Consider the following 57,671-nt stretch of genomic DNA (forward strand, 5'->3'; position numbering starts at 1 on the left):
TAACCTAAGAGATAAACTGCTCACCAAACTTAATAAAGAAACATACGTTGTACATGATTCTATGATGCAGTTAGAGCATTCTCTAGAAGCTATAACCCCTTTTTTGAAACGTAAAAACCCTGCTTTAGAAATCATACCCATGCTCGTTCCTTACAATACGTTCCAAAATATGAAGTCCTTTTCTGATGACATAGGAAGTGGTATTGCTGCCCTTATGAAGAAAGAGAATCTTATATATGGTAAAGATATTGCTGTCGTGATTTCTAATGATGCTATACATTATGGCTCTGAAGGCTGGGGAGGCGGTAATCTTGCTCCCTTTGGCACAGACAATACAGGCACAGCTCAGGCTAGGCAGAAAGATCTTGATATTGTCAACGAGACACTCCAGGGAGAACTTACCATAAAAAGGGTTAAAAAGTTCAATGACATCACCATTATGGAGGATGATTATAAGGCTTATAAATGGACTTGGTGTGGAAGATATTCCACTCCTTTTGGCTTACTGCTTGCAAATCGCATAGAGAAACTTACGGCAACACCTAGTGAAGATGAACAATTTTCTAACCTTACTGGCACATTTATAGACTGGCGATCTAGTATACACAATCCCCATATTAAGGTTGATGATTTACACATGGGACACACCGCACAGGCAGATAGCACGCACTGGGTGGCTTATGTAGGTATGTCTTATCAATAGCTTTACAATTTCTCGATGATGTAATTTGCTTTGTGTTACGCTTTCGCGAAAACGTACCTATCATCAATACTATCTTTAACATTAATTGTAACTATTTTAACCCGAGCTTAATACATAAAGGTTCAGCTATCTTGTATATTACTGATTATGATATACTCAGATAAAATAGAAAACAAGAACAACGCTTTTTTAACAGAAACTATCGAATATCTAGAAAATAAGGGATTCGAAAATATTAAGGCAGATGCTGAAGGTTACGAGACTCCTATTTCTTTTAAGAGGCAGGAAACCGGCAACTCTCTTACTCCAGATATCGTAGCCGAAAAACGCGGTATTAAATACTTTTTTGAAGTAAGTTTAAAAAGTTCGAAACCAAAATTATTAAAATCTAAGTGGTTACTTCTAGATACATTAACTAGAATGAAAGATTACCGCTTTAGAATCATAACAACCAAAGGACATCTTAGCTTTACAAGAGATATGATTGCAGATACTAATCTCAACAAAGATTTCATTCGCATATAAATATCAATACAGTACAATCACTTAAAGGGTCTTGCTTATATAAGCAAGACCCTTTTTTATTAACATACTTTAATAGAACTATGGCAACTATTTAGCAGAAAAGAAATGTACATTGGAAAAAATATTTTCTGTGAATAAAAAATTACGCATTTTTAGTAAATCATTATCCTTATCTACGCTATCACTGCTATTTATAGCCTGCGCTGTCCATCGTGACAACTATAGAGATAAGGAAAATAGCATTTTTTTTGACTCCAATTCTAGAGAATACACGAGCATATTTTCTATAGCAAACGCTGGTGCAGCATTAAGTGGTCCAAACGACAAGCTGCTAGATGCGTTGACAGAGAATATTGTGTCATTTTCAAAGGAAGATGACTACCTCTTATTTTTAGGAGATAATGTACACAATAGTAATCTAGAGGATAGCCGAGTAGCTTCTCAACTTGATGCACAATTGTCATTATCTAAGTCTTTCAAAGGAACTTCCTTATTTCTCACTGGAGAACAAGAATGGAATGAGCGCGGTGTGGAAGGACTTGAAGATATTGAGACGTACATTGAAGACTTTTACAAGGAAGAAGACCACTTCTTACCTAAAAATGGTTGTCCGCTAGAGGTGATAAGCGTGAACGATGAGATAGAACTTATACTCATAAACTCACAATGGTATATTGAGGACTGGAGTAAAACGGATGGAATTAATGACAAATGCGAATTAAAAACGCGCACTCAATTTAATGCATTACTTGCTAGCGAAATGCGTAAAGCACGTCACAAAACAGTGCTTATTGCTATGCATCATCCTCTATACTCAAATGGAATATATGGAGGAGAAATCCCGTCAAGTGTAGTTTATAAGCCCACGTCAGAAAATGCATTTATACCACTTGCAGGGGCCTCATGGTCATTTTTAAGATCACAAGGAGGTCTATCAAAGCAAGACCGATATAATCCTCTTATGAACGAGTTAATGTCTACCATAGAACTAGCTGCGTTTGATGTTCCTAAAGTAATTATAGTTTCTGGTCATGAACGCTCTTTACAGTACATAGATCACGGAGCAATAAAACAAGTAATTTCGGGAACGGGAAGTAGTGTGAAACCTGCCCGTTTAAGCAAGAGAGGACTATTTACCTCAACAAAACCTGGATATACAGAAGTAAGAATTTATGAAGACAACTCGTCATCTGTTCACTTCTTTACTTTGCAAGACGGTGCGTTTAAAGAAGCCTTTAGCCAGAGAGCTTTTAAACAACCAGAACCTTATAACCTTGATTCACTTCCTACGGTATTTCCTAAAACGGTGAAGGCATCTGTGTATCCTGCAGAGGCTGTAAAGAAATCTGAGAAGTATGAAAAATTTTGGGGTAAACATTATCGATATGTATATGGAGTAGAAATTGAGGCACCCGTTGTACTACTCGATACCTTATATGGAGGACTTACTGTAGAAAGAGCCGGTGGTGGAAACCAGACTAATGGGTTACGTCTTGTAACAAAAGACGATAAAGAATATAATATGCGAGCCATTGCAAAAGACCCTATCGCCTTTCTAAAATCTGCTGGGTATAATGACCTTGATGCAGATGATTATTTTGCTGGCACTGTTCCAGCAACTATTATTCAAGATTTTTATACGGCTGCACATCCTTATGGTGCTTTTGCCATTCCAAGATTAGCTGGTGCGATAAAATTACCACATACACATCCTAAGTTATTCTATGTTCCAAAACAGAAAGCCCTAGGTGATTTTAATAAAGTACACGGTGATCAGTTATATATGATTGTAGAAAAACCTGATGGTGATTTTGATAAATCACATATGTTTAAATTTAGTAAAGAGGTAGAAAGTACTCAAGATCTTTTTAAAGAACTTAGAGAAGATGAGCAGCACAAACTAGATGAGAGAACCTATATAAGAGCTCGTATTTTTGATATGCTCATAGGTGACTGGGATAGACATGAAGATCAATGGCGCTGGGCACAAAACCAAGTTGACGAAGAGGAAGGTGTAACCATTTACAGTGCAGTACCTCGTGATCGAGATCAAGTCTTTGCAAAGTTTGACGGTGAGTTTTTAACTCGTATGCAAAGTATAATGAGTGGCATGAGACAATTTGGAAATTATGGTCCAGATATTCCTTACATAGAACAATTTAGCGAGAGTGCAATTAATCTAGACCGCTCTGTGGTTTTACGATCAAATAAGTCTGTATGGCTTGAAGAAGTCGCATACATCCAACAACATATTACACCAGACGTTATTTCAAAAGCATTTAGCGAAGCGCCAATGGAAATTCAAGATAACATATGGAAAGGTATTCAGGCAGATTTACTAGCTCGTAAGGATCGCCTAGATGATATCGTAGATAGATACTACAATCATTTCCTTAAATTTCAAGTATTAAAAGGAACAGATAAAGACGACCATTTTGACATCACAAATCTTGATAATGGTGATGTGCACATAATGGGATATAGAATAAAAGATGGTGAAAAAGGCGCATTACTTTTTGACCGCACATTTTCATCAGAAACCACAAATGATATCTGGATTTATGGTCTTGATGACAAAGATATCTTTAATGTTCAAGGATTATTAAAAAGTCCTATAAATATAGTCTTATCAGGAGGACTGGATAATGATAGTTATACTATTGAAGGAGGAAAAAATGTCACGCTCTATGACCAAAAATCTTCCAAAAATAATATCATAAATAAAGGAAAGGCAACTAGGCACATAGATGACATTTATGAGAATCGCATTTTTGATACAGAGCGTAGACCAGATAACGCAGGTAGCTTTGCACTTCAAACCTCTTATAACCCTGACGAAGGAATTACTCCAAGTTTTAAATTCAGTAAATCTACAATAGGCTTTGAAGGGAATCCGTTTACAACAAAATTTGAATTAGATGCGCGCTATATTTCTCTTACGCAAGCCGCAGATGTAAGAATAGCTTGGCATAAAGCACACCTCTTCCACGATTGGAATTTTAAAGTTTTTGGACGAGCGACTACAGCAAATTTTACAGAGAACTTTTTTGGCTTAGGAAATAGTAGCACTAATGAGAGCAGATCATTTGATGATAATCGTATTAATACGCAATATCTTATGGGTGGTGTTGGTCTATATTACAACGGAGAGTATGGGACTAGCACAGGAGTAAACATCACTTATGAAAATATAGATACAGTATTCAATAATGAGCCCTTAATAACAGCTGTGCAATATTTAGGAGTGAGTGGTTATTACAACTATCACAGTATAGATAATGAGCACTTTCCCACTCGCGGTATGGAAGTATCATTAAAAGGAGGATTCCTTGATGAGCTTACAAATACAAATACTGTTGGGATTATAGATCCGAGCATAAGTTTATGGAATGCCATTGATAGATCAAGAAATCTTGTAATTAAAACAACTGTGACGAGTCAGCTACGTTTTGGAGATAAAATACCTTTTTACAAAGCGGCAACCTTAGGAGCAAATAATGGATTGAGATCTTACAGACAAAGCCGTTTTATTGGCCAGCAATCCCTAGCAGGCTCGGTAGATATAGCATACTTATTTAAGCCTATAAAAACAGCTTTCTTTCCAATAAGAATTGACACCTATGCTGGATATGATACTGGAGGAGTGTGGAGCGAACTCAATGAAAGCAACACGCTACACTATAGCTATGGTGGCGGTCTCAATGTATCTACTGCTGGAGCACTAAAGGGAACTTTAAGCTATTTTAATGGACCAGAAGGTGGGCGATTGGGCTTTGGAATCTCACTAGGATTATAATTGACTAACAGTTTTAAAATTACGCTTTCGCGAAAGCGTAAATAAAAATTTACCCATTAGTAAAGGATCAAATCTTAGTCTTGCACTAGCTACAAGTTGAAAATATTACGCATAAAAAAAGCTCCCTGTTTGGGAGCTTATTTTTTATACATAATAACGAGATGGTAAAGTCTTGCTATGAAATATTATTACAGTCTCACACCGAATCTAAAGTCAATTCTTACTCCATCTTCTCCAGCAAAGGCACCTAATTGACCTGAAACAGTATCTATCATATTCAACCAGAAACCTCCACCGAAATCATTGTGCCACTTCTCACTATCTTCTCCATCAAGCCATACACGACCTACATCTCCTCCACCAAAAACACCTATTTGGATAGGAATTAATCCTGTAGAAAATCTATTAAAACTATATCTCAAATCTGCTGAACCAGCTAGTGCTGATTCTCCTGTAAATCTATTGAATCTATATCCTCTCAAACCAGAATTTGCACCTAAAGATGCGGCCTGATAGAACTCATAGTCATCACCTATACGCACTTGAGCTTGCACAAGTGTTTTAAGGACTAACTTTCTGTTTTTAGATAGTGCATTGTAGAACCCTAATTTAGGATTTACATATGCATACATTCTACTACCATCGCTTATGTTGCGCTTTGCACCTATTACTGTTGCAAAATCCATTCCTCTCGTAGGATTAGCTTGGTTATCTGCACTTACATAAGTATAAGCTCCTTCTACACCTATAAAAGATTGCCCTCCAAAGAAATTACTGCGATCTGGTGTAAATAAGCTAGCGTCATCAATCACTCGGCCACCTGTAGGTTCGATTTCAATACGCTCATAATTAAATACAAATCGCAATCTACTACCAAAGGTGTTGTCACTCTCTACTCCTATATGTGCGCCTACTTCTCCATTACGAACTCTGTTGAAGTCTAAACCTAAATCATCATCGTTATTTACAGTCTCGTTACCAAAACCAAAGAAGTTACGAGAAAAAGCTTCGTTTGTAAACTTACCTCCTACTATCAAGTTCCACTGTCCAAATGCGTTTGCAAAATTTCCTTCATATTTTAAACTTAGGGACTCCGTAGCAAATGAATAAGTTCCATTTAGCGTATGCTTACTACTAAATGGATCATTCTTAAAACCATTTGTAGTAAACACATCATTTATTCCTATCAAGAAACCATCGTCAGGATTAAAACCTATAGCTGGTAAAATGTTATTTGCATAACTCTTTTTCTTTAAAGGGTCATAGGTATTAAACGTATAGATATTTGACATCTTGAAACTGGCACCTCCTTTTTCTTTAATAGTGTTGGGTAAAGTTTTGTGCTCGTATATTTTAAGACGGCGACCATCTTTAATTTCATAGATATCATTGTTTTGTCCTCCTACAATTTTCATTCTTATAGGCGACTTTCCTTCTCCACTTACTTTAAAGCTATCATCATCATCAAGACCATAAATCCATATCTCACCGGTCTCATCGGCGTTAATTACGCGATCTACAAAAGGTGTTTCAATTTCTCCACCTTTAATTCTTGAGATTTGAACTCTAGTCTCCTTATCATTACGAGTAATTTCAAAATGATCATCCTTATCTGTTCCAGTAAGTACTACCAGCGAAGCCAGATAATCATAATATTCACCTGCGATGTCAACAATGTTGCCTCTACGTTCTTTAAGGCTTTTCTTAATTTCATCTACACCTACGTCTTGCACTTCGAGAGGTAGTTTTGTAAATGCTCTAGCGATATCTTCATCACTAAGATTATCTTGTATATACTGAGCTTGTGCTATCCAATCCTTCTTTACAGAGTTCTTGGTAAGCGCTCTATCCATCTTAATACCTGCCTCGTTGATCCACTTCACGTTTTCAAGATCTCCATCGTAATTTTGGAATTGTCTAGATGCGGGGATTAAAGTTTTAAGTAAGCCTAAAATAGCACCATCAAACTTTGAAAATACCTGATCTCTATCTCTTGGGATAGGTTTATATATTTTCTTTCCATCACTATCAAAACGTGCCCACCTCCACTGGTCTGCATGACGGTCCCAGTCTCCTATAAGCATGTCAAAAATACGTGCTCGTAAATAAGAGTCTTCATCTACTTGATACTTCTCATCTTTACGTAGGTTTTCATAGAGATCATCTGTACTGTCAATACTATCAGGGTTTCCAAAAGATGGTACATCTAGAAAATCTTCGTCTGGGCGTTCTTCTATAATATATAATTCATTACCGTAATCTGCATTATACTTACCTAATGCATCATGTTTTGGAACATAAATTAAGCTAGGATTTGTGTGATAAATACCCACTGCATCAGAGAGCTCTGCCACCGCAAGGGAAGCATATGGATGTGCAGATGTATAAAAATCTAATATTAAATCCTCTGTAAATGTATCTCTGAATTCTTCTTGAACAAAAACCTCTTTAAAAGCAACACTTTGCAAGAACTGCACGGCGCTTTTTCTCACTGCTCTTAAATTATAAGCTCTTCCGTCTTTATCTTTTAATCGTAATGATCTTGTCTGGTGACCACCACCCTTACGGTCAACTGTAAATCCGCCCATGAGTGTATCTAGCGTAGCAACTTTAGCCGTTACTGGAGTTCCGTAAACAGCTCTATAATGATCTCCCCATAGTGACTCATGTACATCTGACACATCTGTATTATTCTGAGCATACACCGTAGCCATTACAGTCTCTGGATATATTTCTGGTAGCGAATCTAAATTTACTTCCTTACGAGGTGCAAAAACCTCTTTTGTGTATAGTAACGTAGGTTCTCCTTGATTTGCCGCATAAAATCTTACAGATGAAGATTCATCTTCATATATGTCTAAAATAGCAAATCCTTGACCTCCGTAAGAAAACAAACCATCGTCTCCTAAAGCTGCGGCACTGTTCTTTGCTCCTGCTCCACTCACAATCTGTTTTATACCATCATGCTCTATATATTGGATACTATGCTCGTGACCTGATGCAAAAATCACTTTATCTGTATCTCTCGCAAGTACAGAGATGCGTTGCATTAACTCATTATATTGCTTGTTATAGCGATCTTGAATTGACACTCCACCTTGTGATCTTACTTGAGTGACAAGAGAGGCAAGTACTGGAAGCGGCAGATTGCTTTGTGTAGGATATAACTGCTTTCTTATACCATATTTACCACCATGAATCCCATTTGTATACATAGGGTGGTGCATTGCTACAAGTATTGTCTTTTCGTTATTCTTTTTGAACTCATTTTCTATTTCTAAAAATAAATCAGTTCTATTTCTAATATCGCAATTATCATTTATTGTAGGATGCTTGTCCCAGTCTTCTAGATACCACTGCGTGTCAATGATCATTAATTCCACAGAGTCGCTTATGCTTTTCATTTCAATAGGACATCCATTTTCAGGTTGAAATGCTTCCTTATCATCTAGCGCATCTTCTATATATTTTTCTTGACGCTTTACACCTTCAACACCATCTGCGTACCAGTCATGATTTCCAGGAATAAAAAAAGTTTTTCCCTTAAAGTTTTCGACTGCCGCTACTTGAATATTTAATCTGCGCTCAGCTTCGGCTCTTTCTGGATTATTCTTTGATGGAAGTCCAGCATCATAAATATTATCACCTAAAAAGATTGCATAGTCATTTTCTGTTTGCGCTGTGTCTATCACTTTCTTAAACGCATCAAGGGCATAAGTACTACCACCATCTTTATCTCCTCCTGCATCTCCTATGAGGTAGAAGGTTTTATGAATACGCTTTCGCGAAAGCGAACTGTTATCAAAACGAGAAGGCTCGCTTGACTCATCTGCATATTTAGGCGAATAAGTCGCACAACTACTAAGTAAAATGGCTACTGAGAAGTTAAGAAAACGGTAATATTTGTTCATGTCCTTGTTTTTAATGTACATTAGAGGTCTAACAGGCTTATAGTAACTATGACTGAACTACTAGAAAAGACAGATAGATTTATTTCTGAACTATTTGATAATGAACTACCTAAGACATGTATATATCATAACTATGTCCATACCAAACGAGTACTTAAAAGTACCCAAGAAATAATTGATAATAGTGAAGAAAGTCTTAAAGATGAAGAAAAGCTCATCTTACAGCTTAGCGCACTACTACATGACATAGGGTATGTAGATGGAACCGAAAATCATGAAGCACGCAGTGCCGAAATGGCTGAAACGTTTTTGAAAGAACAGGGCGTTGAGGCTACTATTATAGAAGAGGTGAAAAAAGTGATTCTTGCCACAGACATGCGCGTAGAACCACAAACATACCTAGAACAAGTTTTAAGAGACGCAGATGCTTCACATTTTGCCAAGGATTATTTTCCTGAGGCTAGTGAGTATTTACGTCAAGAATTAAAAATAAAAGGTATTAAAGAGTTTACCACGGAGGAGTGGAATAAGGCAAATATTGAGATGTTCACCATAAAACATCGCTATTATACGCACTATGCCCAAGAAAACTGGAAACCGAAAAAAGATAATAACCTAAACGATCTCACCAAAGCAAGAAAGAAAGCTAAAAAGGCACGTAAAAAGGAAAAACTAAAAGTACAACTTAAAGATGCTAGCCCAGAAAAAGGAATCCAGTCTATGTATCGCATCGCGCTACGCAACCATATTAAATTAAGTGATATTGCAGATACTAAGGCAAACATATTGCTTTCTGTAAATGCGATTGTGATTTCTCTTGCTCTTGCAAACCTGATCCCAAAACTAGAGTCTCCTAGTAATGCTCACCTTATATATCCAACGGCGGTATTTGTACTTTTTGCCATGATATCGATGATTATGTCAATTATTGCTACACGACCTAATGTAACAAGGGGTGAGTTTGACAGAGAAGATGTAAAATTGAAAAAGGTGAACCTATTATTTTTTGGTAATTTTCATAAAATGAAACTTGAAGATTATGAATGGGCTATAGGAGAAATGCTTCAAGACAAAGATTATATCTACTCTGCCCTTACTAAAGATTTATATTTTCTAGGAGTTGTACTCGACAGAAAATATAAGCTCTTAAGAATAACCTATAATATTTTTATGGTGGGTATCATTATATCTGTACTAACGTTTGCTGTGTTCTTTGCTTACAGAGATCAAGCAGTAGAAGTCATGGAGGACGTAGAAAGCCTCACTAATATGGTGACAACACTATTATAAAAAGCAAAACGGGTTCTTTACAGAACCCGTTTTTTTATGCTTTCTTAATTTTTTATTTCCTCAATGAGATCTTCATAGGTGTAAAATTCTTTTGTCTCTTTACCTATTACTTTTTTATATAATACATTCACACGAATAGCCTTTAATCCGGTAACAGCTTGTAAGTCTTCTAGCTCAAGAATTTCTACTTCATTACCTAAGTGATTCTTTAACTGTAAGAAGTTAATGTATCTGAGATACTCTTGCTCATCTGCTTCTTGTGAGTAGACTATAGTGATTTTTCCAGCTTGTGTTATACGTTCTGTAGTTCCTTTTATGAAAGCCTTATCTACACGCTTCTTTACAACTTCATAACGAGCGTTATAAGTTCCATCTACATCAAACCTCTTCTCATCCATACGATATCGCACAGATAATGAAGTATTAAACACTAATATCATAGAAGCCACCTCAAGTGGGTGATCCATTTTTTGCGCAAGCGAAAAGTGCTCATTCTCCATTTCGCACATTACCTGAAGCTGCCATAAACGTAAGTTATAAAGATAAATCTTATTAAAGCTATTATGCTTTGTTATAGACTCACCTACATACATATTGTGCTCTACCCCATCGGTTTTAAAGAGTTCAAAAAAGTGAGGATACATCATTTGCGCCTCCTTTTGTTTGCGCTGTAGTACAGACGCTAGACGTTTATTTAATAACATTACAGACTCATCATAAAACTTACGATGTCGATACACAAGGCCAAGACTATCTTCGATCTGACTTCTATATGCAGTAATTAATTCATTGAGTTCATCACTCTTTTCTAGTAAGTGAGTAAATAACGGTCTGATATTTTCACTCAAGAATTTTAATATCTTTCGTTCACTATCTACCTCTAATTTTTCTTGTGTCCTTTCTAAAAAATCATTTAGATTAAAAATAAGCTGCTCATATATAGGTAGACTTTCATTAGTCTTAGCCGCCTCTAAAATGGCGATGGCATTGTGAAGTTGTAATAAAATATCTTTTTGTGTCGCAGCATTACGAGACTCTGAAGATCCTTTAATATCAATCTGTCCAAATAACGGATAAACATCTTTAAATACAACATCCCTATATTGAACGTTGTTATCCCCTTCTATCTGCAATCTTAAATATCGTTTTGCTTCCTTTTCAAATTTCCAGTACACACTTTTATGAATAGATGTACATTCATTTTGAATAATTAGGTCTATTTCATTTTCTTGTTGCTCCTTGTTACGTAATACAGCATCAATAAGATACGGCATTATGTCTGCAAGCTTATTTGCATTTATACTATTAAGCGCTCCTTTATTAGGGGAGGCTAGCTCTAGAATACCTAATAAAACACCTTTGTGACGTATTGGGGCTAGAATAACACTTTTTATCCCCTGGTCATAAAGATTTTGATACATCTTTATACTCTTATCGCTTTTGTGATGTTTTGCAATATCTGAAACCGCAAAGTAGTCTCCAGTATTAAATACAGCATCATAAGACCCTTTACAAAGTATCGTATTACACGACGCTTCTGTATCTCCATATAATAGATAACTACTTATATCCTTAAATGGCACAAGCTCAAAGGCCTCGTCTTCCTTATTATAATTAGAAAAACCTATTTGTAATTCTGGAAGATCAAAAATGGCTTGAAAAATTCTATGGAAGTCATGTGTAAAGTTTATGTCCTCATCTTCATAACGAAGTAAGCCAGACTTAAAATCTGATATTGAAACTTCAGTAGTGGCATCATATAAATTTGCTATCACAAAGCCTTTGAAAATATAACTGTGCGGAGGAAATTTTTCTTTCCACATCTCTATATTATCAAAATTATCTAGCAGTACGTTTACTTCTTCTTCTGTTATTTGAGGTGTTCCTTCCTTACGTTCTATATCTATATAATCCCCATTATAGAGCATTCTATAAAAACGTGTCATACCCAAACCATCAGGAATTTCATAGTAAAATGGACGTCTAAAGTCTATTTTAAAACCATAATACTGCATTAGGATAATGCTACATCCCATGAGGTAGTAATGGTCTGCATTAAAATTCTTTATCTCTGGAATAAAATTATCACCTGCATTGAGAAGTATATTATCATACCTCTGCGTAGATTGTAGCACAGCCTCTTGAAAAGGCATAGATGCAATTTTTATTTCATTCTGCTGCAGTACTTCTGGAAATAGCTCACTAAGAAGATCATCAATTTGATTCTTATAGCTCCCTATAGTCTCTAGATTATTTATTCCTGATTCTAATTCTGGATAGTCAGAAATAATTTCCATTATTTCTGTTGCACGTCTTTTTAATCTTAAATTATCTGAAGTAAGATTGTTTTTATAATGACTCACTAATTTCCCTACACTAAAATGTAATTCTAGTGGAAACTCTTGATCTTTAAAATGTACTCCGCTTTTCATAAAATGGGTCTTCAAAACTCCTCTTCTCTTCTTTATTAATAACTGTAAACCTTATTTTTGTTATTATAAAAATATGATCTCATGAAACAATTACTAATTCTTGTAATTTTATTCTCTTTATTCTCCTGTGGAGATAATAATAGTACTCCTATAAAAGGTACCGCTGCTGGTATGGCTGATGGTACGTCACTTATCTTAGAGGAATTAGGGCCTAATAATAAACGTATTCCTTTAGACACTGCCGTTGTAAATGCTGGTAAATTCACTTTTACAAAAGCTATAACAGAAGGAACTGGTTTATTAATACTAAGTGAAGCTACAGCTACTAGCCAACTTTTGCTAGTAAAAGATGAGCAACCACTTACTCTAACTCTGTACAAAGATAGCTTATCTAGCTCTTTAGTCACAGGTAGTATAGAAAATGAGTTGTTTAATAATTACCGTATGACTGCTATGCAGACTAATAAAAAGAGACAAAAGCTCATTCAAGAGATGCAAAAGGCACAGAGAGAAACAGATGGAATTAAGGTAAACATTATCCGTGACCAAATAGCAGCCATGGACACGCAATTTATTACCGATAAAAAAGCAGTAGTTGAGAAAAATACTGACAAAATGGTCTCCGTAATCGCACTATCTGACTTAATAAATGAGAAAGTCTTGAAAATTGAAGAGTCCGAAGCATATTATAATAGTCTTTCTGAGGATATTCAAAACTCTACTGTGGGAGAAAGTGTAGAAAACTATATCGCACAACTCAAGTCACAACGTATCGCTAGCGGACTTGCCAGTATAGGAAATAAAGCTCCTGAGTTTAGCGCAAAAACTCCAGAAGGTAAAGAACTTTCACTCTCAGAGACTTTAGGTAAATACACCATCATTGACTTTTGGGCTTCATGGTGTCGCCCTTGTCGCATGGAAAATCCTAATGTTGTAAATGTGTATAATCAATATCATGATAAAGGTCTTAACATCATTAGTGTATCACTTGATAGACCAGATCAAAAAGAAAGATGGCTACAAGCTATAAAAAAAGATAAAATGGATTGGTACCATGTCTCAAACCTACAGTTTTGGCAAGATCCTATCCCTAGAAGTTATGGGGTAAGAGCAATTCCTGCAACATTTTTACTTGATGAAAATGGCGTTATTATAGCAAAAGATCTAAGAGGTCCTGCACTAGGAGCAAAAATGAAAGAGCTACTAGGGGAAATATAGCACTTTAAATCACAAACTATTCTAAAAAAGCATCGCTCCTATCGTGATGCTTTTTTACATTTACTATAATGATACTACTACTCTTCTCAATATTTATCATAGGGCCACTACTACCCTTGCTTCCTGCTACGCATTGGAGCATTCGCTTTTTTGATTTTGTAAGAATACAGACAGTAGTTGTACAGCTACTTTTATTAGGAGTTGCCTTCATATTTTGGGATGTCTTCACGGTCACGCATATTATTTTTGTAGGTTTGATGATAGCCGTTATTATATTTCAATTATGGCTTATAAGACCCTACACACCTTTCTATCATAGGCGTAAACCTCAGGCAGAGTTCCACAAAGAACAGCTCACTCTTGTGACCGCAAATGTATTACAGACCAACACGAACTACGATAAATTTATAACTATCATAAAGGAGAGCAATCCTCATATATTTATCACCATGGAGTCTGATCAAAAGTGGGATAAAGAAATATCTAAAGCTTTTCCAGAGTATACTCACACCGTAAAAGCTACACTAGATAATTTTTATGGAATGCATGTGTACTCAAAAATCCCCTTTCAATCATCAGAGATAAAATATCTTATAGAAGAGGATATTCCATCCATACACTGCGAGATAATGTATGCAGATCAGCCCTTTAATCTTATAGCAATACACCCTGCTCCTCCTAGTCCATCAGAAAACGAAACTTCAAAAGAACGTGATGCCGAGTTGATGCTCGTAGGTAAGCAATGTAGAGAGTCTAAGGACGCAACCGTAGTTTGCGGCGATCTCAATGATGTGGTGTGGTCTAAGACTTCTAGACTTTTTAGCAAAATCACAGGGTATCTAGATCCGCGCGTAGGTCGTGGTCTCTATCCGTCCTTTCATGCAAATTATTGGTTACTCAGATTCCCTCTTGACCATTTATTTTACTCAAAAGATCTTCATGTAACAAACATGAAGCGACTAGCTTATTTTGGGTCAGATCATTTTGCTATGTACTATAACATAGCATTTCCTATGGTAAATATTGATGTTGCAAATCCTAAAATTACTACAGAGGACAAGGAAAATATTCAGGAGATAATAGGCGATGGGATTCTTTCGGCTAGCGCTTCACAGAATCATTAAGCGAGGATTATTGTTTTTTCACGCTTTCGCGAAAGCGTAACATTCTCATATAACTTCTTAATATTTACTCAAAAAATCTTACTCCATGCGTTAATGATGGTTAAAGCCTTTGTGCACAATAGCAAGCAGAAGTAAATTTAAATCCAACCAAAAAAAGACATGGATAAGATTACTGAATCATTAAATAATCTCTCAGAAAAACTCTGGGGATGGGTAGAAGCTTTCATAAGGAACTTACCAAACTTAGGAGTCGCTCTCCTAGTGCTATTAATTGCTTATTTCGTATCGAGATTTGTCAATAAGTACTCTCAAAAGATTGTAAAGCGATACGTACCACAACAATCTATCACAAAACTCATAGGTAGAGCCCTTGCTGTATTCGTAGTACTCGTAGGTATATTTCTCGCATTAGGTGTATTAAACCTAGATAAAACACTGAATACGCTAATTGCTGGAGCAGGAGTTTCTGGACTTGTAATAGGTCTTGCACTTCAAGGAGCTCTTGCAAATGGAATCGCGGGTATTATTTTATCATTTAGAAAAAGGGTAAATATAGGAGACTGGGTAGAAACTAGTGGGTATGTAGGATTTATAGAAGATATTAAGCTCAACAACTTTAGTATAAGGGAGCCAGATAATAATATTGTTGTAATACCAAACAAGACGATTACTGATAACCCAATGAAAAATTATTCGGTTACAGAGCGTATGCGCATTATTATAGAATGTGGTGTAGGTTATGAGTCTGACTTAGAAATGGTAGAAAAACTAACTAAAGAAACGATAGCGAGCAAATTCCCTCAAAATGGAAATAAAGAAGAAGTAGAATTTTTCTATACTGCTTTTGGTGGAAGTTCAATCGATTTTATATGTAGATACTGGGTAGATTGTGTAAATGGAAAGCAAAAACTAACCGCTAAGCATCAAGGAATGCTAGCGATAAAGAAAGCTTTTGACGCAAATGATGTAAATATTCCGTTCCCTATTAGAACACTGCAATTTGATAATCAACTACAAATGGCTTCTTCTAATGATAGTCAAGAATAGATTTTAAATAGTTTAAAAAAAATAAGCCGTTACTTTTAAAAGTAACGGCTTATTTTTTTAAGTATATAGTGGAGTTTTATGCTCCAAAAGCTTCTGCTACTTTAGCAGAAAGTCTTTTATAAGTCCCATTATCTAATCGCTCACGAATTGCTTCAAAAGCATTTAAAGTCTCTTCTACATCTGTAAGTGTGTGTGAAGCTGTAGGTATCATTCTAAGTAAGATAAGTCCTTTAGGAATCACTGGATACACCACAATAGAACAAAATACACCGTGATTCTCACGAAGATCTTTTACAAGTGCCATTGCTTCTGGTACGCTTCCTTTAAGGTATACAGGAGTTACACATGATTGTGTAGTCCCTATATCAAAACCTCTATCTTTTAACCCTCCTTGAAGTGCATTTACATTCTCCCATAATTTCTCACGAAGTTCTGGCATTGTACGTAACATATCAAGACGTTTAAGTGCTCCTACCACAAGTTGCATTTGCAATGACTTTGCAAACATTTGTGATCTTAGGTTATATTTTAAGTAATCAATGATTTCTTGATCTCCCGCAATAAAAGCTCCTGTAGATGCCATAGACTTTGCAAATGTTGCAAAATACACATCAATATCATCTTGTACTCCTTGTTCTTCTCCTGCTCCTGCTCCCGTCGCTCCTAAAGTTCCAAAACCATGTGCATCGTCAACAAGTAAACGGAAGTTAAATTTTTTCTTAAGGGCTACTATTTCTTTAAGCTTCCCTTGTTCTCCACGCATTCCAAAAACACCTTCAGAAATCACGAGGATTCCTCCTCCTGTTTGCTCTGCCATTTTAGTAGCACGCTCAAGATTCTTTTCGATACTTGCCATATCGTTATGCTTGTAGGTAAAACGTTTACCCATATGCAAACGAACACCGTCTATAATACAAGCGTGAGTATCTACGTCATATACGATAATATCATCTTTACCTACTAATGCATCAATAGTAGACATGATACCTTGGTATCCAAAGTTTAAAAGATAGGCAGCTTCTTTTTGTACAAACTCCGCACACTCATTTTGTAGTTGTTCATGCAATGAAGTATGACCAGACATCATACGAGCACCCATAGGATAAGCCGCACCATAATCTGCTGCTGCTTGCGCATCTACCTCACGTATTTCTGGACGATTTGCAAGACCTAAATAATCATTTACACTCCATGTAATTACTTCCTTTCCTTGGAACTTCATTCTGTTAGAAATAGGTCCTTCTAGTTTAGGAAAAACAAAGTATCCCTCTGCCACTGAAGCCCATTTACCTAATGGCCCCTTATCCTTGTAAATTTTATCAAATAAATCTCTCATATACTTGTTTTGAAAACAGGTGCAAAAGTACACATTTTTGATATTTTGAACAAATACAAAAACAATTGTAATATGATGCCAAAAATCAAAAAGCTCCTACATAGGTAGGAGCTTAAATATACGTAATATTTTAGACGTTTATTTGATGTATTCTATAGTTGCTACAGTCTCTTCATTTTGACTATCAAAAAAACCTTGATCATTCATCCACTTATCAGAAAACACTTTACTCATGTAGCGACTTCCGTGATCTGGAAAAATAACCACCACCTTGCTATTCTCGTCAAACTCCCCTTGCGCAGCAAGTTGTTTTACCCCTTGAATAGCAGCACCACTTGTATATCCTACAAATAGACCTTCTGTAGTAGCAATCTCTCTCGCACTGTGAGCACTCTCTTGATCACTTACTTTTTCAAATTTATCTATTGCATCAAAGTCTGTTGCAGAGGGTATTAAGTTTTTTCCTAGTCCTTCTATACGGTACGGATAAATTTCTGCTGCGTCAAACTCACGGGTTTGATGATACTTTTGAATCACAGATCCATAAGCATCTATACCTATAATTTTTATTGCTGGATTTTGTTGCTTTAAAAAACGTGCAGTACCAGATATGGTACCTCCAGTTCCACTACAAGCAATTAAGTGTGTAATGTTACCTTCTGTTTGATTCCAGATTTCTGGTCCTGTAGTATTAAAGTGAGCGTCTATATTCAACTCATTAAAATATTGGTTGATATAAACAGAGCCCTTATTTTCTTCATGTAAACGCTTTGCCACACTATAATAAGATCTCGGGTCGTCTGCCTTTACATTTGCAGGACATACATACACCTTTGCTCCCATCGCTTTTAAAGCATCAATCTTATCTGGTGATGATTTTGAGCTCACTGCAAGAATACATTCATATCCTTTAATAATACTTACCATTGCGATACTAAACCCTGTGTTTCCAGATGTAGTTTCAATAATAGTATCACCAGGTTTAAGAACTCCTGTACGTTCTGCCTCTTCTATAATATGAAGAGCTATACGATCTTTTGATGAGTGTCCCGGGTTAAAAGCCTCTACCTTTGCGTAAAACTGACCTTCAAAGCCTTCTGTAATTTTATTTAACTTGATGAGTGGTGTGTTACCTACTAGTTGTAACACGTTATCATACACGTTTAAATCCTTATTCATATATCTTGGTTAAAGCGCTACACAATCTCAAAAATGAGACGTGCAAAACAGAGCAAAAGTAACATAAAAATATGGAACGTGTTTCCTCTACACTAGTTCAATATCATACAGTTATAAACAGCGTTTTACCCACTTACTGAGTAATAGACTCTAAGTCAAGTAAAAAGGCATAATCTTCGGCGATTTCTTTTAATGCTTCAAATCGTCCAGAAGCACCACCATGACCTGCATCCATATTACAATGAAACATGATTTTTGTATCAGCTTGATTCGTTTCTCTTAGTCTCGCTACCCACTTTGCAGGTTCCCAATATTGCACTTGACTATCATGGTATCCTGTGGTAACAAATATATTTGGGTACGCTTTCGCGAAAGCGTTATCATAAGGACTGTAGCTCTTCATATACTCATAGGACTCCTTTTCATTAGGATTGCCCCACTCATCATACTCACCTGTGGTAAGCGGAATGGTATCGTCAAGCATGGTTGTCACAACGTCTACAAAAGGTACGGCTGCAATAATTCCATTATAAAGCTCTGGCGCCATGTTTACAATTGCACCCATCAATAATCCTCCTGCCGAACCTCCGTAAGCATATAAATGACTAGCCGAAGTGTAAGAGTTACTTATCAAATGTTTTGAAACATCAATAAAATCTGTGAACGTATTTCTTTTCTTGAGCAACTTTCCATCCTCATACCACATTCTTCCTAAATACTCACCTCCTCTTACGTGTGCGATGGCATAAATAAAACCACGATCTAAAAGAGATAATCTTATTGTTGAGAAAGAAGGATCTGTAGTACTACCGTAACTTCCATAGGCATACTGTAACAAAGGAGCTGTACCATCTAGTTGTGTGTCTTTGTGGTAGATTATAGATACTGGAACCTTAACTCCATCTTGAGCTATTGTCCAGATGCGCTCCATGTTATAATTATCTTTATCAAAGTTTCCGCCTAATACCTCTTGCTCTTTAAGGACCACTTTTTCTTGAGTGACCATATCAAAATCTATAACAGACGCAGGTGTATTAAGCGCATTATAAGCATATCGTAAAATCTGAGTATCAAAATCGATATTTGTGGTAGGATAAGCGTCGTATGTTTCATTATCAAAAGGCAAATAATAGCTTTCTGAATTATCCCATCGCTTGATGTGTATTTTATTCAAACCATTGCTACGCTCACTTACCACAAGAAAATCCTTAAAAATCTCTACATCTTCTAGCAAGGTATCATCTCGATGAGGGATTATGTCTACCCAATTTTCCATTCCAGTAGCAGATACTAGGGTTTTCATGAGTTTAAAGTTGGTCGCCTTATCTTTATTAGTCTGTATATAAAAAGAATCGTCATAATGAGACACTGCATACTCCAGCCCTCTTGTACGTTCTTGAAAAACCTTAAAATCTGTAGTACCTTCTGCTGCAGATGCAAAGCGAAATTCACTCGTCATCGTGCTGTCACAACCTATCATAATGTAATCCTTAGACTTAGATTTAAAAACATAGGTATAAAACGTCTCGTCATTTTCTTGATAAACAAGTTCGTCTTGACTAGGATCTGTTCCTAAGGTGTGCTTAAATATTTGATTAGATCTCAGGGTTTCTTCATCTTTTCTAGAATAATAAACCGTTTTATTATCATTTGACCAAACAGCGCCTCCAGTGGTGTTTTTGATTTCAGCTGGATAAATTTCTCCAGTCTTAAGATTTTTAAACCTGATTGTATATTGCCTTCTACTTACCGTGTCTATCCCAAAAGCAGCAATCATATTATCCTCAGATACGGCATAACTAGCTTGACTAAAATAAGAATGCCCTTCTGCCATTTTATTATTATCAAATACAATAATCTCTTCACTATCCAAGGTAGCTTCTTTTCTACAATATAGTGGATAGTCTTTTCCAGTCTCAAAACGACGGTAATACCAGAAACCATTGTGCTTATAAGGTACCGACGAATCATCTTCTTTAATACGACCTTTCATTTCTTCAAAAAGTGATTTCTGAAAGTCCTTTGTATGCTCTGTAAGTTTATGATAATATTCATTCTCTTGATTTAAATAATCAAGAACCTCCGGAGCATCGCGCTCTTTCATCCAGAAATAGTCATCAGTACGGATATCTCCATGCTTTTCTAATTGTACTGGAATCTTTTTGGCTACTGGAGGGAATATGTGCTTTGTCAAAGTAATTTATTTTATAAAATGCTTACAAAAATACAACGCACAAGCTTAACTATTTTCTGTTCTTGTAAATAGCTTCATAATCATTTAATAACTTTGTATTCTTAATATAAAACACAAAACTATGTTTGGAGATATGATGGGCTTAATGGGGAAACTCCAAGAAGCAAAAGTAAAAGCAGAGGAAACAAAAGAACGTCTTAAAACTGTACTTGTAGATGAGTCGTCATCTGATAATTTATTAAAACTAACAGTAACTGCAAGCGGGCGTTTAAAGGAAATCCACCTTGATGACAGTCTACTTGAAGATAAGGAGCAACTAGAAGATTATTTAATCTTAACGCTTAATAAAGCGCTAGAAAAAGCACAAAGCATCCACGATACAGAAATGGCAGCTGTAGCCAAGGAAGGAATGCCTAACATCCCAGGAATGGATATGTTCAAATAGAGGAATTATTTAATTAATATCAAAATCCAATCACTTTTCAAGTGATTGGATTTTTTTTGCACACTATCTATAAAGATTATAATATTATATACAAAAAAAGCGCCTTCTTTCGAAGGCGCTTTAACATTGGGCTGGTTAGCTAATGTTTTATAAAGTCTTAGTTATTGATAAGACGGAATTCAGTACGACGGTTGTCAGCATGCTGACGCTCAGTACAAGAAACACCATCTGCACAACGGTTCTTAAGCTTACGCTCACCAAATCCGTTTGCTACAAGAAGACTATTGTTAACTCCTTTAGAAATAAGGTAGTTTGCTACTGATTGCGCGCGACGCTCAGAAAGATCTTGATTAGAAGAAGAAGCTCCTCTAGAATCAGTATGTGAAGCAATCTCTAATTTTACACCTGGGTTTTGAGCTAATAATGGCATAAGACGTGTGTCAATGATGCTCTTTGCAGCAGGAGTTAATGTTGCAGAGTTAGTATTCCAGTTGATAGGGAGTGCTTGGTACTCAACAAGAGCACACTCAACTTCTCTCCATGTAGTAAGTCCACCTTTCTGCTTAAGAACTTCTTTAGATACAGTATCAAAAGTAGCAGCAACAACTTCTTCAGTTGTAGTTGCATCTTTTACCATTACAGTCTTAGTTATAGTCGCAAACTCAGCTGGGATTTCTTCCTCAACTACACTCGCTGGTTGATCAATTACTCTTACAGTATAAGTTCCGTTTGCAGAACCTCCTGGTGTAGATTGAACAGTAGCATCAGATGCTAATGTACGCTTGGATACCGTAGTATATTCTGCTGGGTATCCTTTGTAACACCAGTAACGACAATCGTCAGGGTTAGAAGAAGCACAATCAGGAGCTGGAGCACCTAATTCCCACTGCGCATATGCAGATTTTACTTCAATCGTTTCAGTATCATTAGAAAAAGATGCAGGAACTATTCTTAAAGAAGAACCTGAAGTACTTTTTACATAAGTTACTGTTTCAGTTTTGTAAGTAGCTGGAATTACGCGTAGACGCTTAGAAGCTTCTTTTACCATAACACGCTCAGTTACTGTATCGTATTGAGCGGGTACTACCTTAAGAACCTTGTAAGCAGGAGTCTTTTGAATTTGTACACTTTGAGTCTCATATATATCAGGAGTAGTACAACGTACATAACATTTTCCTGGCTCAGGGTTGCTCGGTAAATCTTGTGCTTGCACATTTGCAAATGCAAAACTTACAAAGGCACATAAAAATAAAATTTTCTTCATAATGTTGATAGTTTAAGTTAATATGGTGAATTTCAATTTCAAAGTACGAAAATAGAAGGTTTCATTAACAAAAGCGTTAACTTTTTTTTAAGAATTTATTTTTCTGATGAAAAGTAAATTACTGCCGATGAAAGACATAAAAAATTACATCCTTGTTAATTGTACGAATATTGATGCACATTTTTGAAAATACTAGGCATTATCAAATCTCTTCAAAACGTCTAAAACAAGCTTGTGAGATGAATTATTGTAATCATAATGAGTAACAATTCTCAACTTACCATGCCCCATATTACTTATAATGACATCATTATCAAAAAGATAACTAACGAAAGCAGCTTCATCAGTGGTTTCTTTTAAATTAAATATTAAAATATTGGTCTCTGTTTTCTCTACAGATTTCACATAGGATAGCGATTCAAGTAGCGTTGCAATATCTTTTGCCTTAGCGTGATCATCACTCATTCTTTCGACATGGTGATCTAGCCCATATAATCCAGCAGCTGCCATAAAGCCCACTTGTCTCATACCTCCTCCTAGCACCTTACGTACGCGCATAGCCTTATTCATAAACTGTTGTTTACCTACTAAAACAGACCCCATAGGAGCACCAAGCCCTTTTGATAGACATACAGAAATGGTATCAAACAGTTCACCATAAGAGCTAGCTGTTTGACCAGTAGCAACAAGCGCATTCCATAGACGTGCTCCATCTAGATGCAAGCCTAACCCATTGGTATCACAAACCTCTTTTATTTTCACAATCTCCTCTAGATCATAACAAGCTCCACCCCCTTTATTAGTCGTGTTTTCTAAACAGACCAATGTTGTGAGCGGACTATGATAAAAATCTGGTGGATTTATAGACTCCTCGACTTGTGCTGCAGTTATTAACCCACGATTACCATCTATAAGCTTACACGACACTCCACTATTAAAAGATACTCCTCCACCTTCATAATTGTAAACATGTGCATACTTATCTGCAATGAGTTGTTCACCAGGTTGTGTATGAATTTTTATGGCAGCTTGATTAGTCATACTTCCCGTAGGAAAATAAAGTGCACTATCCATCCCAAACATCTCTGCAACGCGCTGTTCAAGTTCATTTACCGTAGGATCTTCTTTATAAACATCGTCACCCACTTCTGCACGCATCATATAATCAAGCATTTCAGGCGTAGGCTTTGTAATTGTATCAGAACGTAAATCTATTTTCATCAAAAAATATAGGTATTAATTATAGAGACCATTGGTTAATCTCCATTATGATTGTTTTATAAATGTATACGCTTTCGCGAAAATGTTACTCAAAACACCCTATCGGCGATCCATCAGGAATCTTAGGCGAAGGAAGAACTTTGAACTTCTCTGGTGATTTTAAAAAGTCTTTAATCTCATCGACCATAAATGCTGCATTAGCATCAGGAGATTTTGAACCTAGTTTTGACATCACCTCTTTTAACTGTGCTTTTGCAAAAGCCTTAGTTTGAGGTATCGCATTTGTATGATTTGCAAGGTTCATTAGGTGCTTTAATACATTGTAATTTATAGTTTGCTGTACCTCTTTGCGGTAACTATCTGATTCTTTTGAAAAAAGTGTAGTCTCAACTAAGGAATCTAGCATACCATCTAACCCCATTTGCTTATTATCTAAGGCCTTCTGTTGTACTAGCCTGTTTGCACGTTCTGGATGTAATAACAAGCTCAATGTCATATCACTAGCTGTTGCTGCTGCGCCTAGTGCATCAAATGCTACTCCATCATTGCTTTTGAAACTTTCTCTAGAGCGAGAATATCCCTGCGCTCTAGGTGGAAATAAAGCCAATTTATCTTTGGGAATTGCTAGTTCGCTAGCGGTAAGTGTCTTTAAAACACTTTTTAAAGCTCTCTGCTGCTCATTGGGCGTAAGTGTTTCTGTTACTTTGAGATTATTATCTCCTTTAACAGCATAGTTATAATCAAGACCTCCTATCATCTTTACTGCTCCTTCGGTTTGATATCTGTGATAGAAATATAAAGGGACAAAAACATCTTCAAGCATTGAGTATGGCTCGTTTGTGCGGATGTTGTCTATAGAAAAGTTTGAAATCGCACCTTTTCTAAGTACAAGCATTTTTTCTAACTCCTCTGCGGCATCTGTTCCATTGTCCCAAAGATGGGCCTTATAATGTGCTCCTCCTTGAGCTCTTGCATCGCTATCTGTAATGTATCGTAATCCGGCCTTTTCTGCGGTAGTAAGTATATTATCAAGAAAGACCTCTTCTGATGTTCCTTGAGGAGCCACTCCGTAGCTATAGTTAACTGTTACTTTATCCCAAGCTCCTATTCCAGTGGCATAGGCATTAGAAAAGTCTACTTCATTACCAGCCCATGTAAGCGTAGGATGAGGATAATCCATCACACTTGCTCTATTTTCTGTGCTGGCAGCAAAGTTATGAGCAAAACCTATGGTATGCCCCACTTCGTGAGCGCTTAGCTGGCGTATTCTAGCTAGTGCCATTTCTAGCATAGGCTTATAATTATCATCTCTTTCGGCAAAAGGCTTATTCATAAGCGCTTGAGCAATAAGGAAATCTTGACGAATGCGCAGACTCCCCAAACTTACATGACCTTTGATAATCTCACCTGTACGTGGATCTGTAACACTTGCTCCATAACTCCATCCTCTTGTACTGCGGTGTACCCATTGTATAACGTTATATCGCACGTCCATAGGATCTGCATTTTCTGGTAACATTTTTACTTGAAAAGCATCTTTAAAACCAGCAGCTTCATAGGCTTGATTCCACCAGCTAGCACCTTCTAACAATGCAGAACGAACAGGTTCTGGAGTACCTGGGTCTAGATAATATATGATAGGTTCTACCGCCTCACTTACTGCTGCCGCAGGATCTTTCTTTTCTAAACGATGACGATTTGCATAACGCTTTACAATTGGCTCTTGTATAGGTGTTGCATAATCTAAGTATGTGGTAGAAATATTTCCAGCTCTTGGGTCAAAACGTCTAGGTGTATAATTATCATCTGGTAATTTTACAAATGAGTAATGTTGCACCACTGTGAGTGCACTCGCATCTGGAGCTACACTTCTTATGTTTCTGCCAGTAGGAGTTCCCTTAAACGTGAGTAGCGCTTCAAACTCTGTGTTTTCTGGAAATGCTTTTGTGCGTTCCATATACATCGCGCTTCTAGTTTTATCAAGTTTATAGGTTCCTTCCTTGCTTCGCTTTAATCTAGCAGCCACTCCATGAGTGTCTTCTAGTAAAAATGGTGTAAAATCAATAAGGTACTTCGCTCCTTTTGTTTCCTTAATAGGAAACCCAAACAGCACCGACTTTGCAAATGCTTCCTCTATAGATCTACGCTCTAAGGCGTTATCCGTATTTGCTCGGTATTTCAAGTTAGGTTGGACTAATAATAATTTATTACCTGCCTTTTGAAATTTTACCACAGCAGTTCCTCCTAGTTGACCTCTATCAATCCCGATATCATTACTTCCTAAACCTGTACGAAGGGAGTGAACGTATAAAAACTCTTCATCCAGCTTGTCAACTTCGACATATACTTTATCCTCGCTCTCATCATAGTGAAGAGTGAAGAAACCTTTTTCTGTAACGAGGTCCTTTTTTGTTTCTAAAAATTGTGCGAACGCAGAGCTTGCGACAAGCAGGCTAACGGTAAGAATTAGATATTTTTTCATGGATTGTTGTTAAGGTTGTCTAAGATACATGTTTAGCTCAAAAAAGTAAATCCAAATATCAAAATAGCTGATATCATCTGGCTAAATATATTAGAGACACACAACACCCTACAAGCTAGCCCCGATTGTCGTGTAAATCCCACAGCTGCCTGGCACAGCCGGCGCGAGGAATTGCAACAGAAAGCGGGAAACCCAGATGCATAATACATAATACCCATATGCTACAAACAAAAAAAAGAGCACCCCAAGGGATGCTCTTTATATATGGAAAGCCTATCGCCAAATAGGACTCATGCGTTCAACATTTTTTGATCATTACTGATTTTCAAAAACTTCCATAATACTGCCAAATTGAGATACATCTATATCGCTCTTATTAAGCGACTCTGCCATACGCATCATATCTCCTATATTCATGTCATTACCTAATAGACGAGCTAGAACGAAACCTTTATTATCATCTGCACCAAAGAAAATTACTTCATCGATAGCCTCTTCTTCTCCTTTAAAATATAGGCGCATTTGCCCCATATCTCCAGAAGCTTTCATAAGCTCTTCATAATCATCTGAGGTAAGGATATCTTTTACTTTATCACGCTCTATCTGCATTGCTGCAGTGTCTCCAGATTTTGTTTGATATGCCATAAGATTGATCTTACGCACGGTCTTAAAAACCTTTTGCTGCTCTTCTGTCAATGCTTCTACATTCTTACCAAGTAGGCTTGTAGGTACATCTACAAGAATGAAATCTCCATTCTCTTGATTATCTACATAATATTCTTGTAAAGACTGCTTATTACTACAACTGGCCAGTGTAACAACAGCTAGCACTGCAGTGATGGTTACTTTTATAAATGTGTTCATCTTACGATTTTTTTGCGTTACCTACTTCTTTAAGGGCATCACTACCTTTAAAGTCTAAATCTTGTGCAAGTTTTGAAATTTGCTTGAGATCAATGTTTCCTGTTACTTGAAAGAATACAGCACGTTTCTCACCATCCATATCCCCATTTAAGAACATTACAAATTCTTTTACATAATCTTCACTACTACCTTCCTTGTAATAAAATTTTACATTCTTACCATCGTCCTTTACTCTCATGAGCTCTTGAAGATTGCTACTTGTAATGTAGCTCTTCATCGTTCCGCTCATCTGGTCCATTACTCCCGTATTTGTACTTGTGTACATCTTTACATTCTCAAGATTGTCTACAAGGTTGATATACTTTTGCATTTCTGGGTCAGATGAGTTAAGGTCTACTTTACTAAGCAGCTTAAACATCTTTTGATTCATTACTATAGAAGTAACTCCTTTTACATCCTCGTATTTATCAAAAGGACTTTGTGCGTAACCTACTAAAGTTACGAGGGCAAATGCCACTAACATTATTGACTTTTTCATAATATTTTTAATTTGAATTTTTATTTAAATAAAGTGCTCGATGCCTTATCAAATTCTTGCACCACCTCCAGCTGCGTAGTACTTTGATTAATCATTTGGGACATCATCCCAAGTGCTTGTTTTGTTTTTAAGATGGCTAGTTCTTCATTCTCATAATTAGTAGAAATACTAGCATCTACCTGTGTATTTTGCGTCCATAATACTAGTCCCACAATAACTGCAGCTGCAGCACTGGCTGCAAATCTATAAATAGACTTTGATCGTTGTTTATGAGGTAGCACTATTTGTGCATCATAAGTTTCCTTTGAAGCGACACTAAATGCCGTAAACATGCTAGCATATTTTTCTAAGTGCGGCGCCACATGGTCACTTGTAAAATAAGTTCTCAACTCCTGCTCTTCCTTAAGTGTAGTTGCTCCTTCAAAGTAACCATCTAGTAGCTTCTCTATATTATGAGATTCCATAGTTTCGTTTTTTAATCAATTCTTCTCTTAGTTTTTTGCGAGCTCTTGACAATGCAACTCTTACAGCAGTTTCATTCATCTCAAGTATCACAGCAATCTCTGCGTTATCCATTTGCTCAACATCTCTCATTTGTACAATAAGTCGTTGCTGCTCTGGTAAATCTTCCATGAGTTTAAAAACCCAAGCTACCTCATCTGCAACTTCTATATGCTTACTTGTATTTCCTGAGTGATCTTCGTAATTGTTATGAACGATTTTAAGATTATTGCTTCCTTTTGCTTTAAGCTTATCATAGCAATAATTTTTTGTCATCGTCATCGCAAATGCTTCAACACTTCGATATTTTTTTATGTCGGACCTCTTTGTCCATAAACGCAGTAGTACTTCCTGCGTAGCATCTTGAGCCTCATCGTCAGATACGAGCAACCGCTTTGCAACGCGGTACACTTTATCCTTAAAAGGAGTTACAAGATTTATGAACTTATGTTGGTCCATCGATTAATTGGTTAGTTATAAGGAAGACGAAGCAGTATTACTTTTGTTACAATGGGGATAAGAATTTTTATTTCGCTTTCGCGAAAACGTGATACAATCACAAACAACTCTCGAATAAAAACAGAAATCCCGTCTCAATAAAGACGGGATTTCCTAGTAATTATGAAGTAGTAATACTAAAGCGTATTATTTCTTTCCTTTTTGTTGTTGCTCTGCCTGCTCCATCATCTGTTGCATTTTCTTAGCAAATTTACCTTGCTTTTTAGGCTTAGCCTTTTTTACTTCAATTTTTGCTTTAATCTTTTCCTCATCAATGATGAAGTTTTTGATTACCAAAATAATTCCAATCGTAAGAAGGTTTGATATGAAGTAATATAAACTCAATCCACTTGCATACTGGTTAAAGAAAACAAGCATAAGTAGTGGAGAGAAATACATCATGTACTTCATCATTTTACTCATATCTGGCATTCCTTCTTGCGTAGGTTGTTGCATTTGCTGGTTACCTGTAGTTAACCTCATTGAGAAGAAAATAGTAACTGCTGCAAGTATTGGGAATAAACTCACGTGATCTCCATAAAAAGGAATCTCAAACGGAAGCTTTGCAATCTCATCATAGCTAGATAAATCATCTGCCCATAAGAAGCTCTTTCCTCTCAAATCAAAAGCAGATGGGAAAAATGTAAACAGCGCATAAAACACAGGAATCTGTAATAACGCTGGTAGACAACCTGCGGCGGGACTCGCTCCAGCTTTGCTATAAAGCGCCATTGTTTCCTGCTGCTTTTTCATTGCATTGTCCTTATGCTTCTCTGAAATTGCTGCAATCTCTGGCTTTAAGATTTTCATTTTAGCCTGAGAAGTATATTGCTTGTACTGTACTGGAGACAACAATAACTTGATTGAAATAGTCATTACGATAATTGCAATTCCTGCTGGTAAGAATCCAGTTAAGAATGCAAAAAACGGAATTACTAAGTATTTGTTTAAAAACCCAAAGATTCCCCATCCTAATGGCATTGCCTCATCAAGACCTTGATCATAAGATTTTAGGATTGTATAATCTGTAGGACCGTAGTACATCTGCATGGCGTAATCTAGCTCACCATTTTTTGCTTCTAGCAATACATCAGACTTGTATTCTTTTGTAAAAATAGTTGCCTCATCTCTATCGTCTGCCTCCTTATATAAATCGGTAGATGATAATCTTGCTTCTTTAAATGGAGTCTTAGAGATAAGCATTGAGCTAAAGAAGTGCTGGCGATAATTCATCCATACAAGATCTTCTTCTATCTCATCGTCATCTCCTGCTGGAGATAACTTATCTGTCTTATCTTCTTCATATTTATAAGTAAGACGTGTGTATCTATTTTCGTAAGACTGGCTACGTGCGTGGCGCATTCCTTTAAAGTCCCACTGCATGCGCATAGGGTTAGACGTATTTAAACGAGAAGAAAGCCCTTGAGACTTCATCCCAAAATCCATCATATAATCTCCTTCTTTAAGCTCATAACGATACTCTAAGTATTCACTTGGAGAAACTTTAAGCTTCATAGAGAGGACGTCATTCCCTCCATTTTTTGATAACGTAGGCTCAAAAAACAAATCCTTTGTATTAAGATTACGATTATCTGCAGTACTAAAACTTACATTAAATTGGCTATTTCCATCCTTAATAAGGTATACAGGAATTGAATCAAAAGTACTGTGTTTAAGCAGTTTTACTTCTGTAATATAACCTCCTTTATTACTTACTTTAAGCTCCAATACATCATTTGCAATGGTAGTGGTTGCTCCTTCCTTTGCAGATGGGAGCGAACCAGAGTAAGCAAATGTTCCTAATCTATTTTGTAATGCTACATTACTTAAAGAATCTGTCGCAATTGCAGGCGCAGCATCCATTACTGGCAGTGCGGCAACATCATCTTCAGTTTCTTGAAGTTGTTCTGTTTGTGCTGCTTTTTGTGCTTCTATTTCTTCAGGGGTAGGCTTATTAAAATATATAATCCATACTAGAATCCCTCCCATTAGGAGCATTCCGATAAGAGAATTTGTGTCGAAGTTCTTTTTCATCAATTGTATTTAGGTAGTGTTTTTATTACGCTTTCGCGAAAGCGTGATTTTCTCAAAGCAATTCTGCCTCCATTATTAAAATTTATGACATAGTGGCACGCGTACTATCTTGAGCATAACTTACAGCTGCTCTTACAAATGCCACAAATAATGGATGTGGATTTGAAACCGTACTCTTATATTCTGGGTGATATTGCACTCCCACAAACCATGGGTGGTCTTCTATTTCTATAATTTCTACAAGTCCAGTGTCTGGATTTGTTCCAGTGATTTTCATTCCAGCTTTTTCTAGCTGCTCGCGGTATGCATCGTTAAATTCATATCTATGACGGTGACGCTCCATAATTACTTCCTCACCATAAACATCACTCACAATACTGTTAGGCTCCAGTTTACAAGCCCAAGCTCCCAAACGCATGGTACCTCCCATCTCTGTGATGTTTTTTTGCTCGTCCATCAAACCAATTACTGGATGCGGAGTATTTGCATCCATCTCTGTAGAGTTTGCTTTTTCAAGACCACAAACGTTCCTACCATATTCTATCACTGCCATTTGCATACCAAGACAGATTCCTAAAAATGGAATTTTATGCTCTCTAGCATACTGTACCGCTTTGATTTTACCCTCAATACCACGTTCTCCAAAACCTGGCGCCACAAGAACACCATCTAGTTTTGCTATTTTATTTTTGATGACGTCTGGAGTAATATGCTCACTATGTATGCTTTCTATCTTTACTTTTACCTCATTTTCTGCACCTGCATGAATGAACGATTCAAGTATAGATTTATAGGAATCTTGTAACTCTACATACTTCCCTATCAATCCAATAGTAACTGTAGATTTTGGGTTCTTATGTTTTGCAATAAACTCATTCCATCCAGTAAGCTCTGGTTGTGTGGTATCTGAAAGATCTAATTTCTTAAGGGAAATTAGATCAAGCCCTTCCTCTAGCATAAGATTAGGAACATCATAAATCGTGCTTGCATCTCTAGACTCTATCACTGCTTCTTGCTCTACATTACAAAAACGAGCAAGTTTTGACTTAAGCTCATACCCTAATTCATGCTCAGTACGACATACTAAGATATCTGCCATGATACCACTTTCCATAAGTGTTTTTACACTATGTTGTGTAGGCTTAGTCTTAAGCTCTCCTGCTGCTGCTAGGAAAGGAATAAGCGTTAAGTGAATTACTAACGAATTCTGCTTTCCTAATTCCCACTTAAGTTGTCTGATGCTCTCTATATATGGAAGTGATTCGATATCACCTACGGTTCCACCTATTTCTGTTATAACGATATCATAATCTCCACTTTTACCTAAAATCTGGATACGCTCCTTGATTTCATTAGTAATGTGAGGGATTACTTGAACCGTTTTACCAAGGAATTCTCCACGACGTTCTTTATCGATAACGCTTTGGTAGATACGTCCTGTAGTGACATTATTTGCTTGTGATGTAGGAACGTTAAGAAAACGTTCATAGTGACCTAGGTCAAGATCTGTCTCAGCACCATCATCTGTTACATAACACTCACCGTGCTCATAAGGATTTAAAGTACCTGGATCAATATTTATATAAGGATCTAATTTTTGGATAGTAACTCTGTAGCCTCTGGCTTGAAGTAATTTAGCTAGCGATGCAGCGATGATACCTTTACCTAGAGAAGAAGAAACTCCGCCCGTTACGAAAATGTATTTTGTAGATGCCATTGAAGGTTTTTCTGTAGTTCGTTTACGGGGTGTAAAAGTACAAGATTTTAAGGAGACTTTAAGACACTTGACCCGTTTATTTAATCAAAACAAAAGGCAATCCTAAGCTGGATTGCCTTTTGTAATTTATGTTATGCTTTAATAAAAGCAGCCTATTTATCTAGAGTAATTAGGTGCTTCTTTTGTAATTGTCACATCGTGTGGGTGACTTTCATTGATACCACTAGCCGTGATTTTTACGAATTGTCCATTTTCCTTCAGTGCCTCTACACTTCCAGCTCCGCAATATCCCATTCCTGCTCTAAGACCACCTACAAACTGGTGGATACTCTCATTCAGTTCGCCTTTATATGGTACGCGACCTACAATTCCTTCTGGGACTAGTTTTTTAATATCATCCTCTACATCCTGAAAGTAACGATCTTTTGATCCCTGTTTCATTGCTTCTACAGAACCCATTCCACGGTAAGACTTAAACTTACGCCCTTCATAGATAATAGTCTCTCCTGGTGATTCTTTAGTTCCCGCAAGTAAAGATCCTAGCATCACACAATCTGCTCCTGCAGCAATTGCTTTAGGGATATCACCTGTATAACGTATTCCACCATCTGCAATTACTGGAACTCCTGTTCCTTTAATAGCTGCGGCACATTCAAGTACTGCACTAAATTGTGGGAAACCAACACCTGCTACTACACGCGTAGTACATATAGATCCCGGACCTATACCTACTTTTACCGCATCTGCTCCTGCTTCTACAAGATATTTTGCAGCAGCTCCAGTTGCAATGTTTCCTACTACACAATCTAGATCTGGGTAAGATGCTTTAACAGACTTTAAGACCTCTACCACACCTTTAGTATGACCGTGAGCAGTATCTATAACAATAGCATCTACTCCCGCTTTTACTAATGCACCTGCACGCTCAACAGCATCTCCAGTTACACCTATCGCAGCTGCAACACGCAGTCTACCATAGATGTCTTTATTTGCGTTAGGCTTTAAAGTAAGTTTTGTGATGTCTCTAAAAGTGATGAGACCTATAAGTGTATTGCTATCTGTAACTACAGGTAGTTTTTCAATTTTGTGATTTTGCAGAATTTCTTCTGCTTGTTGTAGTGATGTTCCTTCGGCAGCTGTAACGAGGTTTTCTGAAGTCATTACTTCGCTTACCGGACGATCATTGTTTTTCTCAAAACGTAAATCTCTATTGGTCACGATACCTATCAATTTCCCAGCATCATCAACAATAGGAATACCTCCTATGCTATGCTCTTTCATGGCTGCTTTTGCATCGCCTACATTTGATTCAAGAGGTAATGTAACTGGATCGATAATCATCCCACTTTCGGCACGCTTTACTTTGCGCACTTTAATGGCTTGCTCCTCGATCGTCATGTTTTTATGCAACACGCCTATTCCACCCTCTTGCGCTATAGCTATTGCCATACGACTTTCTGTCACTGTGTCCATTGCCGCAGAGACAATAGGTACGTTAAGTGTTATATTACGGGTAAATTTTGATTGTATACTAACCTCTCTTGGAAGTACTTCAGAAAATGCTGGTACTAATAGTACGTCATCGTACGTAAGTCCTTCTCCTAAGATTTTATTCTCGTGTGCAGTCATCGCAATTATTGTTTTAAGAAGTGAGAGTGGATTATTACGCTTTCGCGAAAGCGAATAAACTATAAATCCACGCTAACAATTAATTGCATGCAAAGATACATTTTATTCCTCAATATGTAAGGGAATCAATTGTAATCTAATAATTAACAGCCTCGATGCTTTAAACCGGACTAGCTTATTCTAATTTTCTATAATAATCCACTAGCAACAACATCTAGTATGTGCTAGCTATTCTTACTCAATCTAAATACAAACAAACTGATTAACAATTATTTACGATTATCCAACATTCTTTCTACTTAACTTTAGAGAAGAAATGAATTAAAAAAAGAAACTATGGCTATCAAACTCGCACACAACTGTTCAAACTGTAACCAACTTAGAGATGGAAATTTTTGCAAAAAACACGAAGTACACGTAGGTGCTCAATACACCTGTGATAGCTTTGATATGAAAGCTGCTTTAAAAGACGATCGTAATTGTGTGACTTGCACTCGCTATCAAGAAAGTGATTGTGCAAATCCTACACAAGCAGCTCCTGGAATGCTATGCGCTTCTTGGGCTCCGCAAGGCGAAGCTTAAGACAAGGATATTACAAAGACAAAGCCATCTCATAAGTTTATGAGATGGCTTTGTCTTTGAGTAAAACTCTATTGCTATATTTTAATCTGTAGCGTCGTATAAAAAGTAACCGGCTCTGCTGGTATAATCCCAGGGCCAGGATATCCTGTAGCACGTCTCGTGAAGTAAGACTCATCTAGCGCATTATTTAATCCAGCCTCTAATTTGAAACGCTTCCAAGTATATGCCGCCGAAATATCTAGTACTCCGTATGAAGGGATTGTCCCCTCTATACCACGTTGATTATCATTTACGTCTTGTGGAGCATTTGATGCGTCTGTAAATTGTTCTGTAAGGTATGTGTATTGTACACTTCCTGTAAAATTTTTATATCCAAAATTCACTCCAGTTTTAAAGTTTATATCTGGAATAAACTCTACTTCATTACCCTCTACACCATTTCTATCAGAGTTTAAATATTCTGAACTTGTAAGCGCTAGGTTTGTAAAGAGCTTAAGTTTATAATCTGATTGTTCTTCAAAAAATGTGTTTTTTATATTCCAATCTGTAAAAAATTCTAAACCGTAAATAAATGCATCTCCTATGTTGCCACGACGTCTTTTTATACTATTATCTGAGTCTACAAATAACACTTCTCCTAGTCGGTCATCATATCGCACACCAAACAAACTAAAATCATAAGCAAACTTATTATCTATGCGTCCTCTAGCTCCTAAGTCTACAGTAAATCCCTCCTCATCAGTTATATTCTCATCAACTACAAATGATGGATTTGTAATTCTAATATCATTAAATGTAACAGAACGATAATTCTGGCTAAAGTTCCCGTACAATTCAACTGCTGGAGATAGATCATATGTTACGCCTGCACCTAACAGTAAAAAATCACGGTCAAAAACTCTATTATCTGCTATATCCTCATTTACAAGTAAATTACCCGCTAGGTCAACCACTACATTATTAAAAGAACCTGCACTCTCTGTTTTGATTTGCTCATATCTAAAACCTGGAGTTATAGAAAGTCTATCTGTAACATTAAAGATGTTTTCTCCAAAAATAGCTAGGTTTCTATTAGGAAAATCAAATTCAGCTTGACGCTCATAATTAGGAAACTGCGCTGTAGCAAAACTAAAATCTGCATCTGCAGCCGTAGTTCCAGGTCCTTGCTGCTGACTATTACTTGCGTCATAATATTTACTTCCTATTAAGAAAACAGCATCCTTCTCTCCTATCTTATATCTCGTAAGCAAGCGTGCTTCTGCACCCCAGTTTGTAAAGTTATCCACTAGAAGTTCTCTAGGTTCTTCTAGATCATCTGGCTGTGACACTCTGTTTGTTCTAAAACCTACGGCACTACGTTGTGCGTCTAGACCAAACACGTTTAAGCTAAAATCTGTTTTATCACTAAAGGCGTGATCAAGGCGTAAAGAATATACTTTCCAGTCTACATCAAACCAATTGCGATCACGATTACTAAAGTTAGGATCCTCTATAAATTGAGCATCTGTAAGACCTCCAGCCTGCTTTGCTAAATAATTAAACAGGGTCAATTCTCCTATTATTTTAGTATTCTCACTAAGCTGGTATGCTGCGTGCGCAAAGTAATTACGGCTATTAAACTGAGAGTTAGGTCTCCAGCCATCTCCTTCTTTGTAATTGAAATAAGTGTAATAACTGAATTTCCCTACCGTACCACTTAAACTATTAAACGAGGTAAGCAACCCATAAGAACCTGCTGTCTGTCTTGATATCAATTCTATTTTTTTGTCTTTTACTGGCTCTCTAAATTTGAAATTTATCAATCCGCCAAACTGTGTTCCATATTGCAATGATGCTGCTCCACGTACTACTTGAATTTCTTTAAGAGCCTCTGCCGGTGGCGTGTAGTAACTCTCTGGATATCCAAGAACGTCTGCACTTATATCATAGTTATTCTGTCTAATATTAAAGTTGGCAGAACGGTTAGGGTCTAATCCTCTTCCTCCAATGTTGAGTTGCAATCCAGCATCTCCATTTTCATAAATGTTGAGTCCTACTACCTGACTATAAATCTGTCTAGGTGCATTTGTAGCTAGGTTTGCCGTAAGTTGGTCTACAAGTACTACTTCACTCTTTTTACCAGCATAAATTGCTGTTCCCTCTACTTTTTTAAGTGAGCGTAAAGCAAAAATCTTCTCACGACGGCTTGTAAGCACCACTTCAGAAAGTGATTCCCCTAGCTCTTGAAGAGTATAATTCTTAGTAACATTATTGGTAATTGAAACTTGATCTTCTACAAGCTCATAAGCAAAGCCAAAAACAACTACCGCGTAGCTTCCAGATGTCACATTATCAAATGTAAACGCTCCAGAAGCATCTGTAGTAACGACCATATTTGCCTGACGCACATATACCTCAACCTCAGCAATACCCGCACCTGTAGCGTCTGTTACTTTACCTGAAAATGTAAATTGTGCACTCATAGAAAGCGCACATAAAATCAATAACAACGTATTATAAACCTTTAATTTCATCTGTAAATGGTATAATCCAATTTTTATGAGCAAAAGAATCTTCTATTTGCGCGAGATCCGCTTTGGGATCAATATATGTGGTACTCAACCTTCCATTAAGAGCAACATAAGACTCCACGTAGACTTCTACCTCTTGGTGACCCTGACCCTCAAAATGGTCGCGAAGATAGTGAGCATATTCTAAAATAAAGTCTGGCTGGAAGCTCATTTGCTTTTCTTGTAGTGGAGTTAAGAAATCTGTATTATCTACATAAAATCGCTTTCCGCTTACGCCATCTACTATTTTAAATTGTGCATAGCCAGATTTCTCCATGAGCATCACTCTCCATGAGAATCTATAGCCCTCTTCTGTCCAGAATAACTCCCCAGGATACGCTAGGTAACGCCATGGCAATAGTAGTTGGACTGTAAAAAATATCGCTACAATAACTATAGAAGCCTTTGCTAGATTAAGGTTTCTAGGCGCATAATGCTGTGTAGTTTCTAATAACTGTTGTGGATATTTTACCGCTTTCGCGAAAGCATAAATAATCTTTTTATGAAAACCTACATCAAAGAAAATCAACGCGCTCACTATCATCACATACGGAAACATCCCGATAGGAAACAACACTCGTGTAAGCACATGGAAAATGATGACCATGATAAATGCAAAAGGCCTCGACTTACGCCAGAGCAAGAAAAAAGGAATCAACAAATCATATCCCGCTCCAAACCAACTAAAGGCATAATGCACCCATTCTTGACCCAACAAATCACCTATAAACGGAATATCAAATTTAGAAGGCAACCAAATTTTAAGCGGCATGGCCTTTACAAGCCAGTCACTATTAAGCTTTGCTAGTCCTGCATATACATACACTATCCCCAGCAGTAGTTTGATACTATCTATTGTCCAGCGAGGCACAAACTGGATGGGTGTAGCTGCACGCTTTCGCGAAAGCTGTAATGCATCAATCGAAAAATAAGAACCAGCAGGTATAAAAATCATCAAGAAGCTAAGCATGCTGATGAAGTAATAGTGATTGAGATACATGGTTTTATCCATGAGCTCTATATATGTGAAGCTCAAAAAGAATATGATAATTGCCAGACGGTATTTATAACCTATGGTTATCATGATCGTACTTAACGCACATATCGCAAATAACAAGTAGGTATAATTCTCGAAAGGACGCACCCACTCAAAACCATAAAATGTAAAATGGAAGGATGGTGCAATATAGAATTTCTCAATCCACCCGTGACTCCAGAATCTGATGAGACTGGCTAGCATGAGCAATCCAAAAGACACACGAAAGACCGCTAGTGGTGCGGCCTCTCTTTGTGTATTTAAATATCTTTTGACTTGCTGTATCATCTAAGATCTAATCTCCGTCTGCATCTGCAAAATCAATACTAATGCTCATTGCGCTTACCATATCTACTTTAAGAAGTGGTACAAGGCGTTGTACTTCATTATAAGACTCTAAAAATGTCGAAGGAGGATTTTGAGAAAGTTCGCTTTCAAAACTTCCCAATGCACTTACCGAAGCACGTGCAACATCAAATTGCGAGTTTATGATCTCATTTAGATCTACGCCGTCTTTTATTGCATTAAGTTCATCAAGATAAGATGATAAGCTTTCGCCTTGAGCATTTGTATTATATGCTTTTCCATTAAAGAAGTCTTGAGTTGCATCTAGACCTACTAAAAATAATTCTTTAGAAAGGTTGCCTGCATACAGTGCTTCTAGATTGCCAACTTCTACATTACCAGAAAATACGCCTCCAGGAATTCCCATTTTACCAGCACGTAAGAACTTCTCGTAATAGAATATGTAATCATTTACAAAACGATCTGTAGACGCCGTCGCCGAAGCTCCATCGTTTTCTATAAATGCAGCTCTGTAAGAACCTTGCCACTCGCTTAATACTGATACTGTAAGTTGCTTCATATCTGCAACTACATCATTAAGATATTGCTTGTAAGCAGCTCCTTCTGCTCCATTATAAACTGCAAGAATCGCAGTCTCGTCTGCTCCTAAACCGTATAATAAGTAATCAATTGCTGGAAAACCTTTGGCAGAGCGGTTAGATGATAGTCCAAAATCATAAGAACCATTATCAATGTTACTCTCTATGGTAGTAACATTTGCTGGGTAAATGTTTACGTTAAGACGTAGGTTAACCGTTTCGGCTGGGCCTATTTCAAAAATAGAAACTCGTTGCCATGTTGTATAAGCGTCTAACCATGCGGCACGCACTGCGGTTAGGTCACTAGCATCTGCAGTAAATGCTGCTGTTGCGCTTTCTAGTGTATTTACCTTTGCATTAAAGTCTACATAACCTGGCACAATAATATTATCTGCCCAATTAGTAAGCATCGCGCTACGATCAAAGTTACCTGTGTTTCCTGTTCCACTATCGTCTGTTGTAATGGTTGTATCATCACTACCACATGCATAAAAGAACAAAGCAATTGCTATAATTCCAAAAATCTTTTTCATAGTTAATTCTTCTTTTTTCCACCAAAAGGGAGCCAATGGGCTCCCTGTGAGTAGGTGTTATTTCTTATTAGCTTCCTGCTTGCTCTAATGTGAAGTCAAAACGATCTGTTATCGTAGTTGATATTAAATCAAGAGTTGCTGGTGTAACTTCCCAAAGTCCGTTACCAGCTGTTAGTTGGCTTACGATTCCTTGTACTTCTTCTCTAGATAAGTATGGTGCATCTGTATCAGGGTTACGTGTAAATTGTAAGCTATATACAAATCCAAAACCTTCTGATAGATCATGAAATGCAGTTCCAAAATTACCTGCCTCTATAGCATTTTTACCTTGTTGTAAGTAGTAAACTGCACGAATCCCTACTACCTCAGAGATTTTTGTTCTTAAGATTTCTGCTTGCTCATCTCTTAATTCGTAATCCTTTGCAACGATTGCTGCACGACCTAGTTTAAAAGCATCAAAAACATCTTGAGCAATACCTGCAAAGTCTTCATCTCCTTCTACACGACCTAAATATCTGTTTAAGAAGAAATCATCAGAACCTATAGTAGCATTTGCATTTGCTGGATCTGCACTGTTGCCAAAAAGGTAACCAAAAGCCTCATCCCACTTGTGCTCCATATCTGTGTATACTTTACCCTCTACAAGAACATCTGCATCATTATCTGCTATGTTTGTACCAGCGTCTAGTACGTTTGTACCTAAGTAATTGTTAAGCATTTGATCAACCATTAGTGCACCTATAAGACTCTTTGCAACAATTTGGTTATATTCCAAACCATTTGCTGCTACATAACGAGTGCTTTCTCCATCTGCTATTTGACCAGCAACACCTATAGAAGCTTGTGTATTTTGAGCTGGAAATACTTCGTTTATCTGTGTTGTGAAGTGTGACTCTATATATGCTTTGATTTCAGCAGAGGCTGCTGCATTTGTAGAAAAGTAATCTGTAGAAGCAGCTACTTTACTTTTTACACTCTTATCAGACGCATTTAAATCTGCATCCTCAAAAGGGTTATTCTCATTTGCAAACATGTCTGTTAATGATGCTATAGAAGCATTATCAAAATCACTCATCTCGCTCACAATTTCTTGTGCCATTGCGATGCGTGTTGTTTGTCCTGAGAAGCTTACAGTGCTTTCTCCATTTCTTTCAAAAGAATAAGTTGCTGGTGCAACTACTTCAATTTCTTGTTCGATTACTGGGCTATCGTCATCTTCACAAGATGTAAAGGCGATTGTCGTAATTGCTAGTGCTATTGGTAAGAAGTTTTTCATTTTTATTTAGACTTAATATAAATAGTAAATTTGTTTACGACGGCAAAAATAATAGTCATTTCTCGTTCTAGCAAGCTTATTTAGAATAAATAAGAATAAGAATGTGTTAAAATTAATTTTTGCTGTTTTTATTGCACAACCATCTCGCTCTGTATCTGGGCTCGAGCTTCTTTTGCCCAGTTTTCTAAAAGCTCTTTTTCTTCGTCAGATAAGTCTCCATGAAGCAGTGTATATGATTTTAGAGGCATTTCTCCCTCTTCAACTTCTTCTATGAGCTCATCTAGTTTATGGTCTTTTTTCTTGAGGGAATAGTTATTCCACTCTTCTACATCAAAATGTCTTTTACCATCTTCAATATGATCGTTTACCCAATAAGATAAAGGTGCAATATCTGCATACCAAGGATATGTAGTTACACCACTATGACAATCATAACAATTGTTGCTGAATATCGCTCTCACCTCTGCAGGCATATTAGTTTCTGTTTCAAATGCATCTATAGCGAGATAATTACCTTCTTGCTTATCTGGTCTAATAAATTGAATAACTACAAGCGCAATAAGTGCTATGATCAAAAAATATCGAAGAATCTTCATAATATGGTTGTTTGTATTATGCGGCAAAAATAATACGTAGTTGAAAAAGAGACAACCTTATCTTTAATTATTCTAAATAAGTTTAAGGATAATAAAGTTTACTTAACATACGCTTTCGCGAAAGCATAAAAAAAACCCCTTATCCATACAGATAAGAGGTTTCATATTTATTAAAGAAAACTATTAACGTCTTCTTGAGTTTTTGTTTCTACTATCAGAACTTTTACTTCCTCCAGCACTTTTCCCTCGTCCTCCACTGTTACCAGAGTTACGACGACCTTGCTGGTGTCTTGCTTTATTTTCGGCAGCTTCTTTTTTGATCTGCGCTAGCGTATCTGTTGGCTGAAAACCTTCTAATACTTCGCTATGTAGCTTTTCTCCTAATAGCTTTTCTATCCCTCTTACATAATCTACCTCATCCACTCCTACTAGTGATATTGCTTGACCACTTGCTCCTGCCCTACCAGTACGACCTATACGGTGTACATAATCTTCTGGCACATTAGGAAGCTCATAGTTAATCACATAAGGTAATAATGGGATATCAAGTCCACGAGCAGCAATGTCTGTTGCTACAAGTACGCGAACTTTTCCACTCTTAAAACCAGCAAGTGCTTTTACTCTTGCGTTTTGTGTTTTATTACCGTGTATTGCTGCAGATGAGATTCCGTCTTTCTCTAATTTTTGAGAAAGTCTGTTTGCACCGTGCTTAGTTCTTGTGAACACCAGCACTTGATCCCAGTTTCCTTCTCTTATAAATTTGATAAGCATTTCTGTTTTACGAGACTTATCTACTCTATACGATTTTTGATCTACTTTCTCTGCAGTAGTGTTTTCTGGTGTTGCTTCTACTAATACAGGATTAGTAAGAATGCTACTTGCAAACTTCTTAATATCTGTATTAAACGTTGCACTAAAAAGGAGGTTCTGCCTTTTCGCCGGAACCATTTTTAATACTTTCTTTATATCATGTATAAAGCCCATATCAAGCATACGGTCTGCTTCATCAAGTACTAAAAACTCTACATCAGAAAGGCTCAATAAACCTTGATTTTGTAAATCTAATAGTCTACCAGGAGTGGCAACTAGAATATCTACTCCTTGACGTAAGGTGCGTACTTGTGGGTTCTGGTTTACCCCACCAAAGATGACCATAGATTTTATATCTACGTACTTACTGTACTCTAATACATTCTCTTGTATTTGAGCAGCAAGCTCTCTTGTAGGTGTAAGCACTAGTGCTCTTATCTTACGGCGTCCTTGTTTTGGGTTATTTATAAGCCTATGGATCATAGGCAGTGTGAATCCTGCAGTTTTTCCTGTTCCGGTTTGTGCACTTGCAAGAACATCTTTGCCTTGAAGTACTACTGGAATTGCTTTTTGTTGAATAGGTGATGGCGTTGTATAGCCTTTTTCGCTCACAGCTTTGAGCAGGGCATCAGAGAGCCCTAAAGATTTAAATGACATATAAAGGTTTTGTGAAATGACCTAAATGTAGTCACTTCCTTAAAGCGCGAAGGTAGGGCTTATTTAATTAGTTACTCCGCTATTAGCAAAGTGTTGTGACTATATGCCTTCTTTACACAGAAGGATTTGACTGTCACTAGCCTTTCCAGAATTTTAAACGCTTTTTAAGTCGTTTCTTTTTATAAAAAGCTTTTTGAAATTTTTGTACTCCTGCTAGCATGGCATTAAATACTTTTTTCTCATTATCACCACTCTCTACAGCATAAGCACTAGCCATCACTGCAATATCCTCAGGACGTGGAGATAATCGCGCAAAGTTATTCATGCGAGTTTCAAAATCCATAGGGCCAAATTTCATCCTATTAAGATCGACCAAGTAAAAATCATAGCCTTTATCTGTGATAACAATGAGTGTATTACCTAGAGAGTGATCAAGAAAGTGTATTCCCTTTTTATGTAAACTATACGTAAACCTTGCAAAAGCACTTAGTATATCTTTATTCCCTATGTAAGGAGATGCTTCACATAGCTCTCTATACGTAAGATCATAGTTGAGATGATTACTCACATAAAAACTTTGCCCAAACAACACTCCTTCTTCTTCAAAATAAGCAATGGGTTGTGGTGTAAGAATACCGTTTTCTAAAAGTTTATGAGCATACTCAAAAGATCTTGCTGCTTTTGAGCTACGAAGATATCTATAAGCTAATCTATTAATAAGATTAGGCACCTTAAATGACTTCACATTAATCACCCTTCCTCCTACTTCAAAAAGCTTTAAAGAATTGCGCTTGCGCTCATCAAACTTCTTACCGGAAGTATCAAAATCTGTAATACATTGCTCGATTGCTTTTGTATCACCCTTAAAATTTTTAGAGAAAACTATGTTCACAGGTATGAGTTAGTTAAGATGGTAATTAATGTCGTTGCGTTAGAAATTCATAAGAAGTCGCTCTTACGATTACAGTCGCTTACTATAAAACATCAATACATTATATCCCGCAAATATATAAAATTGCTATCCTTCCCTTTACAAAGTGCCTTAGAGTATACTAATAAAAAAAGAATAGGTTATTTTTGCAGTTAAATTTATTTGATGAAACAAGAACACGACGCAGCACTAGCCGTTTTAAAAAGAGGTGGCCTTATTCTTTACCCTACAGATACTGTATGGGGAATAGGTTGTGATGCTACAAACCCAGATGCCGTAGATAAAGTATATGCACTTAAAAAGCGCGCAGAGAGTAAATCTCTTATCTGTCTTGTAAGTGATTTTAAAATGCTTAACCAGTATATTGAAAATATTCCTGAGGTAGCTTATGACATACTCAAATATGCTGCAAAACCTACTACAATCATCTATGATGATCCTATACGTATAGCGACTAATGTGATTGCACCAGATAACAGCACTGCCTTTAGAGTGTGTCGCAATCAGTTTTGTAACTTTTTACTTAAAAAGTTTAGAAAACCTATCGTTTCTACAAGCGCAAATATAACTGGAAAGCCTACCCCTCAAAGTTTTAGTGAGATTTCTCAAGAAATTATAGACGGTGTAGATTATGTAGTGAATTTAGATCGTGATCGCACATCAACTAAACCTAGCGCAATTATAAAACTTACAGAAGATGGTAAAGTAACCATCATTAGAGAATAATTCATTTAAGTACCTACTTTTAATTAAGTAAGCCTATCTCTATTTTTATAAAAATATGCTTGGCATGATCTCGCTTTCGCGAAAATGTGCCAAATCCACACCTTTACCTCTATTTAAATTCTAGTAATGAATCTAAAGAACGCACTCTCCCTTCCTATCTTTAACAATATTTCTAATGCCGCAGATGCACTCGAACTAGAAACCTACGTTATAGGTGGATTTGTACGCGATTACCTTTTAAAACGTAATAAAGAAGTAAAAGATATTGATGTTGTAGCTGTGGGTAGTGGTATTGCACTTGCTCGTAAAGTATCGCAAATTTTACCGAACAAGCCTAAAGTACAAGTATTTAAAACATACGGTACTGCTATGTTACGTTCTGGTAATATGGATATTGAGTTTGTAGGTGCCCGTAAAGAATCTTATGCTACAGAAAGTCGTAATCCCGTAGTAGAAGATGGCACACTAGAAGATGACCAAAACCGTCGTGACTTTACTATAAACGCACTAGCTATTAAACTTAATGATAACGGTTATGGCGATGTGATTGATCCCTTTAATGGAATAAGCGATCTTGAACGTAAGATTATAAGAACGCCCTTAGATCCAGATATCACATACAGTGACGATCCACTTCGTATGATGCGTGCAATCCGTTTTGCTTCACAGCTAGACTTCATGATTGAGCGCACGTCGCTTGAGTCTATCACTAAAAATGCAGAGCGCATTAAGATTATTACAAACGAGCGCATTGTAGATGAGCTTAATAAAATAATGTTGAGCCCTACTCCTTCTAAAGGTTTTTTACTGCTGGAAAAAACAGGACTACTCCCATATATCTTACCGGAGCTTATGGCGTTAAAAGGCATAGATGAGATTGAGGGGCAAAAGCATAAAGACAACTTTTACCACACCCTTGAAGTGGTAGATAACATCTCCGAACATACTGATGATCTCTGGTTACGCTGGGCTGCATTGTTACATGACATAGGTAAAGCGCCAACAAAGAAGTTTTCAAAAAAGGTGGGCTGGACCTTTCATGGGCACGAGTTTGTAGGCTCAAAAATGGTTTACAAATTATTTAAACGCCTGAAAATGCCATTAAATGACAAAATGAAATTTGTCCAAAAAATGGTACTTATGAGTTCGCGACCTATCGTTATCTCAGAAGATCATGTTACAGATAGCGCTGTACGAAGACTCATTTTTGACGCAGGAGATCATATTGAAGATCTCATGACACTATGTGAGGCAGACATCACTACCAAAAACCCAAAACGCTTTAAGAGATACCACAACAATTTTAAAGTAGTACGTGAGAAAATGAAAGAGGTTGAAGAGCGTGACCACGTGCGCAACTTTCAGCCGCCAGTTTCTGGAGAGGAAATCATGGAAGCTTTTAATCTTAAACCAGGTCGTGAGATAGGGATACTTAAGGAAGCAATTAAAGAAGCTATCTTAGAAGGTGAAATCCCTAACGAAAAGGAAGCTGCCATTGCTTTTATGATCAAAAAAGCAAAAGACATAAAACTCATTAAATAGAGAAGGTTTTCATTCAACTAAAAAGCCCTTAGCATATCGTAGATATACTAAGGGCTTTTTAATAACAGTTAGTTAAGTTTATCCTATTTCACACGTCTTGTGACTTCCATCACAGTATGGTGGATTCTTTGTCATCTTACAGTTACATAAGTATGCTGTCCCTGTCTTTTCTGCTTCAAAACGTAAGCTAGGCGTACTTTCTGCTGCTTTGTGTCCTCCGTCGCAAAAAGGTTGCTTCTCAGAGTGACCACAAGTGCACCATGAATATTTCTTTCCTTCTTCTAGCTCTACTGCTATTGGTGCAATACCTGCTACCTTTTTATTGTCTTCCATAATTTATTTGATAATCACCTCAAAGAGTGGTGATGATTTATATTTTTAATTTGTAGCGACTTCAACTGTCTCTTCGTTATCGCCTATTACTTCACTACTCTTCTGGAACATACCAATTGTATAGTCAAGTAACTCTTTATCTCCTCTACCACCATGTCCAGGAATCACTTGTAAGACATTTGGATAACGATTTTGTAAAGTAGTTACCGTGTTTGCCCACTCATCGAGATTTGCATCTGCAAGATTTCCTTTTGTTCCATCTAGCGGCTTGATCATACAACCACCTAATAAAATATCTGATGCTGGTATGTATGCAATAGAATTATCATCACTGTGAGCAGGTCCTAGATACTCCATTACAATAAAATTTTCGGCTATCTGTATGCTGTCTTTTTGTGAGAAAGGATTACTAATAGCTAGAGAATCTTTGGCTAGTAATGCTGCTGTTTTGGCAGAAGCGTAAGTGGGTATTTTTGCTTTCGCGAAAGCGTTAATACCACCAGCACCATCTATATGAGAGTGACTCACTTGCACCCCTTTTATAGTTGCCTTTAGGTCTTCTTGTACAAATGTGATAAGCTGTTCAGAAAGTGTATCGTTAAGAGGTGTGTCAAAAATAAAAGCTTCGCTTCCTTCTACTCGTATGTAACCATTGCAAGGAATATAACCACCATAACTATCTTTTAGGTAAGATACATGCACGTAGTCTTGCTCTGATAATTTTATGATCTCCAAGGATCTTACATATGGTTCTGGATCATACTTACTATTATCAAAACAGGAGTTTAATAGTAGTACGGCTAGACAGATCCCTAACATCTGTAGTAGTCGACACATTTCTTTACTTATTTACGTTTATTTCTTTTGTTGTAGTTCTTATCTCCCCTAGTCTTAGGTTTCTTATATTTTTGGGCTATTTCCCTTCTATAAGCACCACCTAAATTGACCTTAGAGTTCTTTTCACTTTTATCATGAAAAGCTGGCCCCGGAGCATCGTCATCATTTTTATTCCATCGATGCGGATTAAAAATTTCTTTTGCTTCTGGGCGTTCCTCTGGAGTAAGTTCCTTAGAAATCGCAACATCTTCTGGCAGCGGTTGAATAGCAACCTTTACTCCCATTAATGCTTCGATTTCTGCTAGATATTCATCCTCTTCTGGAGTACTTAACACAATAGAAACTCCTTCTTTTTGAGCACGACCTGTACGACCTATTCTGTGCAGGTAATTTTCTGGAAAACGTGGAGTGTTAATGTTGATTACATGTGTAATATCATCTATATCAAGACCACGTGCCATTACATCTGTAGCTACCATCATACGTACCTTCCCTTTTGCAAATGCATTGATACTATTGATACGGTAGTTTTGCGTTTTATTTGAGTGTATAAGATCTACATCACCCGGAAATGCTTCTTCTAATTTTAAATAAAGTCTGTCTGCCATGCGTTTATCACGCACAAATAATAGAGTTTTTGGGTACTTCTTTGAGAAAGCAAGTTCTTCTAAAAGGAAATTTACCTTTGTATAAAAGTTAGGCATTTTATAACCTATCTGCGTGATATTTTCTAGCGGTGTACCACTTTTTGCAACCCTAATAAATTGAGGTGTGCTAAAGAAATCTTTTATAAGTGCATCCACATCTTCTGTCATCGTTGCACTAAACATGATATGCTGGCGACGCTTAGGTAGAATATCAAAAATATTCATGAGCTGCGGTCTAAAACCTAGATCAAGCATCACATCTACCTCATCAATCACCACTTTCTGGATACTCTTGAGTTGTAATACTCTACTCACCGCAAGGTCATAAAGCCTTCCTGGAGTAGCAACCACAATATCTTGCCCTTGAGCAATAAGTGCTTTTTGAGTATTAATATTTGCTCCTCCATATACACCAGCCACGCGCACATCTATGTACGTTGTAAGCTTTTCTAACTCACTTACCACTTGCAGCACTAATTCTCTTGTAGGGACAAGGATAAGCACACGCGGATTCTCTTGGCGAGAATATGGTAGTGTTCTAAGTATAGGAAGTAAATACGCGTAGGTTTTACCCGTACCAGTTTGTGCAATCCCAACCACATCTCCACCAGACATAACTGGAGCGAGTGCATCCACCTGTATAGGAGTAGGTTGAGTGAATCCCATATCGTCTAGGGCATTCCACAAAAATTTATCGAGATTGAGGTCTTTAAAAGTCATAGCTATAAACGCGAAAATACCTCTTTTTTAAAGATTGACAGTACTTTAGAGCGTATTATCGCTTAAAAGTATATCATTTGTGGGTATTGCCTCTTTTTAGAATTTGGTCACGCAATAATAATCAGCAATCTTCTTTTGGGATAGAATTTTCAGAACTATACTAAGTCTCAATAATGAAACTATAACACATAAAAAAAGCACTCACGATGATGTGAGCGCTTTGGTGTATATACGCTTTCGCGAAAGCGAGATCTTATAAATCCCTCTTCTTAAGCAAGGCAAGACTCGCATAAATAAATATGAATATCCATAGAGATACAATGGCAATCTCGTGGAAATATACCGTGTAATCTGAAAGCACATCTGCCTGAATCTGATTTGCTGCAGACTGTACTACGTTTAATCTTGTAATAGGTTGTTCAATAAGATTACTCATAGACTCAAGCGGCAAAAACTGTGTTACATTACTGCGCAAGCCTTCCATGTCATACTTCTCTTGAAAGAACAAGCACACTAATTGTACTACGCCTTCAAAGAAATACCACATCAATAAAAATCCTAATGCAAAAGCCGAACGCTTTATTAATATTCCTAAAAAGAGACAGAATGAAAAGAATGCGACTAATTTGATAAAAAAGGCTAACAAGTACTCCATGTCAGAAAAAACGATAGATGCCTCTGTAAAATCTGAAAAAGCAAAGCCTAAAATCAAACTCAATACTGCTACAAATATGGTAGACACTGCCGAAAATACAACGACCGTAAGAAACTTAGAAAGTATAAACTCTTTCTTGCTTAATCCATCTATAAGGTTTTGCTTGAGTGTTCTGTTGCTATATTCATTTGCCGTCATGGAGACAATCACTACGGCAAGAAAAAATTTAAGTATAGCCGCAACATAGGTGTTAAAGTGCCAGATGTAAGGGAAATTAAATATACCCTGATCTGCCAAGCGGAATTCGGCTCCAAAAAGATTAAATTTTATAGAGGCAAGCAATGCAATTGCAGAAAGTAAAATGAAATAGCCAATTATGAGTACCCGAGACGTTTTACTGTGCTTGAGTTTATGATATTCTATGGTAAGTAGTCGTAACATCTGGTTGGTTAGTTTTTAGTTAATTCAAGGAATTGCTCTTCAAGGCTTTCTTTACGCTTCACTAAGTGCGTAAGTACAATACCTTGCTGGTGTAGTTGGGTATTTAACGTTTTCGCGTCAAGCGGATTTGTTAAAAATCCCGTGAGAAGATCATCTTTTATACTTACTTCTCCAAAGTCTGAATGACTCTCTAAATACGTTTTTAATAATGCAAGATTATCTGAACGTAGCTCAAAAAATCCGTGACTTGCATTCATGGCATCTACACGTCCAGCATATAGTTTTACTCCTTTACGTAAGATCACGACATGCGTACATACTTTTTCTACCTCGTCTAGTAAGTGAGAAGCTAAGAGAATGGTAGTTCCCCCTGCTGCAATGTTTTTTATAATCTCTCTTATCTGGTGTATTCCCTGAGGATCTAAACCATTGGTAGGTTCGTCAAGAATTAAAATCTCTGGATCATTAAGCAATGCAGAGGCTATTGCAAGACGCTGTTTCATACCTAAAGAATACGTGCTAAACTTGCTGTGCATGCGATCTAGTAGACCTACGATAGTAAGCTTTTCTTGTATCTTATCTGGTGAGACATCCTTAATCTTACAAACTAGAGCAAGATTTTGTGCCGCTGTCATATAAGGGTAAAAATTAGGCCGCTCTATAATTGCTCCTACTTTCTTTAAAGCATTGTGTGTAGTATCTGTCCCGTCAAACCAGTGGAAGGTTCCTGCGGTAGGATTCACTACATTGAGCACCATCCCTAAGGTGGTAGATTTACCACTACCATTAGGTCCTAGAATTCCGTACACATTTCCTTTTTCTATCGTAAACGAGAGATCATTTACGGCCTTCACATGGCCGTAATGCTTCGTAAGATTGTTAATCGTTAATATAGTTTCCAATATCTCGGTTGTTTTTTGATTGCTAGTGTTTACAAGACGTTTGTCTCTACTATTTGTTACAAGCCTTTAGTATCTTTACATAAAATACACCCCAATGGAAAGTAAACTGATGTCTAAAAAGAAACCCTCATTTCCTGTAAATGAGAAGCTTCTTTCATACCTCAAAACATACGCAAGAACTTCTGAGGTGACAATATCTTATGAAGACTTACTTAGATTTTCTGGCGGTGTTAGCGTGTATGACAATGATGATAATGACACCTTATGGATGCGAGTTTACTATCCAGAATTTGAGCAAGATGAAATAGAATATAACCTCAAACGTATTTATACCCAGCTGCACTCTGATGGTAATGAAAATATTTTTGATTATTTAAAAATAGGCGGTATCGACTTTTGCACTTTTGGAAACTCAAAACCATTCCGCATTAAGGTGCTTAATATATATAACAATAATTACGTCTATTTTTATGTAAAGCAAGCAGATGCAAGTAGAGTGTATGGATTAGAACTCGAGCATATATTATCTCCTAACCGAATTAGTTTTCTAGTTTTTGAAAATACACTTATAGAAGAACACATATCTGGTATTCCTGGTGATGATTTTATCAAAGATCACATGGAAACCTGTGATGATCTAGGTCTGACTCAAATCGCAAAAGAGTTTGTAAAGTTCAATGAACGCTGCATGATCACACTGTTAGGTGATATGAGAGCTTATAATTTTGTAATTGTGCCAACACACGATTTTGATACAGTTCGTTACAAAATACGCGCAATAGATTTTGACCAGCAGTGTTACGAAGGTAACTTTAAAGTATACCAACCAGCAATTTTTAAAGAAAATATAAAGCTTGTGCGGCTAGTTGCAAAACGCCTAGATAACCGCTCAATAGAACAATATCGCAATGAAGAGAGAGCACTTCTTGCAAGAAGAATAATTAATGGAAAAAAGCGCCTTACACGCTTACTTCGTGTAATGGCCACCGATAATATCTCTCCTCGTGAAAATGTTAAACAATTACGAGCAGATATTTATGACTTTACAAACGATATGAAATTTAGACGTGCGGCAAATATGGGTGCAGTGTTGCGAGCCGCACTAGAATTTGTAAAACGTAACTATGAAGACATCAGTTTAAAGAGGCTAATAAAAGATATATAACGCTTCATAAAATAGTAGTATAAAAAAAGCGTAGCACTGTGTGCTACGCTTTTCTTGTATAAGAAGTAGTTCTTACTATTTCTGTTCTTTATTAAAATACACTAAGTAATAGTACATCTGTTTTTCCTCATCCCATCCTTTTTCAACAAACTTCTCTGCGCTTTCTCCATTGATAAAATCTAGTTTTATCTGGATATTAGTATCAAGATTAATAACACTCTTGATCTTCTTACGCTGTGCTGTTACCGCTTTGTTGCTTATAGAAAAATCGGTAAGATCCTCTATTTTATATTTTGGAGATTGTTCTGCTTTGTAATTACGAAATTCAGGTATCAAATCTGGATTTTCGATCACCTCATTCATAAAAGCAGACTCGTCAAAGGTATCGTTCTTTGCAAAGTGATTTACCGCACGGTTCATAAAAAGAACTTCTTCCTTCTTATCCTCAGCAGGCAATACCACGTCTTTTGCAAAGTCTTGACAGAACTTCAAGTACTTTTTAGTGTAGAAAGTCTCGTCTTCAAAAATCTCTACGCCTAGAAAATTTTCTAGCCAGTACTTCGTATCATAGCGGTTAGAATCTATAGAGAGCACTTTATAACCTTCTTCTTCTTTATGGTTAAAAATCAAACACCCTTTGTCTAGTTTATTAAGATTAATCCCTTGCTCAAGAATCATCTGTAGGTTTGTCCCGCTTTCGCGAAACTGTAAGAAATCCTGTTTAAGTTCGCTCTTAAAGATTCCTATTGCATCTGTTTTAATATTATCAATCTGCACACCATCTAAGTGTACGATGTATAATTCTCCTGGCTTGATATGCGGGTGATCACTTTGTGCATAAAGATGCTTTGCGATATCTTCAGAAAGTAAGTGTGTACCACTTGGATTATCAAAGATTTTCTTAGCTAGACTAAAAAGCGTGTTAAACTCTATATCTTGCTCATGGAAGAATTTATAATAATTCTCCTCTTTCTCACGAAAAGGCTTAAAGAAAAACTCCTTAATAAGTGGTGTAAGTTCGTCACTTAATGGATATGGATCTTGAGATACAAAAAGCCCTTCTGCTTTACCTTTATTTCCAATACGGTGAATGGAAAGTGATTCTATCTGGGCACTGTATAAGTTTATCATTTGTAGGTATAGGTTGTTAATTATGAGCTTGCAATAGCAGGCTCAAGGTACTACGTAAAATTTAAAGCAAACTAGTTCCAGTTTTCATCAAAACTAAGATCGTCAAAATCGTCAATGTTATAGTCATCATTAAACTCATCTTCATCGTCGTCGTCTGCTCCTAGCTCCTGATCTTCCATTTCAAACTCTGGTGCTTGATCTGGCACTTGCCCTTGCACAAACATCAGGTTAGGATACGTCATGCCATCTTCTGGCTCTGTAATTTCAGCCAGTTCTACTAGAAAACGCCACATATTTAAAAAGTCATACACATAGATAAGACGCGTCTGATGTTCTCCTAAAAGACCATCTAGTGATGTCTCATTCATAATACGTAGCTGGCTCTCACCTTCTCCCATATCAAATTGTGCAAACTCCTCCCCTTGCATCCATGTATCATCGCTTAAGTAAAAAGCGGCAACCTCTGCTCCATCAAATCCAAATGACTGATTTATAGCATTATGTAAATCTTCTAAAGTATCTGTTGCTTCAATTTCAAGATCGCGAAAAACGTCTTCTTCTGTGTCTAGAATTGCTCTAAAACGGTAAATCATTGTAAAAATTTTAAGATGGTAAAGATACTTGGTTTTGTGTTATCTCATGGGAGAGACTGCTACCCTTTTTGGGAAACTTTCTAACAATACGTAGAATTGTGCGCCAAATAATAATGACGATATCACTAAGTGTAAAGGTTGTGTGCCAAATGGGAAATCTATATAATACATAGCAATCCCGGTTACTACCTCCAGCCCTATAAAAATAAGCACCCAGTTGAGCAACTTAGTATGACCTAAGACTAAACTTCTGTTACGCCAGAAAATATAAAGATTGAGGAGCGTGACAAGTATAGAAAAAGATCTATGCACATAAAACCATATGGTCGCAGGGTTAAGCCATAATTCTTTTGCTTCATAGCCTACTTCAGCAACGCGCTCGTCTACATATTGACGCACTTGGGTTCCTAGTGCTATTTGGATAAGTGTTAATAGACTAGCAATAATTATTAAGTTTTTAAAACGTGGGTCATAGGTACGCTTTCGCGAAAGCGTATCCTGCAAACCTTCCTTTATCTGAGATTTCCACCATAAGAATAACAATAAGGCTACAATAAATAACGCCGCTATCATGTGAATGGTAATCTTCACGGGAAGTAAATTTGAGTCCACAACTTGCTTACCAAGCCATGCTTGAAAAAGCATGAGTGGCATCACCATAAACGTGGCAAAAATGAGCCATTTATTACCCTTCCAGTACCAGAAAGCTAGAATAACCATAAGTAAAATAGGGATTCCTGCTAGTGCAGTCACGAGTCTATTTATATACTCTATCCACGTATGCCATACATTAAAACTAGCATAATCATGTTTATCATAGGTTTCCCAGTTGGCTTCGTTATATGAATCTCCAGAAGTAAAATCTGTAGGAGCAATACGTAATGATTCTTCCAGTATGATTACTTGTCCATCTTCATACAGATGGTTAGGCTCCCATCGTAGCTCGCTCTCCTCCGTAGGCGGCACTAGGTACCCAAAACACTGCGGCCAGTCTGGACATCCCATACCACTTCCCGTCATACGCACCACCGCTCCTGCAATAATAATTAAGTATAAAAATATAATGGATATTTTAAGAAGGCGTCTGTACCACATAAATGCTCTTTTTAAGAGGTGCAAAAATACAAAACGACCTTATTTTAAATCTCGTTTGGTGTTCAAAATACTTGAAAATTGGGGACAGTCAACCTTAGTGCATAAGGTGTTGATAACGTTGAAAGTAAAACTCTATTAGATGCGGTCTAGTGTGGTATATTTAGGTAATAAATTAAATTACAAAAATCAGACTCAATAGAAATACTTAGAGCAACTGGGAGTGGCACTTGCTTTTCGTACTAGTCTGACATAACTCATTAAAAAAGTCAACCTTGCTTAGAACAAACAGACCATATAAAAATATCACCGACTTAAATTCAGAAATGAAAAATGTAAGCGATGGATTCCAATCAATTAGTAATAACATGATTGCTATTGGAATGGATTACAAATATTATTTAGATTCTAGTTATACGAATAATAAAATCTATGAATTTAGAGACAATATTCTTTACCGATTGGGAGCTATTAGGCTACATATAAATATCGTTGTAAATCTACTTAGTTCATTAGACAAAGAATTATCAGATATATTTAAAGAAGAAAATAGTCAAACATCCTTACATCTTCATTTTCAAAATAGAAAGTCTGATATTTCAGCTTTGTTTGACAGCATTATTTTTCATATCATTTCGGCCTTTGATTATGTGAGTAATTTGGTAGCCTTTCTAAGCCTGAAAAACCACAAAAAACTTAAATGGAATGAACTTGCACAATCAGTTCGAGATCCTAAAAATGAATTATACGAATCTACTTTCAGCAAACTTATTGACAATCTTGACCGTATATTTGTTGGAAGACTCTATAAATACAGGTCTGATGTAATTCATTCAGGAAAAGACGGAGAAAAATCATCTTTATCTATTAAATTGATAAACGGAAAAGTAGAGACAACCATTTTGGCATCTAGTAAATTCAATAAAAACTTTAGTGAATTAAAAAAGTTAAATAGAGAGTATGATCTATCGATATCTTATATTCTATTTTGGCTTTTAGAACAAACTATTGAATCAATTATTGACATTCAATTTGGTTTAAAAGAGTTTATGGAAAAGAATAAAAGAAATGACCAACCACTTATGTTCATGAAAGGACCAAATAATGAAATGCTGCCTGTTTCGACAAACTATTGGAGTGAAAACAACTATAATTAACAAAGAAATGAGTTAAAAAAAAAGCTTACGTAAGAGACACATAAGCCAGATTAAAAATCAAGTCAATATTTACTCATTGTTTATTTTTCAATTTTCGCGAAAGCGTAATAATCACAAAAAAAACCTGCTATCACTAGCAGGTTTTTTGTACTCTATAATATGTTATTATGATTATACGTGTAAAGCTCTGTCTTCCGTAGCAGCTAGTGCTGCTTCTTTTACAGCTTCTGCATATGTAGGGTGTGCGTGGCTCATGCGTGCAATATCTTCTGCACTTGCACGGAATTCCATTGCAGTTACTGCCTCAGCAATAAGATCTGCTACACGAGCTCCTACCATGTGTACTCCTAGTACCTCATCTGTAGTTTTATCTGCAAGGATTTTTACAAATCCATCGGTATCACCACTTGCGCGGCTACGTCCTAGTGCGCGCATAGGGAACTGTCCAGACTTGTAGGCTACTCCAGCTTCTTTAAGTTGCTCCTCAGTTTTACCTACAGAGGCAACTTCTGGCCATGTGTATACAACACCTGGAATTAAGTTATAATCAATATGAGGTTTTTGACCTGCCATGATTTCGGCAACGAGTGTTCCTTCTTCCTCTGCTTTGTGAGCAAGCATTGCTCCTTTAATCACGTCACCTATTGCATAAATGTTTGACACATTAGTCTGCAAGTGCTCGTTTACCTCAACTTTTCCTCTCTCATCTGTCTTAATACCTACAGCATCAAGATTAAGACCATCTGTATAAGCATGACGTCCTACGGCTACAAGCACGTAGTCTGCCTTAAACTCAACTTCTTGACCTTTCTTATCTGTCGCTTTTACAGTTACCTCATCTCCATTTCTCTCTACGGCAGTAACTCCGTGAGAAAGTGCAAATTTCATTTTTTGCTTCTTGAAGACCTTAAGTAATTCTTTACTTTGCGCGCTATCCATTGTTGGGATAATGCGATCCATATACTCTACTACGGTTACCTCTGCACCTAGACGCTTGTACACTTGACCAAGCTCAAGACCTATTACTCCTCCACCTATTACAACTAAGTGCTTAGGTACTTCTGGAAGTTTTAACGCCTCTGTAGAAGTAATGATACGCTCTTTATCTAATGTGATAAAAGGTAATGTACTAGGCTTAGAACCAGTGGCAATAATGGTATTTTTTGCCTCAATAGTTTCGTTCTTTTCACCAGCAATATTGATGTGCGTAGCATCTTTAAAAGATCCTACACCTTGATAAACGTCTATGTTATTTTTACCCATCAAGAACTCGATACCCTTTGTAGTGGTATCTACAACGCCTTGCTTACGCGAGATCATTTTCTCAAGATTAAGGCTTACTTCGCCAACATCTATTCCGTGATCTTCAAAATGTTTTATGGCGTCTTCGTAGTGGTGAGAAGAGTCTAAAAGTGCCTTAGAAGGAATACAACCTACGTTTAAGCAAGTTCCTCCTAGTGTACTATATTTTTCTATAATTGCAGTTTTCATTCCTAGTTGTGCACAGCGTATTGCTGCAACATATCCTCCAGGACCAGAGCCTATAACGGCTACATCGTATGAACTCATAATTTATTTTTAAAAGTTATTCAAAGATACAAATATGAGCAGTAGTTTAAAACATAAACAAGACTCCTTTTTTGTATAAAATCATCATAATGTCCAGTACTAATTTTCCATAAAAAAGCCCTCTAGTGAGGGCTTTAAAATTTTCGCGAAAGCGAAAAAGTACAACTTACATTGCTCCCCATTCTTTAAGAGAGTCCATGTTCATTTTTACATAATCTTGATTCTTTGCTTCCTTTGCTCCTTCTAGAGATGCTTGTGCAGCTTTGATAGCGCCTTTCTTGTTACCTACTTTTGCAAGTAATAAAGATTGCTGGCGTAGTTGCCAGAATTTAGGATCTTTATTCATCGCCATTGCTTTC

At 36.8% G+C, this 57,671-nt stretch carries 45 protein-coding genes (2 of these 45 only partly in view); 13 read left to right on the forward strand and 32 right to left on the reverse strand.

What is annotated here, in order from left to right; genetic code table 11:
- The 3 genes from amrB to KRODI_RS14705 all read left to right on the forward strand — a co-directional run.
- A protein-coding gene (gene amrB / locus KRODI_RS14695; protein WP_013752415.1) for an AmmeMemoRadiSam system protein B crosses the window boundary here: on the forward strand, positions 1-703 show its 3' portion. Its footprint begins 395 nt before the window's first position; 703 of the gene's 1,098 nt are visible here — the last part of the coding sequence; its start codon lies beyond the left edge, outside the window; it ends in the stop codon at positions 701-703.
- 147 nt (positions 704-850) lie between these two features.
- On the forward strand, positions 851-1,228 hold the full coding sequence (locus KRODI_RS14700) for a hypothetical protein (RefSeq protein WP_013752416.1): 378 nt from the start codon (positions 851-853) through the stop codon (positions 1,226-1,228).
- Positions 1,229-1,358: 130 nt separating this feature from the next.
- Entirely contained in the window at positions 1,359-5,024 is a 3,666-nt protein-coding gene (locus tag KRODI_RS14705) for a hypothetical protein (protein WP_013752417.1), read from the forward strand.
- A 188-nt stretch (positions 5,025-5,212) separates the two neighbouring features.
- Here KRODI_RS14705 and KRODI_RS14710 read toward each other — a convergent pair whose 3' ends face one another.
- Positions 5,213-8,935 (reverse strand): metallophosphoesterase, encoded by a 3,723-nt coding sequence (locus KRODI_RS14710; protein ID WP_013752418.1) that lies wholly within the window; start codon positions 8,933-8,935, stop codon positions 5,213-5,215.
- 48 nt (positions 8,936-8,983) lie between these two features.
- Between KRODI_RS14710 and KRODI_RS14715 the strand changes: the two genes are divergently transcribed.
- Complete coding sequence (locus KRODI_RS14715; protein ID WP_013752419.1) at positions 8,984-10,225, forward strand: Pycsar system effector family protein; 1,242 nt, start codon at positions 8,984-8,986, stop codon at positions 10,223-10,225.
- 44 nt (positions 10,226-10,269) lie between these two features.
- Here KRODI_RS14715 and KRODI_RS14720 read toward each other — a convergent pair whose 3' ends face one another.
- Complete coding sequence (locus KRODI_RS14720; RefSeq protein ID WP_013752420.1) at positions 10,270-12,657, reverse strand: GAF domain-containing protein; 2,388 nt, start codon at positions 12,655-12,657, stop codon at positions 10,270-10,272.
- Positions 12,658-12,738: 81 nt separating this feature from the next.
- Between KRODI_RS14720 and KRODI_RS14725 the strand changes: the two genes are divergently transcribed.
- The 3 genes from KRODI_RS14725 to KRODI_RS14735 all read left to right on the forward strand — a co-directional run bounded on the left by KRODI_RS14725 (position 12,739) and on the right by KRODI_RS14735 (position 16,046).
- Complete coding sequence (locus KRODI_RS14725) at positions 12,739-13,875, forward strand: TlpA disulfide reductase family protein (RefSeq protein WP_013752421.1); 1,137 nt, start codon at positions 12,739-12,741, stop codon at positions 13,873-13,875.
- Between the two features lie 68 nt (positions 13,876-13,943).
- A complete protein-coding gene (locus KRODI_RS14730) occupies positions 13,944-14,999 on the forward strand; it encodes an endonuclease/exonuclease/phosphatase family protein (RefSeq protein WP_013752422.1) in 1,056 nt (351 codons plus the stop codon).
- 159 nt (positions 15,000-15,158) lie between these two features.
- Positions 15,159-16,046, forward strand: a complete 888-nt coding sequence (locus tag KRODI_RS14735; protein WP_013752423.1) for a mechanosensitive ion channel family protein — start codon at positions 15,159-15,161, stop codon at positions 16,044-16,046.
- Between the two features lie 76 nt (positions 16,047-16,122).
- Here KRODI_RS14735 and KRODI_RS14740 read toward each other — a convergent pair whose 3' ends face one another.
- The 3 genes from KRODI_RS14740 to KRODI_RS14750 all read right to left on the reverse strand — a co-directional run bounded on the left by KRODI_RS14740 (position 16,123) and on the right by KRODI_RS14750 (position 20,755).
- The gene (locus tag KRODI_RS14740) at positions 16,123-17,382 is read right to left on the reverse strand and encodes an aminotransferase class I/II-fold pyridoxal phosphate-dependent enzyme (protein WP_013752424.1); all 1,260 of its coding nucleotides are present in this window, start codon (positions 17,380-17,382) and stop codon (positions 16,123-16,125) included.
- 138 nt (positions 17,383-17,520) lie between these two features.
- Positions 17,521-18,561: a PLP-dependent cysteine synthase family protein gene (locus tag KRODI_RS14745; protein ID WP_013752425.1), complete on the reverse strand. Its 1,041-nt coding sequence runs from the start codon at positions 18,559-18,561 to the stop codon at positions 17,521-17,523.
- 133 nt (positions 18,562-18,694) lie between these two features.
- A complete protein-coding gene (locus KRODI_RS14750; RefSeq protein ID WP_013752426.1) occupies positions 18,695-20,755 on the reverse strand; it encodes a S9 family peptidase in 2,061 nt (686 codons plus the stop codon).
- A gap of 121 nt (positions 20,756-20,876) precedes the next feature.
- Here KRODI_RS14750 and KRODI_RS14755 point away from each other — a divergent pair, with 121 nt between their 5' ends.
- Positions 20,877-21,200: a YbaB/EbfC family nucleoid-associated protein gene (locus KRODI_RS14755; RefSeq protein WP_013752427.1), complete on the forward strand. Its 324-nt coding sequence runs from the start codon at positions 20,877-20,879 to the stop codon at positions 21,198-21,200.
- 157 nt (positions 21,201-21,357) lie between these two features.
- Here the strand turns inward: KRODI_RS14755 and KRODI_RS14760 are convergent, their stop codons facing one another.
- The 10 genes from KRODI_RS14760 to guaB all read right to left on the reverse strand — a co-directional run bounded on the left by KRODI_RS14760 (position 21,358) and on the right by guaB (position 33,948).
- The gene (locus KRODI_RS14760; RefSeq protein ID WP_013752428.1) at positions 21,358-22,464 is read right to left on the reverse strand and encodes an OmpA family protein; all 1,107 of its coding nucleotides are present in this window, start codon (positions 22,462-22,464) and stop codon (positions 21,358-21,360) included.
- 192 nt (positions 22,465-22,656) lie between these two features.
- The gene (locus KRODI_RS14765; RefSeq protein WP_013752429.1) at positions 22,657-23,685 is read right to left on the reverse strand and encodes a threonine aldolase family protein; all 1,029 of its coding nucleotides are present in this window, start codon (positions 23,683-23,685) and stop codon (positions 22,657-22,659) included.
- Positions 23,686-23,770: 85 nt separating this feature from the next.
- Positions 23,771-26,167: a zinc-dependent metalloprotease gene (locus KRODI_RS14770; protein WP_013752430.1), complete on the reverse strand. Its 2,397-nt coding sequence runs from the start codon at positions 26,165-26,167 to the stop codon at positions 23,771-23,773.
- A 315-nt stretch (positions 26,168-26,482) separates the two neighbouring features.
- On the reverse strand, positions 26,483-27,031 hold the full coding sequence (locus KRODI_RS14775) for a DUF4252 domain-containing protein (protein WP_013752431.1): 549 nt from the start codon (positions 27,029-27,031) through the stop codon (positions 26,483-26,485).
- A gap of 1 nt (position 27,032) precedes the next feature.
- On the reverse strand, positions 27,033-27,569 hold the full coding sequence (locus tag KRODI_RS14780) for a DUF4252 domain-containing protein (RefSeq protein ID WP_041295737.1): 537 nt from the start codon (positions 27,567-27,569) through the stop codon (positions 27,033-27,035).
- A 20-nt stretch (positions 27,570-27,589) separates the two neighbouring features.
- Positions 27,590-28,033, reverse strand: coding sequence for a hypothetical protein (locus tag KRODI_RS14785; protein ID WP_013752433.1), 444 nt, complete (start codon positions 28,031-28,033; stop codon positions 27,590-27,592).
- A complete protein-coding gene (locus KRODI_RS14790) occupies positions 28,020-28,529 on the reverse strand; it encodes an RNA polymerase sigma factor (RefSeq protein ID WP_013752434.1) in 510 nt (169 codons plus the stop codon). The genes KRODI_RS14785 and KRODI_RS14790 overlap by 14 nt, the downstream gene beginning before the upstream one ends.
- 186 nt (positions 28,530-28,715) lie before the next feature.
- Entirely contained in the window at positions 28,716-30,602 is a 1,887-nt protein-coding gene (gene yidC / locus KRODI_RS14795; protein WP_013752435.1) for a membrane protein insertase YidC, read from the reverse strand.
- An 82-nt stretch (positions 30,603-30,684) separates the two neighbouring features.
- On the reverse strand, positions 30,685-32,319 hold the full coding sequence (locus KRODI_RS14800) for a CTP synthase (RefSeq protein ID WP_013752436.1): 1,635 nt from the start codon (positions 32,317-32,319) through the stop codon (positions 30,685-30,687).
- A 156-nt stretch (positions 32,320-32,475) separates the two neighbouring features.
- Positions 32,476-33,948, reverse strand: a complete 1,473-nt coding sequence (gene guaB / locus KRODI_RS14805) for an IMP dehydrogenase (RefSeq protein WP_013752437.1) — start codon at positions 33,946-33,948, stop codon at positions 32,476-32,478.
- A gap of 336 nt (positions 33,949-34,284) precedes the next feature.
- Between guaB and KRODI_RS14810 the strand changes: the two genes are divergently transcribed.
- Complete coding sequence (locus tag KRODI_RS14810; protein WP_013752438.1) at positions 34,285-34,530, forward strand: hypothetical protein; 246 nt, start codon at positions 34,285-34,287, stop codon at positions 34,528-34,530.
- 74 nt (positions 34,531-34,604) lie between these two features.
- Here KRODI_RS14810 and KRODI_RS14815 read toward each other — a convergent pair whose 3' ends face one another.
- The 7 genes from KRODI_RS14815 to KRODI_RS14845 form a co-directional block, all read right to left on the reverse strand.
- Positions 34,605-37,043 carry a TonB-dependent receptor gene (locus KRODI_RS14815; RefSeq protein WP_041295739.1) on the reverse strand — a complete coding sequence of 813 codons (2,439 nt, stop codon included), beginning with the start codon at positions 37,041-37,043 and terminating at the stop codon, positions 34,605-34,607.
- A complete protein-coding gene (locus KRODI_RS14820) occupies positions 37,024-38,403 on the reverse strand; it encodes an HTTM domain-containing protein (RefSeq protein ID WP_013752440.1) in 1,380 nt (459 codons plus the stop codon). Before KRODI_RS14820 ends, KRODI_RS14815 begins: the two co-directional genes overlap by 20 nt.
- A 7-nt stretch (positions 38,404-38,410) precedes the next feature.
- Positions 38,411-39,532, reverse strand: coding sequence for an imelysin family protein (locus KRODI_RS14825; RefSeq protein ID WP_013752441.1), 1,122 nt, complete (start codon positions 39,530-39,532; stop codon positions 38,411-38,413).
- 67 nt (positions 39,533-39,599) lie between these two features.
- Positions 39,600-40,808, reverse strand: a complete 1,209-nt coding sequence (locus tag KRODI_RS14830; protein WP_013752442.1) for a DUF4856 domain-containing protein — start codon at positions 40,806-40,808, stop codon at positions 39,600-39,602.
- Positions 40,809-40,936: 128 nt separating this feature from the next.
- A complete protein-coding gene (locus KRODI_RS14835) occupies positions 40,937-41,404 on the reverse strand; it encodes a heme-binding domain-containing protein (RefSeq protein WP_013752443.1) in 468 nt (155 codons plus the stop codon).
- A gap of 183 nt (positions 41,405-41,587) precedes the next feature.
- Positions 41,588-42,871: a DEAD/DEAH box helicase gene (locus KRODI_RS14840; protein WP_013752444.1), complete on the reverse strand. Its 1,284-nt coding sequence runs from the start codon at positions 42,869-42,871 to the stop codon at positions 41,588-41,590.
- 136 nt (positions 42,872-43,007) lie between these two features.
- The gene (locus KRODI_RS14845) at positions 43,008-43,763 is read right to left on the reverse strand and encodes a hypothetical protein (protein WP_013752445.1); all 756 of its coding nucleotides are present in this window, start codon (positions 43,761-43,763) and stop codon (positions 43,008-43,010) included.
- 204 nt (positions 43,764-43,967) lie between these two features.
- Between KRODI_RS14845 and KRODI_RS14850 the strand changes: the two genes are divergently transcribed.
- A complete protein-coding gene (locus KRODI_RS14850; RefSeq protein WP_013752446.1) occupies positions 43,968-44,528 on the forward strand; it encodes an L-threonylcarbamoyladenylate synthase in 561 nt (186 codons plus the stop codon).
- A 126-nt stretch (positions 44,529-44,654) separates the two neighbouring features.
- Positions 44,655-46,070 carry a CCA tRNA nucleotidyltransferase gene (locus KRODI_RS14855; RefSeq protein ID WP_013752447.1) on the forward strand — a complete coding sequence of 472 codons (1,416 nt, stop codon included), beginning with the start codon at positions 44,655-44,657 and terminating at the stop codon, positions 46,068-46,070.
- Between the two features lie 78 nt (positions 46,071-46,148).
- Here the strand turns inward: KRODI_RS14855 and KRODI_RS14860 are convergent, their stop codons facing one another.
- The 5 genes from KRODI_RS14860 to KRODI_RS14880 form a co-directional block, all read right to left on the reverse strand.
- A complete protein-coding gene (locus KRODI_RS14860; RefSeq protein ID WP_013752448.1) occupies positions 46,149-46,403 on the reverse strand; it encodes a CDGSH iron-sulfur domain-containing protein in 255 nt (84 codons plus the stop codon).
- Positions 46,404-46,448: 45 nt separating this feature from the next.
- Entirely contained in the window at positions 46,449-47,240 is a 792-nt protein-coding gene (bla, locus tag KRODI_RS14865) for a subclass B1 metallo-beta-lactamase (RefSeq protein WP_013752449.1), read from the reverse strand.
- Between the two features lie 8 nt (positions 47,241-47,248).
- Entirely contained in the window at positions 47,249-48,607 is a 1,359-nt protein-coding gene (locus tag KRODI_RS14870; RefSeq protein WP_013752450.1) for a DEAD/DEAH box helicase, read from the reverse strand.
- Between the two features lie 253 nt (positions 48,608-48,860).
- Positions 48,861-49,703, reverse strand: coding sequence for an ABC transporter permease (locus KRODI_RS14875; protein ID WP_013752451.1), 843 nt, complete (start codon positions 49,701-49,703; stop codon positions 48,861-48,863).
- Positions 49,704-49,711: 8 nt separating this feature from the next.
- Entirely contained in the window at positions 49,712-50,605 is an 894-nt protein-coding gene (locus tag KRODI_RS14880; protein WP_013752452.1) for an ABC transporter ATP-binding protein, read from the reverse strand.
- A 94-nt stretch (positions 50,606-50,699) separates the two neighbouring features.
- Between KRODI_RS14880 and KRODI_RS14885 the strand changes: the two genes are divergently transcribed.
- Positions 50,700-51,770: a hypothetical protein gene (locus KRODI_RS14885; RefSeq protein ID WP_013752453.1), complete on the forward strand. Its 1,071-nt coding sequence runs from the start codon at positions 50,700-50,702 to the stop codon at positions 51,768-51,770.
- A 75-nt stretch (positions 51,771-51,845) separates the two neighbouring features.
- Here the strand turns inward: KRODI_RS14885 and KRODI_RS14890 are convergent, their stop codons facing one another.
- From KRODI_RS14890 to KRODI_RS14900, 3 genes are all read right to left on the reverse strand, one after another.
- Complete coding sequence (locus KRODI_RS14890) at positions 51,846-52,901, reverse strand: nucleoid-associated protein (protein ID WP_013752454.1); 1,056 nt, start codon at positions 52,899-52,901, stop codon at positions 51,846-51,848.
- 71 nt (positions 52,902-52,972) lie between these two features.
- Positions 52,973-53,494, reverse strand: a complete 522-nt coding sequence (locus KRODI_RS14895; protein ID WP_013752455.1) for an IS1096 element passenger TnpR family protein — start codon at positions 53,492-53,494, stop codon at positions 52,973-52,975.
- Between the two features lie 39 nt (positions 53,495-53,533).
- Positions 53,534-54,589: a COX15/CtaA family protein gene (locus KRODI_RS14900; protein WP_013752456.1), complete on the reverse strand. Its 1,056-nt coding sequence runs from the start codon at positions 54,587-54,589 to the stop codon at positions 53,534-53,536.
- Positions 54,590-54,861: 272 nt separating this feature from the next.
- Between KRODI_RS14900 and KRODI_RS14905 the strand changes: the two genes are divergently transcribed.
- Complete coding sequence (locus tag KRODI_RS14905; protein ID WP_013752457.1) at positions 54,862-55,743, forward strand: hypothetical protein; 882 nt, start codon at positions 54,862-54,864, stop codon at positions 55,741-55,743.
- A 171-nt stretch (positions 55,744-55,914) separates the two neighbouring features.
- Here the strand turns inward: KRODI_RS14905 and lpdA are convergent, their stop codons facing one another.
- Both lpdA and KRODI_RS14915 read right to left on the reverse strand, forming a co-directional pair.
- Positions 55,915-57,312, reverse strand: a complete 1,398-nt coding sequence (gene lpdA, locus KRODI_RS14910) for a dihydrolipoyl dehydrogenase (protein WP_013752458.1) — start codon at positions 57,310-57,312, stop codon at positions 55,915-55,917.
- A gap of 166 nt (positions 57,313-57,478) precedes the next feature.
- Positions 57,479-57,671, reverse strand: the final stretch of a protein-coding gene (locus KRODI_RS14915) for a DUF2911 domain-containing protein (RefSeq protein ID WP_013752459.1). The gene runs 653 nt beyond the window's last position; the window shows 193 of its 846 coding nt (coding positions 654-846); its start codon lies beyond the right edge, outside the window; it ends in the stop codon at positions 57,479-57,481.

Origin of the sequence: Dokdonia sp. 4H-3-7-5 (genome assembly GCF_000212355.1) — a bacterium.
In the GTDB taxonomy this organism is placed as follows: Bacteria; Bacteroidota; Bacteroidia; order Flavobacteriales; family Flavobacteriaceae; genus Dokdonia.

Bases quoted from the DNA above. Each gene is read 5' to 3' on its own strand.
- KRODI_RS14700 (WP_013752416.1), top strand. From the start codon at position 851: ATGATATACTCAGATAAAATAGAAAACAAGAACAACGCTTTTTTAACA.
- KRODI_RS14710 (WP_013752418.1), bottom strand. From the start codon at position 8,935: ATGAACAAATATTACCGTTTTCTTAACTTCTCAGTAGCCATTTTACTT.
- guaB (WP_013752437.1), bottom strand. From the start codon at position 33,948: ATGACTGCACACGAGAATAAAATCTTAGGAGAAGGACTTACGTACGAT.
- KRODI_RS14800 (WP_013752436.1), bottom strand. From the start codon at position 32,319: ATGGCATCTACAAAATACATTTTCGTAACGGGCGGAGTTTCTTCTTCT.
- KRODI_RS14745 (WP_013752425.1), bottom strand. From the start codon at position 18,561: ATGAATAAGGATTTAAACGTGTATGATAACGTGTTACAACTAGTAGGT.
- KRODI_RS14760 (WP_013752428.1), bottom strand. From the start codon at position 22,464: ATGAAGAAAATTTTATTTTTATGTGCCTTTGTAAGTTTTGCATTTGCA.
- KRODI_RS14815 (WP_041295739.1), bottom strand. From the start codon at position 37,043: ATGAAATTAAAGGTTTATAATACGTTGTTATTGATTTTATGTGCGCTT.
- KRODI_RS14775 (WP_013752431.1), bottom strand. From the start codon at position 27,031: ATGAACACATTTATAAAAGTAACCATCACTGCAGTGCTAGCTGTTGTT.
- KRODI_RS14790 (WP_013752434.1), bottom strand. From the start codon at position 28,529: ATGGACCAACATAAGTTCATAAATCTTGTAACTCCTTTTAAGGATAAA.
- KRODI_RS14885 (WP_013752453.1), top strand. From the start codon at position 50,700: ATGGAAAGTAAACTGATGTCTAAAAAGAAACCCTCATTTCCTGTAAAT.
- KRODI_RS14725 (WP_013752421.1), top strand. From the start codon at position 12,739: ATGAAACAATTACTAATTCTTGTAATTTTATTCTCTTTATTCTCCTGT.
- KRODI_RS14895 (WP_013752455.1), bottom strand. From the start codon at position 53,494: ATGATTTACCGTTTTAGAGCAATTCTAGACACAGAAGAAGACGTTTTT.
- KRODI_RS14860 (WP_013752448.1), bottom strand. From the start codon at position 46,403: ATGGAAGACAATAAAAAGGTAGCAGGTATTGCACCAATAGCAGTAGAG.
- KRODI_RS14730 (WP_013752422.1), top strand. From the start codon at position 13,944: ATGATACTACTACTCTTCTCAATATTTATCATAGGGCCACTACTACCC.
- KRODI_RS14820 (WP_013752440.1), bottom strand. From the start codon at position 38,403: ATGATACAGCAAGTCAAAAGATATTTAAATACACAAAGAGAGGCCGCA.
- KRODI_RS14715 (WP_013752419.1), top strand. From the start codon at position 8,984: ATGACTGAACTACTAGAAAAGACAGATAGATTTATTTCTGAACTATTT.
- yidC (WP_013752435.1), bottom strand. From the start codon at position 30,602: ATGAAAAAGAACTTCGACACAAATTCTCTTATCGGAATGCTCCTAATG.
- KRODI_RS14720 (WP_013752420.1), bottom strand. From the start codon at position 12,657: ATGAAAAGCGGAGTACATTTTAAAGATCAAGAGTTTCCACTAGAATTA.
- KRODI_RS14890 (WP_013752454.1), bottom strand. From the start codon at position 52,901: ATGATAAACTTATACAGTGCCCAGATAGAATCACTTTCCATTCACCGT.
- KRODI_RS14825 (WP_013752441.1), bottom strand. From the start codon at position 39,532: ATGAAAAAGATTTTTGGAATTATAGCAATTGCTTTGTTCTTTTATGCA.
- KRODI_RS14785 (WP_013752433.1), bottom strand. From the start codon at position 28,033: ATGGAATCTCATAATATAGAGAAGCTACTAGATGGTTACTTTGAAGGA.
- KRODI_RS14770 (WP_013752430.1), bottom strand. From the start codon at position 26,167: ATGAAAAAATATCTAATTCTTACCGTTAGCCTGCTTGTCGCAAGCTCT.
- KRODI_RS14900 (WP_013752456.1), bottom strand. From the start codon at position 54,589: ATGTGGTACAGACGCCTTCTTAAAATATCCATTATATTTTTATACTTA.
- KRODI_RS14780 (WP_041295737.1), bottom strand. From the start codon at position 27,569: ATGAAAAAGTCAATAATGTTAGTGGCATTTGCCCTCGTAACTTTAGTA.
- KRODI_RS14850 (WP_013752446.1), top strand. From the start codon at position 43,968: ATGAAACAAGAACACGACGCAGCACTAGCCGTTTTAAAAAGAGGTGGC.
- KRODI_RS14870 (WP_013752450.1), bottom strand. From the start codon at position 48,607: ATGACTTTTAAAGACCTCAATCTCGATAAATTTTTGTGGAATGCCCTA.
- KRODI_RS14855 (WP_013752447.1), top strand. From the start codon at position 44,655: ATGAATCTAAAGAACGCACTCTCCCTTCCTATCTTTAACAATATTTCT.
- KRODI_RS14840 (WP_013752444.1), bottom strand. From the start codon at position 42,871: ATGTCATTTAAATCTTTAGGGCTCTCTGATGCCCTGCTCAAAGCTGTG.
- KRODI_RS14830 (WP_013752442.1), bottom strand. From the start codon at position 40,808: ATGAAAAACTTCTTACCAATAGCACTAGCAATTACGACAATCGCCTTT.
- lpdA (WP_013752458.1), bottom strand. From the start codon at position 57,312: ATGAGTTCATACGATGTAGCCGTTATAGGCTCTGGTCCTGGAGGATAT.
- KRODI_RS14875 (WP_013752451.1), bottom strand. From the start codon at position 49,703: ATGTTACGACTACTTACCATAGAATATCATAAACTCAAGCACAGTAAA.
- KRODI_RS14810 (WP_013752438.1), top strand. From the start codon at position 34,285: ATGGCTATCAAACTCGCACACAACTGTTCAAACTGTAACCAACTTAGA.
- bla (WP_013752449.1), bottom strand. From the start codon at position 47,240: ATGTGTCGACTACTACAGATGTTAGGGATCTGTCTAGCCGTACTACTA.
- KRODI_RS14755 (WP_013752427.1), top strand. From the start codon at position 20,877: ATGTTTGGAGATATGATGGGCTTAATGGGGAAACTCCAAGAAGCAAAA.
- KRODI_RS14835 (WP_013752443.1), bottom strand. From the start codon at position 41,404: ATGAAGATTCTTCGATATTTTTTGATCATAGCACTTATTGCGCTTGTA.
- KRODI_RS14740 (WP_013752424.1), bottom strand. From the start codon at position 17,382: ATGAGAGATTTATTTGATAAAATTTACAAGGATAAGGGGCCATTAGGT.
- KRODI_RS14765 (WP_013752429.1), bottom strand. From the start codon at position 23,685: ATGAAAATAGATTTACGTTCTGATACAATTACAAAGCCTACGCCTGAA.
- KRODI_RS14735 (WP_013752423.1), top strand. From the start codon at position 15,159: ATGGATAAGATTACTGAATCATTAAATAATCTCTCAGAAAAACTCTGG.